Source organism: Enterococcus sp. H57 (assembly GCF_003112495.1).
GTDB classification, from domain to species: Bacteria; Bacillota; Bacilli; order Lactobacillales; family Enterococcaceae; genus Enterococcus_B; species Enterococcus_B faecium.
Window position 1 is genome coordinate 1 of the sequence record NZ_BEHC01000072.1, and the last position, 56457, is coordinate 56457.

Sequence of the window (56457 nt, forward strand, 5' to 3'; positions counted from 1 at the left end):
CTTACAGTGTTCTATTAAGTCGAGCACAACGACGTTTTGAAGGAACTTTGAGATATTCTTTAGGATATTAAAATTAACTAGCACCACGGGTTTCCTTATATGATTATGTTGCGCATACCAAAGATAAGAATGTCTTAGCAGATCTTTATCTTGTTGCTAAAAAGGCAATTGATTTAGCACTAAAACAAGTTGATATTGAGGGGCGTTTGGTACTGACTGAAGATTTTCCTGTCTTTGTCGATTGGTCGAATGATTTTGATAAAGCAACTGCTGGACAAGCAATCATGATCTATACATTGAAACGATTTTTAAAACTCGCGAAACTATCGAATGAAGCGAATGAAATGTACTATCAAGAAATACTAGAAAAAATGATAAACTTTTCAAACCAAACTCTATTTAATCATGAGAAAAAACAGTTTGTCATTGAAAAAAACAATGAAATAAATGTTGCCAGTCAAGTTTGGATGGTGTTAGCCGAAGTATTTGACAAGCAAACAAATAAGGAAATCATGCTAGAAACGATTAAATATCATTTTCCAATTCAAGGAATTGCGACACCTTATATGTATCATCATGTGGTGGAAGCTTTATTTATAGCCGATTGTCAAGAAGAGGCTATAAAATTGATGAAAGAATATTGGGGAAAGATGATTGAATTAGGTGCAGATACATTTTGGGAAGCTTTTAAACCAGAAGATTTAACCTTTTCTCCATATGGTAGCCCAATTTTAAATAGTTATTGTCATGCATGGAGTTGTACACCAGCCTATTTAATAGGGAAATATCTGATAGGTAAATAGTTAGTTAATTAGGAAAAATACATGGATCAGTTCTTACTTGTTAATGAATTGATCCGTGATTTAAGAAAAAATGAAAGCTGTTATCTCTGTTGGCAGATATAGTAAAGGAGGCTTATTATGGAAACAACACAAATGAGTCTATTAAAAAGAAAGTGGTTGACAAAATGGCGACAACGGATTGGTTATGGGGTATCTGACTTCGCATGTAATCTTATCTGGCAAGTAATTTCGCTCTATCTCTTATATTTTTATACGGATATCATGAATTTGAACGCTGCAGCAATCAGCCTGATGTTTGTAGTGACGCGTTTTGTAGATGGTGTGACAGATTTATTGGTTGGCTACTTGATCGATCACACGAATACACGCTGGGGAAAATCACGACCGTATTTTCTTTTTGGAGCAGTTCCTTTTGCACTTTTTGCTTTTTTGTGTTTCAATGTGCCTGATTTTTCTAATTCAGGAAAATTAGTGTATGCATATGTCACATATCTTGGTTTGTCTTTTGCATATACATTAGTAAATGTACCAATGGCATCGATTTTGCCAAGTTTGACAAATGATACAGAAGAAAGAACGGCACTATCAACTTCTCGAAAATTTTTTGCTTTCCTAGGTGCAACGATTGTTAGTTTATCTGTTTTGACACTTGTTGCTGTTTTTGGTAAGGGAAATGAACAATTAGGCTTCAAGATTGTCATGGGAATGTTTGGCGTAATCAGCTGTCTACTATTCTTTTTTACATTCTCCGCTGTTCGAGAATTGCCTGTCCATGGAACAAAAAATCCTTCATTCAAAAGGGTCTTTACGTCTTTGAAGCAAAATAAACCTTGGATGATCTTTGCAGTCAATATCCTGTTTATGTGGACCAGTTTTTTTATTCAATCAAGTGCACTAGTTTATTATTTTTCTGTAGTGATTGGAAGCAAGACACTTTCTATTACTGTAGCGACGATTATGTCAATTGTTCCTATGTTTGCAAACTTTTTTGTTCCTATACTTGCTAAACTATTAGGCAAAAGAAATTTATATCTTTTATCCGCAAGTATCCAGTTATTAGGATTGATAGTTATCATGTTTGCTGCTAAGAATATAACACTGATACTTGTTGGTACCTTTATTTCAGCCATTGGTTACGGAGTAAAAGAAAGTATTTATTTTTCGATGCAAGCAGATCCAGTTGATTTTGGTGTTTGGAAGACAGGTGTGAATGTTTCTGGTTCACTTTCTGCAATTAATGGCTTTTTAGGGAAAGTTGCACAGGCAATTTCTGGTGGTGTAGCGGGTGCCTTACTTGCTTGGGGAATGTATCAACCTGGAGAAATCAGACAATCCGGAAAGGCAATTTTTGCCATTCAAGCGATGTATCTTTATGTACCAATGCTCTTGATTATCTGTTCGATAGTAACAATGATGTTTTATCATCTAGATAATATTTATCCCCAAATAAAGGCCGATTTGGAAATGAAGAAATCTTTGGATGTCAAATGATAAGAAAAGTAACTTAGATGAGAATACTAAGTAACAAGAGGTTGTGACTTGTTTTTAGTCACGACCTCTTTTTTTTATTTATTCCATATAAATACACATTATTTATTCCGAAAAGTGAAAGCGTAAATAACAAAAACAACCAACTTATTTATTATTAAAGAAAAGCGTATTTAAGTAGGACGATTCTGTTGAGAGCTTTCGTAGATTTTCCCATTTTCCTATGGTAAACTGACAAAGTTGAGAATGTTAGAACAGATCGTTTAGGAGGAAACAGATGTTTACGAATGAAATAAAAATCATGCTTTATGTGGACGATGTAGAAAAAAATGCAACGTTTTGGAGAGCAGTTGGCTTTGCAGAAAAAGATCGTCAAGAAATGGATGGGACGCTTATAATTGAAGTAGGAGTTGAAGATAGTCAAACCTCATTTCTGTTATATGATCGAGCATTTGTTGAGTCCCATTCACCTGGCACAGCTACTAGTGCCCCATCTTTGATGTTTTACAGTAAAGATATCTTTGGACTATATAAAAAAATGCAGACGCAATCAGTCACATTAGGTGATATGGTACAGCTTGGAGAAGAATATGTCTTTAACTTTGCTGATCCCGATGGCAACTACTTTGCGGTTACAGGTAAATAATAGAAATAAAGACTTTGTTTTTCTGTGCGAAACAGGAAAGCGAAGTCTTTTTAATTCAAATAATAATATTATGTAAACAAAAAAACTTTCCATGCGTAATTATACACAAGCAAATAAATCGTCAAATGCGAACGCCTTCTTTATACTGTTTAGGAACGAAAAGAAGGAAGGAAGAAATACATGGATTATCAAGTACTGCTTTATTACAATTATACAAAAATCGAAGAACCAGAGGAATTTGCCAAAAATCATTTAGCCTTTTGCAAATCTTTGGATCTTAAAGGTCGTATTCTAGTAGCTGAAGAAGGAATAAATGGTACTGTGTCTGGAACCGTTGAAAACACAACTGCCTATATGGAAGCAATGAAAGCTGATCCTCGATTTGCTGATACGATGTTCAAGATCGATCCAAGTGAAGGACATGCCTTTAAGAAGATGTTTGTAAGATACCGTCCAGAGCTTGTAAGTTTAAAGCTAGAAGAGGACATTGATCCAAACCAAGTGACAGGTGCTTATCTTTCACCGCAAGAATTTAAAGAAGCTATTTTAGATGAACAGACAGTGGTGATTGATGCACGGAATGATTATGAATATGACTTGGGACATTTTCGAGGGGCTGTACGCCCAGATATACGCAGTTTTCGAGAGCTTCCAGACTGGATCCGCGAGCACAAAGAAGAATTTATGGAAAAACGGGTAGTGACCTACTGTACTGGTGGCATTCGTTGCGAGAAGTTTTCTGGTTGGCTTGTCCGTGAAGGATTCAAAGATGTCGGACAGCTGCATGGCGGTATTGCTACTTATGGTAAGGATCCTGAAGTCCAAGGAGAATTATGGGACGGCAAGATGTATGTGTTTGATGAACGGATCGCTGTCGATATCAACCAAGTAGATAAACAAATCGTCGGTCGCGACTGGTTTGACGGAACACCATGTGAACGATATATCAATTGTAGCAATCCTGAGTGCAATCGTCAGATTCTTGCTTCCATTGAAAATGAAGAAAAACATTTAGGAGCATGTAGCATAGAGTGTGCGAAACATCCGCGCAATCGTTATGTTCAAGACCATGGAATCTCTCCAGAAGAAGCAGAACTGCGGTTTACAGCTTTAAGCAAATAGAAAACAATAGTTTTGATTGTCGACCATTTCCAATATGCGCTATACTAGCGTTGAGGATGGTGATCTATATGAAATCATTACTTTATGCTATTGGGGATGTCCATGGCAAATATGAGCTTTTTGAAAAACTTATTCACTATTATGATCCAAAGATCCATCAGCTTGTTTTATTAGGGGATCTCAATGATCGAGGTCCTCGTACAAAAGAATGTTTTTTATTAGGAAAGCAATTAGTCGAAGAAACAGGAGCCATTTACCTCCGGGGAAACCATGAAGAATATTTTTTGCAATTTCTGCAATCACCGGAGGACTGGTATGCGCCTTATATGAGAAATGGTGGAAAAGAAACGTTTGAAAGCCTGCTTCACCCAGGGGCATCGGAGGAATACTCCCCAACTGAAATCTCGATGATGATCCAATCGAGATATTCAGAACTGATTAAATTTTTAGTCCAGCGCCCCTTGTATTATGAATGGGAAAATTATCTTTTTGTCCATGCCGGTGTGGATTTGACAAAGAAAGACTGGCGTAAGACAAGTCTAAGAGACTTTATTTGGATAAGGGAACCATTTCATGAAGGGAAAAACAATACAGGTAAGACAATTGTATTTGGACATACGATTACACCAATGCTCCATGGAGATATGCAGACAACAGACCTCTGGATTCAGGATCATAAAATCGGAATGGACGGTGGGGCTGTATTCGGAGGGTCATTGCATGGGGTTGTTTTTGACAAGGAAGGTATTCTTCAAGATATTGAATATCAGAACAACGAAGGACCTTGGCATGGAATCTGACTAATGGAAAGAATGAAGGAGCTGTGACTTTGTTGCGGCTCTTTTTATTTGTATAGAGAATATTGTTTCTTTCAGTAGTTTAACCCAGGATAAAAAGTATGATAGAATAAAGAAGCAATTTTTAGCAGAAAAGAGGCATTTTAATGACGGAAAATTTGAACCAGACGATCATTCAGCTTGTACAAAAAGAGCTTTCAGACTATCGTCCTAAGCAGTTGACTACTGTACTTAATTTGTTAAATGAAGGAAACACTGTTCCTTTTATCGCGCGTTACCGAAAAGAAATGACTGGAAGTCTTGATGAAGTCCAGATTCGTGAAATCGAAGAGCGGTATGCATATCTTGAAAACTTAGAAAAACGTAAAACTGAAGTGATTCGGCTAATCGATGAACAAGGGAAACTGACTCCCGAGTTAGAAGCAGAAATCACCCAAGCCGTGAAAATGCAACAAGTGGAAGATTTGTATCGTCCATACAAACAAAAACGACGGACAAAAGCAACGATTGCTAAAGAAAAAGGACTTGAACCACTCGCGAAGTGGCTGATGCAGCTTACAGATGGAGAGGTGCAATCTGAAGCAGAAAAATATATTGACAAAGAAAAAAAAGTCTCTTCTGCCGAAGAAGCGTTGCACGGTGCTCATGAGATTATTGCTGAACAAGTCAGCGATAATGCAAAATTTCGGACTTGGATTCGGTCTTATACGTATAACAAAGGTATGTATGTCAGCAATGTCAAGGATGAGCAAGCAGATGAAAAAGGCGTATATGAAATGTATTATGACTTTGCAGAACCCGTCCATAAAATGGTTTCTCATCGAATATTAGCTACTAATCGTGGAGAAAAAGATGATATTCTGAAAGTATTCCTTCAAGTAGATGAAGCAGCAATTTTAGCTTACTTGGATCGCCAAATAGTCAAAAATCCTGCCTCTCCTTCTTCTTCATTCGTCAGAGAAGCCTATCAGGATAGTTATAAACGCTTTATTCAGCCAGCAATCGAGCGAGAACTGCGCAATGAATTGACTGAAAAGGCAGATGAGCAAGCAATCGCTATTTTCGGTGAAAACCTCCGTAATCTTTTGTTGCAACCGCCACTAAAAGGTAAAGTTGTCCTGGGATTTGATCCGGCTTATCGTACTGGATGTAAACTAGCAGTCGTAGATGCGACAGGGAAAGTTTTAGCAATCGAAGTTATTTATCCTCATAAACCTGCAGCGCAAGCAAAAAGAGAAGCTGCTGGACCAGCTTTTATCCAATTAATTAATAAATATCAAGTAGATATGGTAGCTATCGGAAATGGTACAGCCAGTCGGGAATCTGAACTTTTTGTGGCTGAGCAGTTGAAATCCGCCGACCATAAAACCTATTACGCTATCGTCAACGAAGCAGGCGCTTCTGTTTACTCCGCTAGCGAAATTGCACGAAAAGAATTTCCGCATCTACAAGTTGAAGAAAGAAGTGCTGTTTCTATTGCCCGTCGCCTGCAAGATCCTTTAGCTGAATTAGTCAAAATCGATCCTAAAGCTGTCGGAGTAGGCCAGTACCAACATGACGTTTCTCAAAAACGTTTGGCTGAACAATTGGATTTTGTTGTGGAAACAGCGGTTAACCAAGTAGGTGTGGATGTGAATACAGCAAGCCCGCAGCTCTTGCAGCATATATCAGGATTGAATAAAACAACTGCCCAAAACATTGTCATTTATCGTGAAGAAAACGGAGAATTCACCGCACGAACTCAATTGAAAAAAGTGCCACGCTTAGGACCAAAAGCATATGAACAAGCAATCGGATTCTTGCGAGTCCCTGGTGGGAAAAACATTTTGGACAACACAGGTATCCATCCCGAAAGTTATTCTATTGCAAAAGAAATATTAACTTCAGTCCAACTTTCAGAAAAAGAGCTTGGTACAGAAGAAGCAGTAGAAAAATTGACACGATTATCCGTAGAGAAACTGGCTGAAAGCCTATCAGTCGGAGAAGAAACGTTAACCGATATTTTAGCTGGGCTGACACAACCTGGACGAGATATGCGTGTTGAGATGCCAGCGCCCTTATTACGTACAGATGTATTGAGTATGGAAGACTTGAAACCAGGGATGGAATTGACTGGAACGGTCCGTAATGTCATTGACTTCGGCGCATTTGTTGATATCGGTGTGAAGCAAGACGGACTTGTCCATATATCGAAACTCAGCAAAAAATTCGTCAAGCATCCTACAGATGTCGTGTCAGTAGGAGATATCGTAACAGTTTGGATAGAACAAGTCGATACGAAAAAAGGCAGAATCAGTTTGACGATGCTTTCCCCTTATGAAGAGTAACAATGAGGAGTAACAAAAATTGACACAAGAAGAACTGCAGCAGTTAGTAGAAGAGATATCATTAAAAAGCTTCCAGCTTCCTTTCAAGCACCAAGCAATGTTCAATCCACGCTTACGTACAACTGCCGGGCGCTATCATTTAAATGATCATCATTTAGATTTTAATGCGAAGCTATTTGAAGAGTCAGACGAAGAGACGATTGCAGGAATCATCAAGCATGAACTTTGCCATTATCATCTTCATCTAGCTGGAAGAGGGTATCAGCATAAAGATATGGATTTCAAGTATCTTTTGAAAAAAACAGGAGGGTTGCGCTATGCACCAGCCTTGACGAAGAAACAGATAAAGATGGAGTATTATCGATGCCAAGATTGTTCTGCCACGATCTGCCGCAAGAGAAGAATCGATGTACGCAAATATCGTTGTGGAAGATGTCATGGGGAAATCAAATGGATTGAGACAAAAAGAGAAGACTTTAATGAAGCACAAAAAATCAGATGAAAGGATGGAAGGCCTTTGGAAAAAAGTGAGCAGAGGAATCTAAAAGACTGGAATCAGCTATTAAATTTTTTAGCCGCACCTGAAGAGGGAAATTTTGAGGAACTGACGGCACCTACACTTATTTTAGCTGGAAACTGTCTTCCTATCTTAGCTGATAAAGCAGCACAAATGTATTTAAATGGCCAAGTAGATCAATTGTTTTTGGTCGGAGGGGTGGGGCATGCGACTAGAATCCTTTATGAGAATTTTGAAAAGCAAGGATTTCATTTTGAAGATGGCATGAGTGAAAGTGAAATCTGTCGTCAGTATCTAAAAGAAGTCTATGATTTGCCCGATAAGGCTTTTCTGATAGAATCGAAGTCTACAAATTCTGGAGAGAACGCCACTTTTTCACTGGAGATTCTTCATTCCTTAGGAGCTGTACCAGAAAAAATCTTATTGATGAATGATCCGACACTGCAACGCAGGACTCAAGCAACTTTTGAGAAAGTATGGAAAAGTGAACAAACTATTTTCGCGAATGCTGTGCCATTTGTGCCGGAAATCCTTCACTTTTCTGAAGAGATCATCTTTACAGCAAAAGAACTGAATCATCAATGGCCTAAGGAATATTTCCATGCGCTAGTATTAGGAGAAATGGAACGACTCCATGACGATGAGAACGGCTATGGTCCGAAAGGAAAAGATTTTATTCCTCACATTGATATATCAGAGGAAGTTTGGTCTTCTTACACCAGAATTAAAGAGTCAATAAAAACGGATTTTTCCCGTACTTGACCATTTTAGCAAGCGAATCCTCCTTTCCAAATAAATTTGGTTGAAATTTTCAATCGTTTATAAGATAATGAGGAGCGTGTTGAATGTAATAGCTAAAAGAATGGACGCTAGATAAGAGAAGAGGATTCAAATGGAAAATCAAAATAAATTGTATCATTTTGTTGGTATCAAAGGTTCAGGAATGAGCTCCTTGGCTCTTGTTTTACATGAACAAGGTCTAAATGTCCAAGGATCAGACATTGAAAAATATTTCTTTACACAAAGAGATTTAGAAAAAGCAAATATCACGATTCTGCCATTTAACGCAGATAATGTAAAACCAGGGATGACGATCATTGCAGGAAATGCATTTCCTGATTCACATGAAGAAATCCAGCGAGCAAAAGAATTAGGTTTGGAAGTGATTCGCTATCACGACTTTATTGGTCATTTTATCCAAAACTATACGAGTATCGCTGTAACAGGCTCTCACGGAAAAACAAGTACGACTGGACTGCTCTCTCATGTATTGAGTGGTGTCCGTCCAACAAGTTATCTAATTGGAGATGGAACAGGACATGGTGATCCGCAAGCGGAATTCTTTTCATTTGAGGCCTGTGAATATCGCCGTCATTTCCTTGCCTATTCACCAGACTATGCAATCATGACCAATATCGATTTTGATCATCCGGATTATTATACAAGTATCGACGATGTATTTACAGCTTTCCAAACAATGGCTGGACAAGTGAAAAAAGCTATTTTTGCGTATGGTGACGATGCTTATTTACGCAAATTAAAAGCATATGTGCCGATTTATTATTATGGTGTCACAGAAAACGATGATATCCAAGCACGAAAGATCGAACGCACAACTTCTGGTTCTGCTTTTGATGTCTATCATGGGGATGAATTTGTTGGGCACTTCACTGTACCAGCATTCGGTAAACACAATATCTTAAATGCTTTAGGTGTTATTGCAGTAGCTTATTTCGAAAAACTGGATCTGAAAGAAGTGGCAGAAGAAATGCTGACTTTCCCAGGAGTAAAACGTCGATTCAGTGAAAAGATCGTAGCAGACATGACCGTAGTCGATGATTATGCGCATCACCCTGCAGAGATCAAAGCAACGATCGATGGCGCACGCCAAAAATATCCAGATAAAGAAATAATTGCAGTTTTCCAACCTCATACGTTTACGCGTACGATTGCATTGATGGATGAATTTGCAGAAGCACTTGATTTAGCTGATAAAGTTTACTTATGCGATATTTTTGGTTCGGCTCGGGAAGAACAAGGAAACGTTAAGATCGAAGACCTTGGAGCGAAAATCAAAAAAGGTGGAGAAGTCATCAAAGAAAATAATGTATCTCCATTGTTAGATTATCATGATGCAGTAGTAATCTTCATGGGTGCTGGAGATGTTCAAAAATTTGAACAAGCGTATGAAAAACTTTTAAGCAGCACGACGAAAAATGTACTGTAATACAATTACTGCAGTGTCCTTATAAAAATAGAAAGAGGGGGAGTGGCAAAAATCTTGCCAAGCTCCCTTTTTTGCAACTTATGATAAACGGCGTTCAAAATCTTGCATCTGCGGTAATAAGTCCAGCCAAATCAAAAACATGAGAAGCTGTTTTTCTTGGCTGTTCTTATTACTTGATGCAGGGCAGCTTTTTGACGACCTCTGTAAACTATAGGAATCTGTTAAATCAAGGGAGCAGAACTTGCCTTTTACGCTACTTTTGGTACAATAATGTATGATTAAAAATAAACTGGAGGGTTTCTATCTTGAACATAGGTAAGCCGAGAAAACTAGGAAAAACAATAAATGAAATCGAGGAAGGCGACTCGTTGTCCTTAACAGAATCTATTGAAGATAACCAGCTTTTGCTGTATTTGGGATTGACGAATGATGCAAATCCTTTGTATATCCAACATGACTTTGCACAAAAAACAGAATATCAACAGCCAATCGTTCCATCAGTGATGCTGATGGGGATCATCACAAGTGCAATTTCAAAGCATCTTCCTGGACCAGGATCACATGTTGTCAATTTTTCTGTCAATTTTATTGAACCGGTTTTCCATTATGAAACACTGACTTTTCAGTTTGAGGTCATAAAAGTAGATAAGATGAAGGATGTGGTGACGATTTCTGTAGAAGCGGAGAATACGAACGAAGATCGTGTGTTGGATGCTGTCGTTATGGTCCAACCGCCACAAGTTCCTGAATTGGAAATAGCAATCGAAAGTGAAGGTGAATTGAATGAATAATCCAAGTACATCAATGTCAGGTATCAATCGTTTTTATGCAAAAGTTTATGGATTTTTAGGTATGGGACTTGCCCTTAGTGCAGTCACTTCTTACTTGGCTCTTTGGGTATTTCCTTTGCAATTAGCAACTTTTATCAATAATTTTCCACTAGGCTTTGTGGGTCTGTGGATCGTTGAACTGATTTTAGTAATGGTTCTAGGCGTAAAAGCACAAAAGAATCCGAGCTTAGCAATCGGTGGATTTATTGCCTACTCTCTTTTGAATGGCATAACATTAGCGGTTACTCTTGCATACTACGATATTGGAACAGTAACGCAAGCTTTCTTGACAGCTACTTTGATGTTCATGGGGATGTCTGTTGTCGGAGTAACAACAAAAAGAGATCTTAGCGGGGTTGGAAGAGCAGGACAGGCAGCTTTAATCGGAGTGATCATTGCACTAGTCTTGAACATCTTCATTTTGAGAAGTAGCGCAGTTGAGCTGTTCATCTCCCTACTGTTAGTCGTCATCTTTGCAGGGATCACAGCTTATGATAACCAAAGCATCCGTAATATCTATGTCCAGACAAACGGAACAGCACATAGTGGAATTGCTGTATTCATGGCATTGAAGCTGTATTTGGACTTTATCAACTTGTTCTTGGCGTTTCTGAGAATCTTTGGACGGAACAACTAAAAAAGAAAAAAATTCATCAGTTGGGGCTATACCGAATTATTTGGTATGGTCCCGCTTTTTCTTTTCGCATTCCGCAGGATTCTTTGTTAGAATGAATAAGAACTTTACAGTAAGGAGTTAAGAAGATGACAAAAAATAAATTATTACTCGTTGATGGGAACAGTGTGGCTTTTCGCGCATTCTTTGCGCTTCACAATTCTCTTGAACGTTTCAAAAATAGAAACGGTCTTCATACAAATGCAATCTATGCATTCAATACGATGTTTGAAAATGTTATGCAAAAAGAGCAACCGACTCATGTTCTGGTTGCGTTCGATGCAGGAAAAACGACTTTTCGGACAGAAATGTATGCGGAGTACAAAGGTGGAAGATCCAAAACACCTGGCGAATTCAAAGAACAAATGCCATATATACGTGATTTGTTGACAGGACTAGGGGTACAGTATTACGAATTGCCCAATTATGAAGCAGATGATATTATCGGTACTTTGGCAGAAAAAGTAGACAAAGATCAATTTGATGTCGTCGTGCTTTCAGGTGATCGGGATTTGACTCAATTAGCTAGTAAAGAAGTAAAAGTGGATATCACTGTAAAAGGTGTCAGCGATATCGAAAGCTATACACCAGAACATGTAGCGGAAAAATATGATGGGTTGACGCCAAAACAGATTATTGACATGAAAGGACTAGCCGGAGATGCCTCTGACAATATCCCCGGTGTGACTAAAATCGGTGAAAAAACAGCTATCAAGCTATTGAAACAATATGGCTCAGTCGAAGGAATTTATGAACATATCGATGAAATGAAGCAAAGCAAAATGAAAGAAAATCTGATAAATGACAAAGAGCAGGCTTTCTTATCGAAAAAATTGGCGACCATCAATACTTTAGCGCCTGTGGATGTCTCTATCGACTCATTGAAGTATGAAGGGAAAAATCTCGATAAACTCGTTCCGTTTTATAAAGAAATGGATTTCAATCAGTTCCTTTCTAAATTGAATATCGTAGAAGAAGAAGTAAAAATGGATGATATTTTGTTTGAAGTCGTTCATGAATTCAAAGAGGAAATGTTTACTACGGATATGGCGTTGTACGTGGAAATGATGGGCGACAATTATCATACAGAGGAAATCGTCGGAGTAGCGTGGGGGGCAGAAAAGAAAATTTATGTCACGAACGATCTATCTGTATTCGAAAACCGAGCGTTCCATTCTTGGATCACTGATCCGACTCGGCTGAAAAAAGTATATGATGCGAAACGAACTTATGTTGCTTTAAACCGCTATACTGGAAAAACGAAAGGAATCGATTTTGATGTCTTGCTAGGTGCATACCTTCTCGATACGAATGAAAAAAGCACAGATATCGAAGGAATAGCTGCTCATTACGGATACAACGATATCCAATCAGATGAAGCTGTATACGGCAAAGGGGCGAAAAAAGGTTTACCAGAAGAAGAGGAACTCTTTTTTGCTCATTTAGCGCGAAAAGTAGCTGCAATCAATGCGTTGACACCAAAATTGAGCCAAGAACTGGCAGATAAAAACCAAGAAGATCTTTTCCGGAAAATGGAACTGCCATTGTCTATCATTTTGGCAGAGATGGAAATAAGCGGGATCAAAGTAGATGCGACTCGCTTACAAGAAATGAAGGGCGAGTTCTCTGCTCGCTTAAGAGAGATCGAACAAAAAATCTACGAAGAAGCCGGCGAAGAATTCAATTTGAATTCACCAAAGCAATTAGGAGTGATCTTATTTGAAAAAATGGGATTACCCGTTATCAAAAAAACAAAAACTGGATATTCCACAGCTGTAGATGTACTGGAACAGCTTCGTGAACAAGCACCAATCGTAGAGGATATCCTCACCTATCGTCAAATTGCAAAAATTCAATCTACCTATGTCGAGGGACTGCTGAAAGTGATCCAATCAGATGGGAAAGTGCATACCCGTTATGTCCAGACATTGACCCAAACAGGACGATTAAGCTCTGTTGATCCTAATTTGCAGAACATCCCGATTCGATTAGATGAAGGGAGAAAGATACGTCAGGCATTTGTTCCTAGAGAAAAAGACTGGCTGATTTATTCTTCTGACTATTCACAAATCGAGTTACGCGTACTTGCGCATATCTCAAATGATGAACATTTGAAAGCTGCCTTCCTAGAAGGTCAAGATATCCATGCCAGCACAGCGATGCGTGTATTTGGAATCGAAAAGGCAGAGGATGTCACACCAAATATGCGTAGGCAGGCAAAAGCAGTGAATTTTGGTATCGTGTATGGCATCTCTGATTACGGACTTTCACAAAATCTAGGAATCAGCCGAAAAGCAGCACAGCAATACATCGATACGTACTTTGAAAAATACCCAGGTGTCAAAGAATATATGGAAAGAATCGTACGCGAAGCAAAAGACCAAGGCTACGTCGAAACGCTGTATCACCGCCGTCGATATCTGCCAGACATCAATTCAAGAAATTACAATATCCGTTCTTTTGCGGAACGAACAGCTATCAATACACCAATCCAAGGAAGTGCTGCAGATATTTTGAAAATCGCGATGATCGAATTGGATAAACGATTAAAAGAAGCAGGTCTTCAAGCTACGATGCTGTTACAAGTTCACGATGAACTTGTCTTCGAGGTACCGGAAAAAGAACTTGAATCATTAGATAAATTGGTGAAGGAAATTATGGAACAAGCTGTTTCTCTTCATGTACCATTGATCACTGACAGCAGTTGGGGAAAAACGTGGTACGAAGCAAAATAAACATTGTTTAAGACAGAGCAATATAATGAAGGTGAAAAGAAAAAATGCCAGAATTACCAGAAGTAGAAACCGTTCGTAAAGGATTGGAACGGTTAGTAGTAGGAAAAACGATTCAAAAAGTTCAGGTCTTGTGGCCCAAGATCATCGAGCAACCAGAGACACCCATCTTTGAGGCTTCTCTTGTTGGCGAAACCATCCAATCCATTGGACGTAGAGGGAAGTTTTTAATTTTTCATCTCGATCATTATGAACTGATCTCACACTTGCGAATGGAAGGAAAATATCAATTTACGAAAGAAAATACACCAATCGATAAACATACGCATGTACTTTTCTTTTTTGAGGATGGAAGCCAACTTCGCTACAACGATGTACGAAAATTTGGTCGTATGACAATCGTCGAAAAAGGAGCAAGTGCAACTTACCGAGGAATCATGAAATTGGGACCTGAGCCTTTGCCAGATAGCTTCTTATTAGCAGATTTTGCAAATGGACTGAAAAAGTCCCACAAAGCAATCAAGCCATTGCTGCTAGACCAACGTCTAGTGACTGGTCTAGGTAATATTTATGTAGATGAAGCATTATGGGAAGCGAAGATCCATCCAGAACAACCGGCGAACACACTGCGCCCCAAAGAGGTAGAACAATTACGTCTATCGGTCATTGATGTTTTGGATCGTGCAATAGAAGCCGGAGGTACCACGATTCGCAGTTATTTGAATGCATTAGGAGAATCAGGCGGATTTCAAGTAGCACTGCATGTCTATCAGCAAACTGGCAAACCATGTATACGTTGTGGGACGCCGATCGTGAAAACAAAAGTGGCACAAAGGGGGACGCACTATTGTCCGAATTGTCAAAGGCTAAAAATCGCAAAGTAGGATTTGTTTTAGGTTTGACGGGTGGAATAGCTACCGGTAAAAGTACGGCAGCCAAAGTCTTTCAGTCTCATGGATTTCCTTTGATCGATGGCGATGTGATTGCCAGAGAAACTGTTGAGCCTGGAACGCTTGCTCTGAGGAAAATTGTATCAGTGTTTGGCCAAGAGGTATTGCAGTCTGATGGGCAGCTAGATCGAGGGAAACTTGGGATGATTGTTTTTCCATCAAAGGAAAAACGGCAAAAACTTGATCAGCTATTAGATCCGTTTATCCGAAAAGCGATAAAAGATCAAATCGCCTCTCTAAGTTCCAATCATCCTTTAGTAATTGTAGATATCCCATTGCTCTACGAAGGTCATTATGACCACTATATGGATGCAGTAGCTGTCGTTTATACTACGCCAGAAACTCAGCTTCAGCGTTTGATGAAACGTAATCAACTGACGCTAAAACAAGCGCAGCAGAGAATTAGTAGTCAGCTTCCAATCGAAGAAAAAAAGCAGCGTGCGGATATTTTGTTCGACAACAATGGAACAAAAGAAAAACTTGTGGGACAAATCGAAAATTGGCTTTTTGCTAATCGCTTTCTTTGAGTATCTGTGTCAATTTTGCTATCCTGAGTATAGAAAGCGAGGGATAGCGATGGGATCATTAAAAAATCAAAAGGATAAAGTCGTAGGTAACGCAAAAGAAAAAATCGGCGAGATACTCAATAAAGAAAATCTAATCGATGAAGGTCGTACGCAATCAGAAACAGCAGAAGAAAAAGAAAAGCAGTACCAAGCAAGAATCGATGAAATAGAAGACCAGCAGGCAGAAGAAGAAGCGAAGCGGCAAGATTTGACTCAAGAACGAAAAAATCCGACACCTGATCGTAGTAAAACACCGCTCCCAGAAAGTGACCACATTCCCGATGAGCAAAAAATCGAGGAACAGCGAATGAAACACTATACAGGAATCGAAGAGAAGTTATAAAATAGTAAAAAATCGAGATGTGACTTGAAGCAGATGAGAAGGTGTTCATCTGCTTCAAGTTTTTTGTGCTAGATGACTAAATCAGCTTTTGTGTAAGTTATTTCTCAGTAATCAAGGTGATCAGTATTGGAAAATTGAAATTTGGTAAGGACAGGGAACACAATTACGCATGAAAGTAGAAAAAATTGTTCTTATATCCGTGTTTTTTTGGTAGGACAGTCGCGTTTGTGATTTGTTTCGTGTTATAATACAACTAGTTGTAAAGAAAGACACACCCTTTATATAAAAATGCGATGCAAGAGGTGAGACAAAATGAGATGTCCCAGATGTCAACATAATAATTCACGAGTAATCGACAGCCGTCAAGCAGATGATGGACGTGCGATCCGTCGCCGTCGCGAATGTGAGAATTGTTCGTTCCGATTCACTACATTTGAACGAATTGAAGCTGCTCCGTTATTAGTAATCAAGAAAAACGGGGAACGCGAAGAGTTCAATCGCGATAAAATTTTAAGAGGACTCATCCGTTCAGCAGAAAAAAGACCTGTAGCTATGGAACAAATGGAACAAATCGTCAACCATGTCGAAAACCGCGTACGCAGTCTCGGAGAAAACGAAGTATCGACGAATCTAATTGGTGAATATGTGATGGAAGATTTAGTTGATTTAGACGAAATCGCTTATATTCGTTTTGCAAGTGTTTATCGCCAGTTCAAAGATATGTCTGTTTTCTTAAAAGAATTGCAAGATATCGTGGATAAAGCAAAAGAAAATAATAAAGAGAACAATAAAGAAAACAATAAAGAAAACAATAAAGAAAACAATTAAGAAACAAAAAGGAGGCATTTCCTTGGAAAATGCTTGGAAAGAGCTTCAACCAAAAAATATTTACCAAGGAAGAAAAGCGGCTCCGCTGAGAGAAGACAGCAAGAACGCCTTGCTGTATCTTTATCAGCCACTAATCGGCGGAGAAGCCTTGAGTATCTATTTCACCCTGTTATCAGAAATCTCTCAAGAATGTGGCAAAGGTCCTGAAGGGATGCATGCAGATCTGCTTAGTAGTCTAGGCTGTGGTATCCCGCAATTTTATGATGCAAGAAAAAAGCTAGAAGGAATCGGCTTACTGGATGTTTATTTTAAAGAAGATAGTGATCTGGGACCTCGTTTTATTTATGAGCTGTTAGAACCACTCATTCCTAAAGCATTTTTCAAAGACTCTGTTCTGGCTTTTCTTCTTCTGGAAAAAGTTGGTGAACGACGATTCCAGAAGCTTACCAAATTGTTTGAACCTAAAAGGCATACAGCAGAGGGATATCAAAAAATCACAAAAAAATTTTTAGATGTTTATCGCTTCAATGAAGCAGTGTACGCTGCTAATCAAGAAAACATCGAATCACTGAATAAATCTTTTGAAGAATCTGAATCAGTAGCATTACTTGAAGCAGATTCGACATTCGATTGGCAGTTTTTGAATGATTGGCTGGCAAAAAAACATATTGCAAGTCTTGATGATCCAATCATCAAACAAGTCGACATGTATCATCAGCTTTACGGTTTCGATGAATTGACACTTGGCGAACTGATCAGTCAATCTTATGACTTTAGTGAACAAAAAGTATCTGAAAAAGAACTGCAAAAAGCCATTTTGGCAATGCAGAGACGTCCGGTGAAGCAAACAAAAGAAACAGTTGCGGTTTCTGAAAACAGTAATGAACCCTCGTCAAACGAACATTTGACAAACGCAGCGCTTCAGCTGATAAAAGAAGCACAGAGCATTCCACCGATGAAATATCTGGAAGCAATCAAGTCAGAAAAAGGCGGATATGTTTCTAAACAAGAAAACTGGTTACTGCAAGATCTTGTTTCTCAATCAGGTCTTTCCAGTAGCGTGATCAATGTTTTGCTGAATTATGTACTAGTGATCAAGAATAATGCTAGCTTAAATGCCAGTTATGTAAATACAGTGGCAAATGAATGGGCACAAAAGAAAATCGCCACAGCAGAAGAAGCAATCCAGCACATTCGGCAAATAAGTAATCAAGCAAAACAATCAAAACAAAAGAAGCAAACAAATTATCAAACTGGCAAGCGAAATGTTCGACGGGAAAAGCTTCCTGATTGGGTCAACCAGCCAAAAGATGAAAAACAGATCAGCAGCGAGAAAAAAGCAGAGATTGACCGCCGTTTTAAAGAATACCTGGCAAAAAAGGAGGGTGACATCTAATGGAAGACGTAGGCAAAGAATTGAAGAGGATCATCAGCAAACGCAATTATCAAGAAAAGTATGCTGAAATGATCGCTGAAGTCTTAAATGATGCGGATGTTCAAGCTTTTCTAAGCGCACACCAAGAAGAATTGACACAAGCGGATATTGAAAAAAGTTACGCTAAATTGTATGAATTCGTGCAAGAAAAGCGTAAATATCAAAAAAACGATCCAACGATGATCGCTCCCGGCTATGAGCCGAAGCTGACGTTGAATTTTCATTATGTGGATGTCACTTATGTACCAACGGAAGCATTGTTAGCACGGCAAAGACAAGAAGAAATCAGAAGCCGAGTAAAAGCAATGGATATGCCAAAAGATATTCAATCGGCTTCTTTTGAAAACTTTGAACGTACAGATGGACGAGGATATGCGAGCTTAGAAGCCCTAGATTTTGTAGAGAAATATACTGCTGATCCAAAAGGATATCATAAAGGACTGTATCTAGTAGGAAGTTTTGGTATTGGAAAAACATATTTATTAGGAGCAACAGCGAGAGAATTAGCGATTGCTGGATTCACCACGACGCTAGTCCATTTTCCGACATTTGCCGTTGAGATGAAACAGGCAATCGGAAAAGATCAAGTGGCAGAAAAGTTAGATGCAGTGAAACGTTCACCTATTTTGATGATCGATGATATTGGTGCAGATGCGATGAGTAGTTGGATACGAGACGAAGTATTCGGTGTTATCCTTCAATATCGGATGCAGGAACAGTTACCAACCTTCTTCTCATCGAATTTTACAATGGATGAATTGGAACAGCATTTGTCCGTCACTCAACGTGGAGATGAAGAGCCGCTAAAAGCGAAACGGATAATGGAACGCATACGTTATTTGACAAAAGAAATCGAAATGACTGGTCGCAACCGACGCAATGGTTGAACAGTTGACAAGTCCAACTGACATTTGACCTAGTAGTAAAAGCAGGTCAGCGAATCATTATATGGACAGAAATGACCGGAGACAATCACCGCAACAAGTAATGCAGAAACTTAAACGGAGGATTTTTTATGAGGGCTATTTTTTCTAGTATATCTGTAGTTGGTCTATTTTTTCTTTTAGCAGGCTGCGGTAGCGCAGATAGCAACACAGGTTCTGTTGATTCGATTGATGCGGGTCAAACAGTAAAAACAAGCAGTACGAAAACGGAGGGACAAAGCATATTTGTCGGAATGATTGAAAGTATCACTCAAGTAGAAGCAGAAGAAGAAACGCTTCAGTTGAAACTCGTCGACGTCATGGCCAAAGAAGATCCAGCGAATATGGGAACGTCATTCAGCAATGACGGAGTGATCTTAAATGCTACTGCTGAAAAAATAAGCGTGGACATAAATGAATTAAAAATCGGTGACAAAGTCCAATTTACATTAGTTGAGATGCCGATCATGACGATGTCTATCCCACCGCAAGTTCCTGGAGATTCGATTATTGATGTTTCATTGAACAAATAACCAACAACATTTTTTCAAAAATAAGAAAATGTTGTTTTATAGAACGAAAAGGTATATTTTTTAAGGAGATATGGGAATTTTTTTATTCCTAGTCTCCTTATTTTATTTGGAAAATGCTATAATTATCTAGAAGGAGTGAAGCTATGAACCATTTAGATTTATCTCAGCGCTTAGCCGCAGTGGGTGACTTTGTCCCTGAATCCGCTCGTTTAGCAGACATTGGATCAGATCACGCTTACTTACCCGTTGCATTGATATTAAGAGGAAAAATCGAATATGCAGTTGCTGGCGAAGTCGTTCAAGGTCCTTATGAATCAGCACGTAAGCAAGTCAAAAAAGATGGATTAGAAGACCGTATCACCGTACGCCTTGCAAATGGTCTAGATGCTATCCAGCCACAAGATGGTATTACAGCTGTCACGATTGCGGGTATGGGAGGTTCACTGATCCGAGATATCCTAGAAGCTGGCAAGTTGAATCAACGCTTAAGCGGACAAGAACGTTTGATCCTTCAGCCAAACATCGGAGAGCGTACATTACGATCTTGGCTGCAAGAAAATCAGTATAAAATCCAATCAGAAAAAATACTTGAAGAAAATAAAAAAATATATGAAATCATTGTAGCCGAAAAAAAACAAAAACCAGTTACTTACAATGAAATGGAGCTGATGTTCGGGCCATTTCTGCTTGAAGAGAAAAGTGAGATCTTCAAATCAAAATGGTCAAGAGAGCTTCAACAAAGAAAAGCTATCCGTGAACAGCTCAAACAAGCAGCTAATCAAGAGGCACGTCAAAAACAAATCGAGCAGGAAATCGAAATGATTGAGGAGGTTTTAAAGACATGACAATCAGCGGACGCACCTTCATCCAAAAGTTTGAAAGCTATTGTCCTCAGTGGCTAGCTGAAGAAGGAGACCCAGTCGGACTGCATATCGGAACATTGGATAAGCCAATCCAACGAGTAATGATGACATTAGACGTTCGTCCAGAAGTGGTCGAAGAAGCAATCAAGAAAAAAATCGATTTGCTGATTGCTAAACATCCTCCAATCTTTCGTCCTGTAAAACGGCTGGTTACTGATCAGCCACAAGAAAAAATGTATGCAGATTTGTTGAAACATGATATTGCCGTCTATGCAGCACACACGAACATGGATATTATTTGGGATGGACTGAATGACTGGTTTTGTGAACTTCTCGGTATTGAAGTGGAGAGTTATTTAGTAAAGACTCATGAGATTCATTATAAAAAACTGGCCGTTTATGTACCTGTGGATCATGCACAGAAAATGCGTGAAGTATTAGCTGCAGCTGGTGCTGGTACACAAGGTGATTATACCGGTACAAGTTTTACCTCGATTGGACACGGTCGATTTACTCCGGAAGCTGGTGCACAACCAGCGATTGGGAAAGTAGGGAAGACAGAACAAGTTCAAGAGGCAAAAGTTGAGGTTATTTTGCCGGAAACTATCGAAAAACAAGTGATTCAAGCCATGCGGTCAGCTCATCCTTATGAGGAACCTGCTTATGATCTTTTCGCTATAGATGAACCAGTCGAAATGTTTGGGTTAGGACGAGTAGGTGAATTGCCGCAAGAAATTTCTATAGAGGCATTTGTAGAACAAGTAAAAGAAGCGTTCCAACTAGATGGACTTAGAATAGTCCAGCCAAAAAATGCAAAATCCTCTGTGAAGCGCATTGCGATTTGCGGTGGAAGCGGTGAAAAATTTTATCCGCAAGCAATCGCCCAAAGAGCAGATGTCTATATCACGGGAGATATCTATTATCATACGGCTCATGATATGCAAAGCGCTGGGTTGATCGCAATTGATCCCGGTCATTATATTGAATCGTTATGCAAGCAACGATTTATCGAGAAATTTGAATCTTGGAAACAAGAGGAAAATTGGGATATTAACTTTTTCGTTTCTGAAACAAATACAAACCCATTTCAATTTAATTAAAAGGAGAGAATACTATGTACGAAAATCTTTTGCCACGTTTTTTACGATATGTCAAAACAGAAACACGCTCCGATGCAACAAGCAAAACGACTCCATCGACTCAGACACAAGTTGCTTTTGCGCAAGAATTGAAAAAAGAATTAGAAGAGTTAGGCTTAGCTGATGTTTTCTATAATGAAGATAACGGATTCGTTATGGGAACATTACCAAGCAATGTTGATCATGAAGTGCGTTCCATTGGATTTATTTCCCACATGGATACAGCAGATTTTAATGCAGTAGGAGTCAATCCACAAATCATTGAAAACTATGATGGCGAGTCTACGATCGTACTAGATGCGGAAGAACGCTATACATTGAATACAAAAGATTTTCCAAATTTGAAAAATTATGAAGGCCACACATTGATCACAACAGATGGCAGTACATTACTGGGAGCAGATGACAAATCAGGGATTGCGGAAATCATGACTGCAATGGAGATCTTGATCAATAATCCTTCTATCCCTCACGGTACCATCAAAGTGGCTTTTGGTCCTGATGAAGAAATCGGTGTCGGAGCTGATAAATTCGATGTTGAGCAATTCGATGTAGATTTTGCTTATACAGTCGATGGTGGTCCTTTAGGTGAGTTGCAGTATGAAACGTTTAGTGCTGCTCAAGCAAATATTACGATCCAAGGGAAAAATGTACATCCAGGGACGGCAAAAGATACAATGATCAATGCTCTACAGTTAGCAATCGATTTTCATAATCAGCTTCCAGCCGATGAAGTTCCAGAAAAAACGGAAGGATACGAAGGTTTCTTCCATTTGATGGCATTGGATGGGAATCCTGAAGAAGCTTCTATGAGTTATATCATTCGCGATCATGATCGTGAAAAATTCGAAGCACGCAAAGCACAAATCACACATATCCAAGAAGAGTTGAATCAGCGATTTGATCAAGAACGAATCAAAGTAGATATGTATGATCAATATTACAACATGAAAGAAATCATTGAAAAAGATATGAGCATCGTGGAATTAGCGAAACAAGCAATGATCGAGCTTGGTATCTCTCCAGTGATCGAACCAGTTCGTGGAGGAACAGATGGTTCAAAAATCTCTTACATGGGTATTCCGACGCCAAATCTATTTGCCGGAGGAGAAAATATGCACGGACGATTCGAATTTGTTTCTTTACAAGTAATGGAAAAAACAACAGACGTGATTGTAAAAATTGCAGAATTGAACACAAAGAGTTAAAATCGAAAAAGAACAGCTTATGACAAGGCGTTCGTCCCAATGATGGAATGTCATCTGTCTAAGGCTAAAGGGCAGGACAATGGAATTGGTTGTCCCGCCCTCTTTTTTGAAGAGTAAATAGGAGGTAAAGAATGGAAAAGCTGCTAGTTTTTTATAACAAACGTTCAGGGAAAGATGAGGGTGAGAAATTAGCACGCTGGTTTCAAGATTATGTAAAAGAAAAGCAGCCAGAATTATATGTAGAACTAGCTGAAACTGGCCCATCGATTGATGATGCGGAATTAGTCAAGAAAGCAGAAGCCATAGAAGCTGATACTTTAGTAATTATAGGTGGAGACGGCACGATTCATCATATCGTCCAAGCGTTCCAAAAAACATTATCTCAATACCATGTCGGATTACTTCCAGGTGGAACTGTCAACAACCTTGCACGTGTTCTTGAGATTCCCCTCAAAAAAGAAGAAGCTGCTGACGTGATCCTGGAAGGCAATGTGCGGAAAATAGACTATGGTCAAGTCAATGATGAAGTCATTATCTCTACACTGACAATCGGAATCTTAGCAGATACAGCAGTTTGGATCAGTCAAGAAGAAAAACAGCGTTATGGCTCGTGGATTTTTATCAAGAAGTTTTTTAAGTTATTGCTGAAGAAGAAAAAGTATCATTTGGATTTAGAAACAGACGAGGAGCATTGGAAAGGAAAATCCCAACTGTTGACAGTCACGATGTCTAACTCCGTGGGCGGTTTTACAAATTTTGACGACTCAGCGACCCCGGATGATGGAAAATTCCATGTAACGATCGTACCTTCCTTAGATATTTTCCGATTTATTTTTTATTTGCCTAGAATCATGAGAGGCATATTCTATACGATCCCCGGCATTACTTATTTCACAGCCAAACGCATGAAAATCCAAGCGCAGGAAAAATCTGTGGGCACTCGAACGGATGGAGACACGACAGATGATCTTCCAGTTGAATTATCTGTTGTATCAAAAGGATTAACAGTTTATTCACCAAAGAAAGAAGAAAAAGCTTAGAAATAGTAGTTAACAGAAAGTTGGAAGAAGAGTAATGGATGTATTGTTACACAATCCTTTGTGGTTTTACCTTTTCATTGTGAATTTTTACTTATTTTGTCTGATGGGGTATGATAAACATCAGGCTAGAACTAGCGGCTGGCGTGTTCCTGAGAATAATTTGATATTTGTCAGCCTGTTAGGCGGTGGTTTGGGAGGATTGATCTCTCGAAAAGTTTTCCATCATAAAACGCGGAAAAAGAAGTTTACTATAGGATTCGCTGCAGGTGTACTTGTTGATTTGATTCTCATTTATTTTTTCCATTAAGGAGCAGGAGATGTCGTCTAAAGGAACGAAAACTAAAATCATTCTGAATCTGCTTTTGCTGATTGTGATTTTTGCCATTATTTATTATTTAATCAATCAATCATTTGCAGATATCTTTGCCGAATTGCTGTCTACCAGTGTTGTTGTTTTGGCAGCCGCTGTTATATTAGGGACAGTTTACCAAATCGCTGAAGGGCGCTCAATCAAAGAAATTGCTGAACCTTTCGCGCCGAATTTTACAACGAAAGATGGGTTCTTGACCTCTAGCTATATTGCGTTTTACCGAATCGTTTCATTTGGTACAGGAACGCTGATCTCGGAGATTTATTTTTATAACAAAAAAGGAATGAAGCTATCCCAGGGAGCAGGGGTGACAGCACTCCATATGATTATGTACAAACTGGCAGTGATCACTTATGCATTAGCTGGCTTGGTCATCCAATTCTCTCTTTTTTATTCTAATGGTCCGTCAATGATCTGGTTTATCATCGCTGGTATCCTTTTGACGATCGTGATTGTTGCCTTTTTATTGGCGATGTCCGTCAGCTTGAATGTCCAAATATTTTTTGTCAGCTTATCGAATAAGTTATTTAAGAGTGAGCGTTTGCGAAAATGGGTGGATACATGCAATCAGCAGATCTACTCTTTAAGGGAAACGGTCCAAACCATTATCCAAGACAGGACTGCGCTATTGCGGATTTATCTATGGAATATGTTAAAACTTGTATTTTGGTATGTACTTCCCTATTTGATTCTGATTGAAAACCATCCTAAAATAGATTTTCTACTGACCATTTCGTTTATCAGCTTTGCAGTAGTGCTTTCAGGGGTTATTCCTACGCCTGCTGGTATTGGTTCCTTTGAATTTGTCTATTTGTTATTATTCAGACCAGTTGTTGGAACAGTTGACGCAGTTTCTTCGCTTTTACTGTATCGTTTCAGTTCCTTTATCTTGCCATTTCTCTATGGATTTGTGTATGTGATTGCTGAACGGCGAAGAGTGATCAAAGAAGAAATAATAGAAGTAAAAAAAGAGAATAAAGAAAATCAAGGGTAGGTCTTTTATAAGATCTACCCTTTTTTAATAAAAGAAAAACATTAGGAAGCTATGTCACTTGAACATGTAAAACATTTTTTCTTGAAGCAACTCTACCAATGCATTTATTCTTGACTGTCTTTTTTTAAAAGAACCATTAAGGTGCTTAATAGAACAACAAACAAAGCAGAAAAAAATACTCCCTGATAACCATCAATTGAAAAAGTACTTTTACCAAACAATTGGAATACGATACCAAAAAAAGTGATCATGAAGCTTTGACCTAGATTTCTGCAAAGGGTGATGAAACCAGATACCGTACTGATATTTTTTTCTGTAGCTAAAGCTTGTGCAGACAAGACACTTGTAGTAACCTTTGTGCCAGTACCAAATCCTGAAAAAGAGGCTAAGATAAGGAAAACGAAATAAGGAGTCATTTGCGGTAGAAATCCTAAAATAAGAAAAACTAAACCATTCACCCCCATACAAAAGGTTAATAAACGTTTCGTTCCAAAATGTTTTCCTAATGGCACAGCAATCATCGATCCAGTAATAAAAAAGATAGAGGAAGGTAAAAGCGCTAAACCACCAGGGCTAGGTGATAAAGAAAGTTGCGTCTGCATCCATAACGGAAGATATACCTGAAACCCCATCATTGCTCCATTCATGAGAAAAGTAACGAGGTTGAACAAAAGAAAGTCAGATGATCTCAATGTTTCGACAGGTAAGACTGGTTCCTTTACTTTATTTTCATAGGAAAGCAAAATGAAAGAAACAAGGATGCCAAAAAGGAAGACGCCACCACCAAGTATAAAATGATCTGGTATTATCTGGATACCAACTAGTAAAAGAAATAAAACTGTAATCAGAAAGAGATATTGTCCCAGTTCTTGATAAGAAAAAGAGACAGACGGACGTTTTTCTTCATCATAGAATAAAAGTAAGATCAAAATCGTTATTAAGCCAACAGGAATGTTTATAAAAAACACCCAGTGCCAACTAAAGTTTTCGACCAATAGCCCACCTAAAAGAGGAGCAGCTAACGAAGCAATCCCCCATGCTGAATTATTCAATCCCATTATTCTTCCACGAGATTCATAATCAAATAAATTACCAATCAGAGAGAAAGTAATGGGCACGATTCCTCCCGCACCTATTCCTTGAACCATCCTAAAAAATACCAGAATAAAAAATGATTGGGAAATACCGCAAAGAAAAGTACCTGTCATAAACAAGAGCAATCCAATTATAAAAATCGGTTTCTTTCCATACTGATCCGCCAGACGGCTGAATACAGGTGTTGACAATGCACTGGAAAATAAGTAACTAGAAAACAGTAAGGCAATCGGAATTTCACGACCAAAACTATTAGCAATAGCATTAGCAGCTGTGATGACGATCGTGGTTTCGACTGCAGTCATAAATGTAGCAAGATAGATTGCTATTAATATCCATCTTTTTTTGTTTGACTCATCTTTTTTCCTCCTAAAAATCTTTTTGAGCATCCTACAAATTGACAAGTTCAATTATTTGTTTTAGAATATGCTTGCGCACGCAATTATATGCCTTGCGAGAATAGTTTGTCAACTAAAAGGAGGAGAAGAATGGAAAACAAAGGCGAAAGCAATTTGAAGTGGTTAGCCAAATTGACCCGAACTTATCAAAAAGAATTAGACCAAGCACTAGCTCCGCTCAAATTAAATTCAACGAATTATTACTTTATTGTGAAAATCCATGATTATCACCAATTGAAACAAGAAGAATTAATCAAATTGACCGGATTGGATGGAAGCAATGTCACCAGAACAATACAGAAGTTGACGAAGATGGGGTTAGTGACAAAAGAAAAAAGTACACAAGATCGAAGAAGTTTTCTTTTAGAATTAACAAAAAAAGGACAAGAACTTCACGCTCAAGTAGTAGAATCTGTAGAAAATGCTCAGAAGAAATTTCTATCAAAATTGACAGCTGATGAGCAAGGAACATTTGAGTATCTGTTAGGAAAATTGGCACAAGAAGAATAGAAGGGCGATCCTCATGAAAAACACATCAAACGTACTAAAGGGACTAGAAGAAATTCCCACTAATTATGAATTAGTCAATGAATTAATAGAACAAAGAAACAAAAAGAAAGTCATCATCATCCGTTATCAAAACCAAGGAATCTATCTTTATAATGGACCAAGAATCATTGAAGTCATGGAAGATAATCATTTAGTCAGTTTTAAGAATCTGTCCGAAACACCCGAAGGAAAATTGTTATCAATCGAACAGGCCAAATCTTTAGCTGAAAAGATATTTCATAAGCTCGTTCCAACTTATGCGAAAGGGTTGACATTTATGCGCATAGAACAGCAAAAACGTAGCTTTATGGACGAAAACAGCGTTGAACAAACATTACCTGTTCAATGGATCAAATTTGCTCATCGAAATGGAAGCTACAACTGGGTCACACTAGGAGCCAAAGGAAAGCTCATTGAGATGGAAATCGACTCAAGATGGGATTATTTTCACGGACGCCGACAAACGGAAATGTGGGACAATGACGATTGGGTATTAGCTCGAGAAGGAAAAGAGCCTCAGCTTCCAAGTCCGAATGCATTAGCCTAACAAGGAGGGACAGAAATGAACACGAACGAACTATATGATGAATTTGATCTTGAACTTTTAGGAAATCTCAGAAATCGGCTGCAGAGACTAGAAGACACAGACTATATGACTGCCTACTATAAAGGATATAGTGCGAGTGGGATGACACTTGACGAAATAAAAGAAGAAATAGACGAATTGTCTCACGCAATTCGAGAATTAGAAGATCGTATGGAAGAAACACAGTGGTAAAAAAATAGTTATGAAAAGCAAATATTTAACATAAATAATCAATGAAAAAAGATCCAAACAGCTGAAATGTTATTCTTTTATTGAAAAAGAACGCTTGCCAAATAGATATAATGGATAAGATAATTTTACGTTTGTTTGGCCCTTTTTTTGTATACATACAATCAATTTTGTTTTTTTAAGATTTATATAAGACGAGAAAAAAAGTCAAAAAAATATGTGTATATTTTGACCAAAATTGACCAAAGCGATATAATAGTTTTTGTAAAGATCAAAGAAATAAGTGATCTTACCTTTAATTAGGAGGGTATACCTGTATGAATATTGAGAAAATGACTACGACGCTTCAAGAAGCGATTGCTGAAGCTCAACAGATTGCGGTCACTCGAAAACACCAAGATATCGACATTGCCCATGTATGGAAAATCTTTTTACAACCTAATCATTTTGGTCGAAATTTCTATACGGATGCCGGATTGGATGTCGAATCTTTTGAACATGAAATTGATCGTCTACTGGATGAGTATCCAGTTGTTTCTGGTGGAAACGTCCAATATGGACAAAACCTCAGCCAGAATTTCTTTCGATTATTGAATGAAGCAGACCAAATACGTGAAAGCTTCGGCGACGAGTTTCTTTCAACGGAAGTCGTTATTTTAGCGTTGATGAAATTAAAAAATTATCCGTTAACTGTTTATTTGAATAAAAACGGATTATCTGAAAAAGAATTACGTAAAAACATCGAAGAGATGAGAGGAGGAGAAAGAGTGACCTCACCAAACCAAGAAGAACAATACAAAGCATTAGAAAAATACGGCGTTGATTTAGTACAGCAAGTCAAAAGCGGAAAAATGGATCCAATCATCGGTCGTGATGAAGAAATCCGTGATGTCATCCGTATTCTTTCACGAAAAACAAAAAATAATCCTGTTCTGATAGGAGAACCCGGTGTAGGGAAAACGGCAATCGTTGAAGGGCTTGCTCAACGTATCGTACGCAAAGATGTGCCTGAAAATTTAAAAGATAAAACGATTTTTTCATTAGATATGGGTGCATTGATCGCTGGAGCAAAATTCCGTGGTGAATTTGAAGAAAGACTAAAAGCAGTCTTGAAAGAAGTCAAAAAAAGTGATGGACGTATCCTTTTGTTCATCGATGAAATCCACAATATCGTAGGGGCAGGAAAAACAGAAGGAAGTATGGATGCCGGAAATCTGTTGAAACCAATGCTTGCTCGCGGTGAATTACATTTGATCGGTGCCACAACTTTAGATGAGTACCGTCAATATATGGAAAAAGACAAAGCGTTGGAACGTCGCTTTCAAAAGGTATTAGTCAAAGAACCAACAGTGGAAGATACGATCAGTATTCTGCGTGGATTAAAAGAACGTTTTGAGATCCACCATGGTGTTAACATCCATGACAACGCATTAGTAGCAGCAGCTACTTTATCTGACCGTTATATTACTGATCGGTTCTTACCGGACAAAGCAATCGATTTGATCGATGAAGCCAGTGCAACGATTCGGGTAGAAATGAACTCTATGCCAACGGAATTAGATCAAGTTACTAGACGTTTGATGCAGTTGGAAATCGAAGAAGCTGCACTGAAAAAAGAATCAGATGATGCAAGTAAAAAACGCTTGAAAAATTTGCAAGAAGAATTAGCTGAACTTCGTGAAGAAGCAAATGCGATGAAGATGCAGTGGGAAACAGAAAAAGAAGAAGTCAATTCTGTTTCAGCAAAACGTGCTGAAATCGATAAAGCAAAACACGAATTAGAAGATGCAGAAAATAACTATGATTTAGAACGCGCTGCTGTGTTGCGTCATGGTACGATACCTCAATTAGAAAAAGAATTGAAGGAATTAGAAGCTAAAGCAAAAGACAGCGAGATTAAGATGGTTCAAGAGTCCGTTACCGAAAATGAGATTGCTCAAGTCGTTGGCAGATTAACGGGTATCCCCGTAACGAAACTTGTAGAAGGTGAACGAGAAAAACTGATTAAATTGAATGAAACACTTCATAAACGAGTGATTGGTCAAGATGAAGCAGTTGATGCGGTCAGTGACGCGGTGATTCGTTCACGTGCTGGATTGCAAGACCCAAATCGTCCTCTAGGTTCTTTCCTTTTCCTAGGACCAACTGGTGTCGGAAAAACCGAATTAGCGAAAGCGTTAGCTGAGAACTTGTTTGACTCAGAAGATAATATGGTACGGATCGATATGAGTGAATATATGGAAAAACATGCTGTGTCTCGTCTAGTCGGAGCTCCTCCAGGCTATGTAGGTTACGAAGAAGGTGGTCAATTAACGGAAGCTGTCAGACGAAATCCTTATACAATCGTCTTGTTGGATGAAATCGAAAAAGCGCATCCCGATGTCTTCAATATCTTGTTACAAGTCCTAGATGACGGACGCTTGACTGATTCAAAAGGGCGAGTAGTAGATTTCAAAAATACGGTTCTGATCATGACCAGCAATATCGGTTCACAGTTACTGCTGGAAGGCGTGACTGCTGATGGAACGATTCCAGAAGCAGTGGCTGAACAAGTCAACATGCTATTACGTGGAAACTTCAAACCAGAATTCTTGAACCGAATCGACGACACGATTTTATTTACACCATTGAGCCTAGACAACGTGAAAGGTATCGTTGACAAAATGGTGGCACAATTGGCACAACGTCTGGAACATCAAGAAATCCTGTTGACGATCAGTGATGAAGCCAAAACGTGGATCGCTGAAAATGCTTATGAACCAGCATATGGTGCAAGACCACTGAAACGATTTATCACTAAGGAAGTAGAAACACCACTAGCTAAAGAAATCGTTGCAGGGCATGTTATGCCTAAATCAAAAGTAACGATTACTTTACTTGATGGACAACTTCATTTCAAAACAGAAGAACTAGAAGAAATCGTCTAATCTTCAAATTGAGACTATGAAAGAAAAAGGGGGTGTGACACAACTAGTGTCACACCCCCTTTTTCCGAATAAATTCCAGAAGTAGCTTCTTCAAAAAATAAGTCGAAATTCCTTGAAGCTGCCCGCTTCTGCCACAATCTCTTTTATTTAATATTTTTTACTTTTTCTAATTTATAACTTTCAAAATAACGCTCATCTTTTTTACTTTGAGACCAAGCAAACAATCCCATCAAGGCAGCACCTATCGTATTTGTCAGCAAGTCGCCCATCGTATCCATCAATGCTGCTCGTCCGACAAACAGTGTGCCGTCAGAAGCAGCAAAGCGTTGAAGATTCATGCCTAAGAATTGGTCACATAAGAATTCCCAGAACTCCCAAAACACGCCGCAAAGTCCAGCAAACGCAAAGCCGAATAAGAGGAACAACCAAGGACTGGTTTTTGATATCTCAGCATCTTTCATCAAGTAACCAATCAATCCATAGCCAAGAGCTGTCAGGACCATTGGACTCACAGCGTGTAAAATTTTGTCCCAAAAAGAGATGATACTGATCAAATGCATCCCTGTGCCTAAAAAGACAGAGATGAACAAGAAAAACCAGTAAAACAAAACGATTGCTGCTGGTATTTTAAGTTTGAAAACTTTCAAAATGACTTGTGGCATGAAAATCAATGCAATCCCTAATAAAGATTCCACGATAAATGTGATTCCTTGAGAAGTCGAATATTTTTGTGTGATAAATTCATAAAAATTATAGCAGACAACGAATATGCCAAAAGCAAGTAAAGCTATTTGCACCTTTTTGATTTCTTTAATCACTGAAAGTCCCTCCATCTAAAAATCTTTTTACTTCTGAAAGCAACTCAGTTTCTGAAGAAACCACTTTTCCGTTCAATTTGATCAGACCTATTGTATATAAGTTCAGGTAGTGAAATTGATTTTCAGCTGTTTCTTGTAGTGCAGCGATTTTTTTCGGGTGGGTTCCGCCTTGCTGTCGAGTATCAGTATATAAGCCGATCACTGGGATGCCTTTCGCATAAGCCACACCGATTTCCGATGCTACCCCGGCATCGATCGTCAGCCCATCTAGTAAAGCAATCATTAAATCACTAGCCAACACTTTTTCTGTGTCAGCAAGAGCAATCATTCGACTGTCTGCATAAGCAGTTTTGTCATTGATTGCTTCATTTTCTTGAGGAAGATAGATCGAAAGCTCAGAAGAGAGCTCTCTGATTTCTTTAACTAACTGTTGGTTATATAACAAATCACTTTTAGTAAACATTGGTGCGGCAAAATAAATTTTCATCTAAACATCATCCTTTTTATCAAAAATAATCGCTAAAGTAAGCTTCCATGTTTGGAATGATACGCTCTAGTGACTTCAGTGTTTCTTCATCTGTTTCTAACCGTTCGATTCTTGCCAAATAAGAAGCACGTCGATAATTCATCATCAAGCAAGTCAATGTTTGGATATTCAATCGAACAGGGTTTCCTATAGGTTCATTCAAGACACGGACTTTTCCCTGTTCATCCCATGTTAAAGCAAAGACGCCATTATTCCAAGGAGCGACAGGATCTTCAATGATGAAATGAAAAGCATCAGCTGTTCCAACAAACGGAAACCGTTGAAGGAATTCTTTTACATCAACGATCCGAGCCATAAAATATGGTTCGATCTGCTCTTTGATCTGACTATCTTCAATCAAAAATGCTAAAGGCTCATTTTTATAAATATCTCCATGTACCCAGTAGATCATGGAAAAATGTGCGGAAATAAAGTTCCATAAGCCATTTCGAGCTTCTTGATCAAGATAGAACATTTCTTTTACGTGAAATATTTCTTCAGCTACCCAGTAGAATAGAACACCTCTTGGTTCATGGTTGCTATCGTAGTAGACAGCGGCTGTGCGCTCATCTTCATTTTCGAAACGCCAATACTCTTCCCAATGAAAATCACTGCGGAATAAAGCACCATGGTTTTGTTGGGCAAATTTGTCATAAACGGAAAATACGTCTGGATTATCAACTGGTAATCGCTCAACCATACCACTTACTGGGATTTGTTTAGGTAGCTGTGTATCTCTGATTTTAAAGGAAAGTTTATCAGACATGATTTCCCATCCTTTACGCCGATAGTAGGGGATACTGTAAGGATACAAATAAGAGATCCATTGCTTATTCTTGCGCATATTATCCAATGCAACGATAATTAGATCTTGCATCAATCCATGGTTAGCATATTCTGGATAAGTTCCAACTCCAGTCACACCACCCATTTTATAACGTGCACCGTGAATATTGACTTCACAAGGATAGATAGCGATTTGAGAGATCAGTTTATTTTCGTGGAACCATCCGAACACTTTCGATACTTCCAAAATCGGTTTTTTGGAACGTATAAAAGCTCGTTTATTCTCAAACCCGCTTTCCTCGATATCTGCTTCAGTCACTTGGAACACATAGGAAAGCAATTCATTGAATTGATCGATATGTTCTTGAGTGACCGGTTTTAATTCAAGATTTTCTCTAAAATCTTTTTGATCCATTTTTTCATCTCCATTTATTAGCTTGATAACAGTATAGCAAAATTCTACAAAAAAAACTTCTATAGCTGACTAATTAAAAACTCTTTAAATTACTGCTTTTCGTTGGTATAATGGAAAGTGCTGATTATATGAAAAGAGGAGACGCTATGGATATAAAGAAAATGAAAGAACGCCAAGAGCAGATTCGTAATTTTTCGATCATCGCTCATATCGACCATGGGAAATCTACATTGGCCGATCGTATTTTAGAAATGACGCACACTGTGACGTCTCGCGAAATGCAAGATCAGCTGTTAGACTCGATGGATTTGGAACGTGAACGTGGAATCACGATTAAATTAAATGCTGTAGAACTCAATTACACAGCGAAAAATGGAGAAACATATATCTTTCACTTGATTGACACCCCAGGGCACGTCGACTTCACCTATGAAGTCTCTCGAAGCCTTGCTGCCTGTGAGGGTGCCGTTTTAGTGGTCGATGCAGCACAAGGAATCGAAGCCCAAACATTGGCCAATGTTTATTTAGCCTTAGACAATGATTTGGAGATCCTGCCAGTCATCAATAAAATCGACCTACCCGCAGCAGATCCCGAACGTGTCCGTCAAGAAATCGAAGACGTAATCGGAATTGATGCTAGTGAAGCTGTATTAGCTAGTGCCAAATCAGGGATTGGGATTGAAGATATTCTCGAGCAGATCGTGGAATATGTTCCTGCACCAAGTGGAGACTTAGATGCACCGCTAAAAGCTTTGATCTTTGACTCTATTTATGATAGTTACCGCGGCGTTGTTCTAAATGTCCGAATCACGGACGGTATGGTCAAACCCGGAGACAAAATCAAACTGATGAGTAATGGAAAAACATTTGATGTTACAGAGGTCGGGGTCTTCTCGCCAAAAGCAGTTGCTAGAGACTTTTTGATGGTCGGTGATGTCGGTTATATCACAGCAAGTATCAAAACTGTCCAAGATACACGAGTAGGGGATACAGTAACGTTAGCAGACAATCCTGCCGCTGAAGCTTTACCAGGTTACCGAAAAATGAATCCGATGGTTTATTGTGGTCTTTATCCAATTGATACTTCTCGTTACAACGATTTGCGGGAAGCTTTAGAAAAACTGCAATTGAATGATGCTGCTTTACAATTCGAACCAGAAACCTCTCAAGCATTAGGTTTTGGGTTCCGCTGTGGATTCCTCGGACTTCTTCATATGGATGTCGTCCAAGAACGCTTGGAACGGGAATTCAATCTAGAATTGATCACGACTGCACCATCCGTTATTTACCATGTTAATAAAACGGATGGTACGACTGCTACAGTAGATAACCCGGCAGATTTTCCTGAACCTGTAACGATCCAGGATGTAGAAGAACCATTCGTCAAAGCACAGATCATGGTCCCAAATGATTTTGTCGGTGCAGTAATGGAACTTTCTCAACGAAAACGGGGAGAATTCATTACGATGGATTATTTAGATGATTACCGAGTAAATGTCGTCTATAATATTCCGCTTTCTGAAATTGTCTTTGACTTTTTCGACAAATTGAAATCAAGCACGAAAGGCTATGCCTCATTGGATTATGAAATGTCTGGTTATCAAAAAAGCAAGTTAGTGAAGATGGATATCTTGCTGAATGGAGAAAAAGTCGATGCATTAAGCTTTATCGTTCACCGAGACTTTGCCTATGAACGTGGAAAAGCAATCGTTGAAAAACTGAAAAAACTAATCCCACGCCAACAATTTGAGGTGCCAATCCAAGCAGCTATTGGACAAAAAATCGTTGCCCGTTCAGACATCAAAGCCTTGCGTAAAAACGTCTTGGCTAAATGTTATGGTGGAGATGTTTCTCGTAAACGTAAACTCTTAGAGAAACAAAAAGAAGGGAAGAAGCGGATGAAACAAATCGGCTCAGTCGAAGTTCCGCAAGAAGCCTTCATGGCCGTTCTGAAAATGGATGAGGACGAACCGAAGAAATAGCAAGGTTTGTTTGAAAACAGTGTAAAAAATAAACCATGTTTACATGGATTTGCCACCGGTTTGCCACCGGTGGTTTTTTTTCGGTGGCAAAACTTACGAATTCTTTCTCAGATTTTCCATGATATCGACCGTTTCATTTCTCATCTTATCTGTTACATGCGAGTAAGTATCCATCGTAATTGAAATTCTGCTGTGGCCCAATCGTTCAGAGATTTCTTTCATTTTTGCGCCATTTTCGAGAAGAAGTGTAGCATGAGTATGTCTGAGAGAATGGAAGTTAAAAGAGAGGGAGAGTGCATTCGATATCCTCCTAGTATTCCATTTCACTACACTTGGCGTAACTAGCTCACCGTCTTCCTTCGTACATACTGCATTTGAATCAATGTAGAGCTTTCCATACTTCATTCGATTTTCTAATTGTTGTTTCTTATGTTTTTTCAGAATTGCTAGCAAGGTTTGTCCAATAAAAATCGTTCGATTGGAACTGCTTGTCTTTGGCGTACCATATACCCATGCGCCGTCATTCTTTACCATTTGTTTCTCTACAGTAATTGTTCCATTTGAAAAATCGACATCATCCCACGTCAGACCACAAACTTCGCCAACGCGCATTCCCGTATAAAATCCAATATTCAAAGGAATATAGAAAGGATGTCCTTCAGGAGTAATTTCTAGCATATGATCAAAGTCATCAAGAGAAATGATTTTTAGATCTTTTTTAGTCGTTGGTCGTTCTTCGTATTTTGGTATCTTTACATACAGCATAGGATTTTGCTTGATTAACCCCCAAGGATAAACCGCCATATTCAGCGCATTCTTAAGGACAGAGTGAGTAATAGTCATTGTTTTCTTCGAGTAACCCTTTTTAAATTCATCATTGATGAAATTTTGCAAAAGAGCAGGGGAGAGATCCGTAAGTTTTTTCTTTCCTAAATAACCATCTATATGATTTTTGATGGTAAATCGGTAGTTTTCATAGGTATTGTATTTTAGATTTAGTTTAACGTATTCCTCCATCCAAAAATCAAGGTATTGTTTTACTCGAGTATCTGTACCTAAAAAATATTGTCCTGTTTCGTCAATATCTGATAAAATTTTTCGTAAAGTAGCTTCTGCATCTGCTCTAGTATCTCCACCAACTTTTTCCACTTTTTTTCTTGAGCCATCATCATTGATGTCTTCAAAATAATAATACCAACGTTTCCCGCGTTTTCTCACACCGCCACGCATAAAATCAGTCCTTTCATAGTGCTATGTCATTAGTACGATAATTAAATTTTTTTGGTACATATAGAGAGGGAATAGATGTAAAATCCGTATTTTTAATAGAAGCGTACGAACTTACGTTCTTTTGTGTTTAAAAAGAAAAGCCCGAAGGCTGATCTTTTTATATTCTAATAAATTAATCTTTTAAAGATAATTTTTATTAATTAGGTAAGTTATCGATAGCATATTGTGCTTGCTCGGGCGTATATTTTTCATATACCAATTGGTCATAAAGACCATCTTTAGAAAAAGCAGAATAATCTAAATAGTCTTTAGCAGCTTGAAGTGCATTCTCGTTCCAATCAGCGTTAACATTATCAATAGCATATTGAGCTGCATCAGCGGGGTACTTTTCATATATCAATTGATCATAAAGTCCCTGCTGAGAAAAAGCAGAATAATCTAAATAGTCTTTAGCAGCTTGAAGTGCATTTGAAGATTCAAGCGATACATCGTTAGAAGTTGATGATTCCACTGATGAATCAGAAGAAATGGATGGATTGCTACTTTCTTCTAATGTAACTGATGTAGAAGTTGATGAGTATTGTGATTCGCTTAAACTAGAATATTCAGTATCGGAGATATTTTCCGATGTGGATGACTCGGTTTGGCTTTTAACAGTATTATCATCTCCACCACTTAATGCACCACCAACGATGAATACAACCAGAACCACAAGAATCCAAAACCAAACTCTTTTATAAAAAGGTTTTTTCTCCTTCATTACGTAAGTTTTTCCATCTTCCCCTGTAACTTTTTTCTTCACCATTTTTTCCTCCAAAAATTAAATGATTTACTCCCATTTAAAGGCAGGCAGTGATAGTCGCCATTAATAAAAAGAAAAGCCCGAAGGCTGATCTTCAATGTAATAATTCAGTCATTTTTTTTCAAACAAAAGTCTATAGAAATTTTTGAACTATATCAGTAATTTGTTTTGAATAGCTATAAATGTCTATAGGCTCTTTCAACTCATAAACTGTATGATTATCATCGTTTAATTCAATTTTCATTCCATTTGTATTGAAACGAACTCTTAGAATCCATTTTCTGATATTGTCATCTAATAATATATTGAAGTAACTTCTGTTGTCTCGATAGAATAATCGGTCTAAAGGAATAGTATCTACTAAAACAACTTTACAAATAGTATAGGCCTCTAATTCTTCAGGAGTGGTAACAATTTCACTATCAGTTTCATCTGTTGTATCAGAATCTGATTTAGTTTCTGTATCCTCAACAGTAACCGATGTTTTCAAAGCAGCGCTTAATTTATCATTAACTTTTTCAGCGATAAATTGGTTTAATCCTTTTTTTATAATTGGTTTAAATTTTTCAATAGTTTGCTTTGTTTTCATTCCGTCATAAATTTCGCCAAGAAGATATTTGACAAAATTTTCCGTTGGTTCGTTTAGCTCAGAAGACAGGTAAGCCTTTAATGAATTTAAGTATTTAAGTTCTGCTGCAGAACTTGTAATCTTGTCTACGTCGAAATTGTCTTTATGAAATTTTGCTAACTCTGGAAGTTGGCTGTCTTTAATTTTTGTAATATTAATAGTTAAAAAAGGAGTAAGATCCATTTTATTTGGTTCGTCTAAATCAGTAAAGAACTTGTATTCCTCGCCGTTCGTCAATATACCAAATTTAGAAGTAGTGGTTCCAAAATATCTAAATAGTTGAGAATCATGTTTTGTTAACTTTTCATTGATCGATTTTGCTTCTATAAGTATAGTTGGTTGCCCGTCAAGAACAATTGCATAATCAACTTTTTCGCCTTTCTTTATACCTACATCAGCAGTAAACTCTGGTACAAACTCTGTAGGATTAAACAAGTCATAACCAAGTGCAACAAAGAAGGGCATAATTAATGAGGTTTTTGTTGCTTCTTCTGTACCAATACTATCTTTTAATTCAACCACTCTTTTACCTAATTGTTTCAAGCTATCTTGAAATTTTTCCATTTCCATGATGAAACCTCCTAATAGTATTGCTCCCACTAAGGCAGGGAGCGATAGTCTTCCCAACAAAAAGTATTTGAATTTATGTAATCACTTTCCCCACAAAGTCAAAAAATTCAATACTTAATTATTCAAACATTAAAAATTTCAAATTAAAAATTTATAAGCATCTTTCGGAAGTCCATATAGTTTAGTCAATAAATCAACTTCTCTTGGAAATTGATCCGTGTCATCTTTGTAAAGAGAAACGATGAGATTAGCAGCAAAGCAATTTGCCTCACTCTCTGATTTGCTCCTAGATAATCGTGTAGAGACGTAATAGCTAGATAGTTCTTTGTGAAAAAGGGCATGGCCAAGTTCGTGGGCGCAAATATAGAAACGCTCTTCGGAGTACTTAAGACTGTCATTTAAAAAGATAATAGGTTCGTCTAAAATTTCCTGAAATTGTCCTTTTGGGTTATTTAGAAAAAGAACAAATTCTACGCTTATGCCCATTTTTTCACAAATTATAAAAGGATTAGCGGATTGATATTTCCGCTTTAAATCTCCAACTAGATTTACTACATCCAACTCCATACAAATCACTTCACTTTACTTTTTCTTCCTTTTTTTTATATCCCAGAATGTCGCTGTAAGGATATCTTTTACTCGCTGAATTTCTTCAGGTGTTAAAGTTTCACCACCGTAAGCCATGTTCACGTTTGATTCTAATAATTTATCTAGCTCGATTAAATCATTCTCATTAGCCCAATCAGGGATAAGCTCCACGTTAACGGGTGAATTCTCTTCGAAGTAGGAAATGGACACACCTAAAGCAACTGATAGTTTTTTTAAAGTTTCTAAAGTTGGATCTTTTCGTTCACCTTTTTCAAATCTAGATATTTGAGAAGCGCTTACTCCAGATTTTAATGCTAACTGATTAACTCCTAATCCTCTAGAGGTTCTCAATTCTTTTAGTTTTTCTCCAAACTCCATGATAAAACCCCTTTCTTAAATAAATGATATAGCCCTTTGGCAACAAATGCAAAAAGAATTGCAATTTAGCAACAAAAAGCGTTGCCAAATGACAAAAATAGTATTATAGTGTTGTTATAAGGCAATGGAGGTGTGAAAAATGAAAACATTACTTAAACAAGACGAACTTAATTCCTTAATGCAATCAAAAGGTGATGATCCATATTCATTGGCTAGAAGAATGGATGTAGCTCCATCAACGGTCTATAGAATATTGAATGGAGATCGTGGGATTGGCGGAGAATTGATTCCTAAACTGCTCAACGCTTTCGAACTTTCTGAAAAAGATTTTGATAAGCTTTTTATTTTTAGTGAAGTGTTGCCAAAAAACAAAAACGAGGGGATTGCCAAATGACACGACAAGAAAAAATAAACATCGTACTTGATGTTAGACCTAGACTAGTTCACATCATCAAGTGTGCTACAGATGATCAACTTGATCGTTTAGTTGAAGAAGTTCAAAAAGAGCTTGAATGTGAACTAGATGAAGCAGCTTTCGTTTGATTCTTTAAATTAATAGTATAAAAAAATTGCTCGTATTGATATACGGGCGAATAAGAATATGAGGTGTTTAAACTGTTAAAAAAATCAAGTGTTATTCGAGAATCGTTAGTCGAAGTAATTAATAAGAGTGGTGAGACCAAAAAGGAAATAGCAAGACAAATCAACGTCTCTCAACAGTCATTAAGCGATTGGACAACATTGCTTAATACGAAGCCCGTGACGTTGGAAAATGCTCAGGCGTTAACGGATCATTTTAGAGATTCTGATTTTACTCTTCAAGTGATTCATGAGTTTTTCGGTCTATTCAAATCAATTGATGGTGATGTTTATAGAAGAGATCCATCTTCATTAGACAAGTTGCAAATGATTGAATCAGATGAGCGGAAACAGAAGAAGCAAGAAGTAGAAAAAATTCTTCTTAAACAAGTAAATTACTTAACTGTTGATGATCGTCAACAAATCATTGCATATGCTTATGAATTTTTAGACGAGATCATGGTTGAAGTCACACTAATAAGTGCATTATGCGAAATACTTGGAATCGATATTCGCAAGCTTAGTGAGGAACGGCTGTCGTACTGGGTAGCACAAGGATATATGAAAGGATGATGGAAATGGAAACATTGGAAAATATTTTTCCAAAAAAAGTTGTCTTGAAGCGCAACAATAAAAGAAACATTGAAAAATTAACATACTCAGTTACAGAAGCAGCATTGGCCATAACAACAAATCCACAAAACGTAAAAGCTTTGATCGATATGGGGTACTTGGGTTGCTTAAAGATTGGAGAGATACGGATACCCAAAGCTGAAGTTAACCGTTTTTTAAACAATTATATGAACCAAGATTTAGCTAGTGAAATTTCAAATTTTAGAAAGGGGAAAAAAGTATGAAATCAAATTTTAGGATGAACGTCAGAGCAGGACTGCTACTGATGCTGATAGGTAGCGTTCTTTCAGCTTGGAACTGGCGTTTCGCTGCAATTTCATTTGGAACATTAGTGGTAACGTATCTAGTCCGCGAATCAATGAAAGAACATCCACAAAAAAGACCGACTAGCGACGGCCATCGCTAATCGGCAACATAACAAAATATCTTATCTGTATTTTAGCATGAAAGGAAGGCTAAAACAATGAACGATTTTGGACAAGCATTAGATCAGTATTTAACTACGCCAGAATGGGGTACACCATATTTTGAGGAGGAAGACGATGAGTAAGTCTACTTTAGAAATGAGCCATCAAGAATGGCTTGAGGACCGTAAAAAAGGTATTGGCGGCTCTGATGTTGGAACGATTTTAGGGTTGAACAAATGGAAATCACCTTATCAATTATGGCTTGAAAAAACAGGACAAGTTGTACTTGAAGAAACAGCAAGCGAGCCAGCTTATTGGGGCAATATCTTAGAAGAAGTTGTTGCTAAAGAATTTCAAGAACGGACAGGTAAAAAGGTTCGCAGAAGAAACCAAGTCTTTGAACATCCATTGCATCCGTTTCTAAGAGCGAATATTGATCGTGATGTAATGGGAGAAAATGCCATTCTGGAATGCAAAACAGCCAATCAATTTCTCGGCAAAGAGTGGGAAGGTGAAGAAGTACCACTCAGTTATCTCTGCCAAGTTCAACATTACATGAACGTTCTAAACAAAGACTATTGTTACATCGCTGTCTTAATCGGTGGTCAAAAATTTATCTGGAAGCGGATTGAACGAGATCAAGAGTTGATCGATACAATCACTGAACAATTAGTAGAGTTTTGGGAAACGAACGTTCTTGGAGGTATCGAGCCAATTATTGATGGTAGTCAAGCGACAGCTGATTTCTTGAAAGAGAAGTATGCAGATGTTGAAGACGTTCAAACGACGTTACCAATTCATTTCGATGAACTAGTTGAACAGAAAAATGAACTCAAGCGAACCAAGAAAGAAATTGAATCGGCTATTCGTCAAGTGGACAACGAGATCATCAGTGAGCTAGGTAAACGTGAAGCCAGTATCGGTATCACACAAAGAAACATTATCAGCTGGAAACTTGTTCGTACAAGACGGATGAACACGAAGAAACTAGCAGAGAAATATCCAGATATCGCAAATGACGAAGAGATTTATAACGTTACTGAATCAAGAAGACTAACCGAAAAGGAGATCAAATAATGAATAAATGCCCACGGTGTAGAAGCGAACTTCGAGAACCATCATGGAATTATTGTGTGATTTGCGGATTACCGCTGAAGGAGGAAAAAAACAATGGCAACAAATGAATCGTTAAAAAAACAACTGACTGAACAAAATACTCAAGTGGTTGACCCATCAAAGTTAGGTTTTAAAGCTTTGATGAGTACGCCAGCAATGAAGAAAAAATTTACTGATATTCTACATGAAAAATCGGATTCTTTTATGGGATCGCTCATGACTTTAGTTGGTGGTGATAACTATCTATCTAAAGCAGAACCAATGACCATTATTGCTTCCGCACTAAAAGCAGCAACTATGGATCTACCCATCGACAAAAATTTAGGATATGCCTATGTTGTTCCATTCAATAGAAAAGAAAAAGTTGGAAAAGAATGGATTACACATAATGAAGCACAATTTATCTTGGGGTATAAGGGCTATATTCAGCTAGCACAACGATCTGGTCAATACAAAGCGCTAAATGCTTTAGAAATATACGAAGGTCAGTTGATTGACTGGAATCCTCTCACAGAAGAATTTCAATTCGATTATAAAGCCAAACAATCTGATACAGTCATCGGTTATGTAGGTTTCTTCGAATTATTAAATGGATTCAAAAAAACAGTTTATTGGACCAAACAAGAAATTGAAAGCCATCGGATCAAGAACGCCAAAGGCTTTGACAAAGATAAATTAACAGGTGCTTGGAAAGATAATTACGATGCAATGGCTATTAAGACAGTATTACGTAACCTTCTTTCAAAATGGGGAATTTTGTCAGTAGAGATGCAAACGGCAGTTACTTCAGATGAGAAAGTTTTCCGATTAGATGAAAACGAAAATTTGATTGAAGAAACGACTTTGTCCGAAGTTGAGCCAGAACTAAAAGAGGCAGAACCTGTTGCAGAAGATGTACAAACTGGATTATTCGATGCATCAAATCCACCATTAAACAAATAGTGAGGGAGTTATCTCCCTCTTAACATCAAAACGAAAGGAGGAACACAATTGGATTACATCGGACAGCTTAATGCTTTTGACAATTGGCTTGAATATAACGAGCTTGGCGCTGGTCCCCAACTGCTTTGGTATAAGCTAATGGCTATAGCAAACAAAAGTGGATGGCAGAGCGAATTATCGATTGCCAATACAAGGCTACAAGCAATGACTAAAACGTCTGAAAAAACATTGATTAACAATCGTAATCAATTGATCCAAAACGGACTCCTTCAATATAAAAAGAGAGGTCGTACAAAAGGTGGAGTTTATATTCTTTCTGATCTAACTGGAAATTTTACAGTAAAAACTACAGTAGATAATACGGTAGAAAACTCCGCTACTGGAAATATTCCAGTAGATAGTAAAGTAAATCCGAAAGTAAATAGGGAAGTAAATCCTTCAGTAGATTCTACAGTAAATCCTTCAGCTTATATAAACAATACAAAACAAAACAAGACAAATAAAGAAGATGATATAGGCGTGTATGAGTTCATCCAAAAAAACTGGGGGAAAGCACCTACTGGACTTTTGCAAGGAGCATTAGGACCGATGATTAAAACTTGGGGAGCAGATATGATTCTCTTTGCTTTTAAATTAGCTTTCGAAAACAACGTTGAGATGCCAGGATTGAAAAAATACGTTGAAGCGATATTAAATTCATGGAGTAATCAAGGAATTAAGACAATGGAATCAGCAGAAAAAGCCCAAGAAGATTTTAAGAACAAGAAAAAACAAAACTATCTTCCTAAACGTCAAAACAATGTACGGCGTGAAAAGTTACCTGATTGGGTCAACAAACCTCAAGAAGAAAAGACGCTAGATCCTGATAAAAAAGCAGAATTAGAAGCCCGCTTTGCTGCTTATCAGGCTAAGAAGGAGGCGCTTCTTGAGAATGAATAAATATCGTAATCGAAAAACTATCCATCGAGGTATCAAGTTCGATTCTATCGCAGAAGCAGAGTACTACGATCTAGCCTTATGGCAAGCTGAAGCGAACGGCTGGAAAGTAAAACTTCAGGAACGATTTGAGCTGATGCCGAAATTTGAACTAGACGGAAAGAAGTATCGCAAGATCGAGTATATTCCCGACTTCACATTTTATAAAAACGGCAAACTTGTCAAAGTCGTAGATGTCAAAGGAATGCAGACAAAAGACTTTAAGATCAAGGCAAAGTTGTTCTGTCATCAATATCAAGTGCCGTTGATATTAGCTAAAAAATATCGGAATACGTTCAAGGAAGAGCGTTTTTAGCGAGGTGGTCCATCATGACAACAGAAGAAGTGATTCAAATGCGTATTCGAAGCATTCAGCGTGAAATTGACGATCTGGAGCGGACAAAGGCAGTGATGGTCAATGAAACGGCAAGGAAGGCAATCGATTTACACATAGAGAACTTAAGAAGGGAAATTCGTAGATTGGAGGAATGATCGTGGATAAGAAAGCGACAATGAAACGAATCATCGAACTGACACATTCTGAGAATTGGCAAGAAGACAAAGAAATAGTTGCAGAAGTTCAAAAGCTCGGTAAATCAATGTGGACTGAAAAGCCTAAACGGAAAACGCCGAGAAAAATCGCAATCTGGCATGGTGATCGAATTCTAGTAACAGGTACTGCTGAACAGTTATCTGAAATTACTGGATTAAGCAAAAACATTATTTGGGATAGAGCTAGGAGCTTATGGATTGATTCAAAAGGACGACAGTTTAGGTATGTGGAGGAGAAATAATGCTAGACATGAGAATCGAAGATTATCGAATTACCAGTGATTCTAGAAACATTGTCTTATCGAAGGTAAGACGAGACGAAGAAGGAAACATCCGCTACACAGAAACAAAAGAAGAATCACGAGCAGATATCGGATACTTTCAAACTGTCTCATCGTGTTTAAAGGCAATACAACGCGATTACGTGTTAAGTGAAGAAAGAACGATAAAAAGTATTATCGAGTACAAAAAAGCGTTAGAAAACATCACTAGACAGTTTGAACAGGCATGTGAGATTGAGGAGGAGAAATAATAATGGTTGGAATGACAATTTTTTGGAGTGTGATGGGCGCAGCACTAGCAATCTTCGGCTTTTATTTAATCAATCATACAAACAAGCGAGGAAAAGACTGCACAGTGTTAGGAATAACTTTATTAACTGTTGGGATTTTGATTGCAGTTGGAGCAGAATTGAATCTTTATGTAAATGGTACACAAGAAGATTTGGTGTGGTTTATGTTTTGGACAAGGAACTAGGAGGACAGCGAATGATAACGAGATTTCGAGCCGTGGGATGAACCCAATAAAACTATGCGTTTCAACGATGAAATCGTGATATGGAGTGGGCAAGTCTATATAAACGAAAAGAAAGAATTGGACGCTAAAATTAAAGGATTTTCATGCTTACCTGAATACCTCATGCAATCCACAGGAATGAAAGATAAGAATGGTGTGGAGATATTTGAAGGGGATGTAGTATCAGTCAGCATGCGAAATGGATTCGATTACTTAGATAATAAAGTTTGTATTGTCAAAAATTCAATAGGACATTCGGGATTAGTGTGTGCCACTGTTGATGAAGATTTAGAGTATCGAATTTTTAACACAGAGCTGTTTGAAGAATACACGTATGAAGTCATCGGAAATATATACGAGAATAGCGAGTTATTGGAGGAACAGTAATGAAAGACTGGTTAGAAGAAACAAGCGTCTTAGTTGGCTGTTTCATAAACTGTGCGTTTATATCTGTAATTATTGCACTGGTGGGATTTGTATCATTGAAAGTGATTATATTGTTTTGGCAGTTAATTTTTTAGGAGGAACAGCGATGAATAAACAGGAAACAATCAAAAAGTTAGAAAGTATTAAAGCGATAGGAAATGATGCAATAGCTGCTTGCTATAACGAGAGTATGAATGCAGGTATTACGTTAATGAAAAAAATAGACGAACCGCAAAAGCCAGTTATGCCTAAGTTTTTTGATGATTGGGCAAAACAAGTCCTGGAAAAACGTGACAAGTTTTATGCTATCTCTCTTATTACACGCGCGGGCTGGGGGTATGGTGTTGATTATGAACTCAATTATGATAGATCGCCATCAGGAACAAAAGAGCTGTTGAACTGGCTTGTTGAAGATAGCCGTTATCTTAATAAAGAAAAAGCAACAGAAGCTTTGTTATACGGCTACGAGGTCGAGAAAGAGCCGTTGTATTATGTGAGACTACCATATGAAGTTTGAGATGAAGAGGCAGCGGAGCTTAAAACAGAGTATTTGTATCTACATTATGAGATCACAAGTGATGAAACTAGAATGTTTCCTACAAAAGAACCTAGAAAAGGTTTTGTTGCAAAATTAGATGAACTTACGATTAAATCAGCAGATGAAAGATACTGGCCATTTGCTGTACCAGTGGAAGAGGTGGTAGAAAGATGAAACTAAAAGACGGATTTTACGCTAGTAGTCATGGTATCGGCGGTTTAATGCTGGATATGCCGACAAAGAATCCTAAAACACGTAAGAAACCAAAAGTCAAAGTCGGTGACATGGTTCGATGTGAAGCAGAGGAGTTCATCTATCCGTTTCGTGGATATGTAGAACACGTCTATAATCACTCAGCGATCATTCGCATTGAAAACACGATGGAATGTGACAAGCGGTTAGCGAAAAGCAAAGAGAATTTAGCAGTGGTGAGATTGGTGGATATGGAGATTATAAAAACAGAATTATAAGTTATATAAGGAGAAATCAATATGAATGACAAATTTATCAATAAAAATGACTTAGACTCATTGTTAGTTGGATATGTGCCTAAACGCTATCTGACTCAAAAAGAAGCAGTTCATTACACGGGGACGTCTGCAGGAACGATCAATGAGTGGGTAAAAAAAGGATTGAAAGTAATCATATTCGGTGAAAACAGCCGTCCAAAATATGACATCAAAGATATCGATGAGTTTATTGCTAAATATAAAGTATGAAGAATTATTGAAGTAGCTAATAGAGAATTCCTTATCAGCATAATATTGTTAATAAACATAAACAGCAAGCCATTATTAGCTCGCTGCTCGTGACAAATATGATTTGCCCCTGCCAAGGTAAGTCTATTATATCACAGGAGGCAGCTATGGAGTTAAAGGTAATTGGATTAAGCGACATTGAAAAAATGCAAGGAGAACATTGTTTAATCATTATTTCAAACGGTCAAATGAAAAGTGTCGAGCTTCCTTCGTTTGGAACAACAGTTATAGAATCCCATTGCAATAAAGTCAAGCAAGTTAAAGAAGAAGTGAAACAATTATTTTAAATATCGTCCTACCAGAAAACTGGCGGACACAAGTTGACAAGAACTTTCTTGTTGATTTGTGTCCGCTTTTTTGTTTGCAAAATTATTGAGGAGGCTATCTATATGAATGATTTAATTCAGGAATACAAGAATGACTTGAAAATGTTGAAAAAGCAACATCAAAAAATCTTAAATAAACGATATCGCACACCTGTCAAAGAACATGGGAGAGTGATACATAAATTAATTGATGATCGTTCTCCTCAAGATATAGCGGATCAAAAAGTAATAGCAGAAGCTATCTCTACTACAGAGTACGCTTTATTCTGGTTAGAAACAGGCAGAGAGAAGCCTTTCGATGATGAGCAAGCCAAGAAGATACCAAAGCATAGAAGAGCCGTTAAACTGGCAGATATAGACGTTATGAGCTATCAAGTTTATTTACAGGAAGTAGAAAAGCCAGCAGAAGAGACGATTTCTCCGAAGAAAAAAGAGATGTTGCTCCAAGTGACGGAGATAGAATCTTTGCTTTCTAATAAAGAACTGACATTATTTCATTTAATTAATAAAGATTTATGTACTTATGGAGAAGCAGCAGAACAAATGAATCTAGCTGTGGGTACTGTTAAATCTATGTCACAGCGAATTAAAAATAAGATCGACAATTATTTTGAATATGGTCATCAAATCAATCTATTTGAAATTTGCTAAAACTTGTAAACCATTCCCACCTATAAGTGAAGACAATTAATAGATTAGACACTCACAAGTTTATTCATTCTTTTATTCTGAATAATTGTTCTTCAAAAATAAAACGCAAGGGAGGAAATCTCCCTCATCGTTTTAATTAAGCTTCGATAGACAGCAACGGAAATATTAAGAATAAGGATGTGAATTTCAACTCCTTCTAAATTGTTCTTATTATCTATCATCCGTTGCTGTTTATTAATTTATGTGTTGGAGGGAAAACGAATGGAAGTCGAACAAATAAAGTATCAAGGTATGGATCGGGAACGGTTGATTGATATTATTGAGCAACAACGTTTAGAATTGATCCAAAAAGAAGCTGTATGTAAAGAGTACAAAAAACATTTAGAACAAGTAATTGAGTATCATTCAGTAGAAAAGTACAGATCAGTGGTGCAAAAAAATAGAGCAACGAGTCCTGATCCTCGTCAAGATGTATCGATTAGTATCAAGACGCCAGTATTTAATTCTGTTAAATCAGAAAAGCTAGAAAGTATCTCAACTGCTTTGGTAGAAAAAGCAGCTGAAATGAACTCCCTAGCAAATGAAGTTAGTCGTCTTATTTAGTCACATCGATAACTTGAGAGTCTTTGGTGATTCCGTTTTTTATAGAATTAATGGTTTGTTCAGCGGAATATTTAGTCAAGTATGTTTCGCTAGTTGCTACTACTTCATTGTTATCGGACTTAATAACGAAGTAATATTGGCCATTAGTTGCTTCTCTTATAACAAAGTACAAATTTTTCACCACCTTTAAATTATTTTCAGCGGACCACTCGCTGATAAATAAAATTATACACTTAGTATTTATTGTCACAATATTAATTTGTCACTGTGGCGGAAAGGGTAGACGCAAAGGTGGAGGTAGGAAGCGTATGGCGCACTATCGGGACCTTGTACAAAACTAGAAAGGACTAGTACGTGAGTGGTGCGATTCCACTCCAGTGACTTTAAGCAACCGAGGGGGGTATGAACTCGTGTGGTGCGAGCCCTAGGGAGGAACAGGATAACCGCCTGTGTGTAGGTTGCTAGTACATATTAGATCACTCATTGAGTGGTCTTTTTATTTTATTTAAAAGGAGAATAATTATATGAAACAATATACCGCTAAAGATTTCGAGGAAATGAAGCAATTAAAGAAGGACTATGAAGAAGTTGATATGGAGCTAACTGTTGGAGTCATTCAACGAAGACTGCGGGTCGGATTAGAGACAGCAAAGGCTATTTACAATGATCTAAATGCTATTGAAGAGAAGAATGGTTAATGAGAAACTACTGGTATGTATCACTAACAAATAGGTATCCACAACCAAACGCAGATGATCCAATCAGAGTGGTTCAGTCAGTCCAGATTAAAAAGAAATACCCCATTGTTGAAATGGGGAGAGAAGCAACACCAAAAGAGATTGATAAATGCAAACTTCTTTATTGCGGTCATGGTTTCTATTCAGATAAACACATACAGGAAAATCTTTCAAAGTATGTGTAGATTACAAAACAAATGTTGCAAACAAGCGAGGTGGTGTCACATGTGAAGAAATACGAACTAGCTAAAGATGATTATGAAAAAGGGTTGAAGTATAGAGAAATAGCGGAAAAGTATGGTGTATCCATCAGCACAGTAAAGTCATGGAAATCCCGTTACTGGTCTCGAGAAAAGGTTGCAACCAAGAACGCAACTATTCCGAACAACAAAGGAGCGCCAGAGGACAACAAAAACGCTGTTACCCATGGCCTTTTTGCCAATTGGTTACCTTCTGAAACATTAGAAATTATGAATGAGGTTGCAACCTCTAAACCTGAGGATATATTATGGAATAATATCATGATCCAGTACACGGCTATTATCCGAGCACAGAAAATCATGTATGTTGATTATGAGGGTAGTTTGTCCAAAGAAGTTTCTAAGTGGTCCTCGAGTGATTCTGGAAGTTCAGAAGAATATGCTATTCAATATGCTTGGGACAAGCAAGCTAATTTCATGAATGCACAATCAAGGGCTATGAGCACGCTATCTAGCTTAATTAGACAATTTGTCTCTATAGCTGATGAACATGATGAACGTAGAAAGAAACTAGAATACATGGATGTACAAGTCAATTTAGCAAAAGCACAATTGAAGCAGTTAGATGATGGTTATGATTCGTCAGAAGAACAAACAGTGATTGTTGATGATATCCCGATGATTGAAAGTGAGGTTGATTCAAATGGGAATGAAAGCCAAGACGAAGCCTCAGATTAAACTAACTGGAATGATTAACCCACATTTTTATAAGATGTGGCACACACAGTGCCCTTATATCTTAATGAAAGGTGGACGTGGATCATTTAAGTCGTCAGTAATCAGCTTAAAGCTCGCGACTGAAATGAAGAAACATACGCAAGCAAAGCATAAAGTCAATATTGTTTGCATGATGAGTCAGCACAAGTATTTACGTGATGCGGTTTATCTTCAAATCAAATGGGCATTGAATATGCTTGGGATTGCTAATGAGTATAGGTATCGAATGTCGCCATTGACGATCATCCACAAGCGAACTGGTTCAGCATTCTACTTCTATGGCGTTGATGATCCATTGAAACTTAAATCTAATGCGATAGGCGATATTATCTCATTGTGGTATGAAGAAGCTGCTAACTTTCAAAGCAGTGAAGTATTTGATCAAACAAATGCTACGTTTATTCGCCAACGCTCTAAGTATGTGGACCAAGTAAAAGTTTATTATTCGTGGAACCCGCCAAAAAATCCATACGATTGGGTCAATGAATGGGTAGAGAAATGTAAAGAGCTGGATGATCACTTAGTGGACCATTCTACTTACTTAGATGATGAATTAGGTTTTACTGATCCACAACAACTTAAACTAATAGAGACTTACCGCAAGAATGACGAAGACTATTACAAGTGGCTCTATCGTGGTGAAGTCATTGGATTAGGGACTCATATCTACAATATGAATCATTTCCAACCTTTAGATAAAATGCCGGATAATGACTACATAGCGAATCTTTATTTCTCAATCGATAGTGGTCACCAGGTATCTGCAACAACATGCGGGTGTTACGCGCTTACTAGAAAGAAGAACGTAATCTTGTTAGACACGTATTACTATAGCCCGGCAGGTAAAGCAAATAAGAAAGCACCGACCGAACTATCAAAAGACTTGCATGATTTCATTGATCGTTGCCAGGCTGAATATGATAAATATGCGTATCAAATTACGATTGATTCGGCGGAAGGCGCATTAAGAAATCAGTATTATCTAGATTACAATGTTCGACTGCACACAGTAGCTAAAGCCAAAAAAGTAGACATGATTGATCACGTTCAAAGCTTACTTGCACAAGGTAGGTTTTTTTATTTGGAAAAAGAAAGCAATAAGATATTTATTGAGGAACACAAAAAGTATCAATGGGACGAAGACACGTTGAACAGTGATGATCCAAAAGTTATTAAAGAGGATGATCACTCTTGTGATGGTTTTCAATATTTTGTACGTGATAATCTTCAAGACTTAGACCTGAAATGGTAGGTGAGAAAATGGGAGTATTCCAAACGATTAAAAGTATATTCAAGAGAGGAGTTGATAGCGTGAATATGAGTTATACTGGTCGTGATATTGCTAAGGTAACGGATCATCCTAAAATAGGGATTGATTCAAGAGAATACGATCGGATTGCAAGAAACTTTAGGTACTATTCCAATCTATTTCCTGATATACAATATCGTAATTCATACGGGGAAACACAGAAAAGAGAATTTAAGTCCCTAAATATCACCAAGACAGCTTCTAGACGGTTAGCGAGTATCATCTTTAATGAGAAGTGCAAAGTAGCACTAAAAGACAAGGAGGAGCAAGCAGAAGCTTCGAAAAGCATCCAATCAGCTGTAGAGTTCCTAGATAAAACACTTTATGACAACAATTTCTACAATCTATTTGAGTTGAACCTTGAAAAAGGGATTGCTGCAGGCGGCTTTGCAATGCGTCCTTACGTTGACGGTGACAAGATCAAAATTTCATGGATCCGTGCGGATCAATTCTATCCGTTGCGATCAAATACTAACGAAGTAAGTGAATGCGCCATTGCAACAAAGACCATTCAAACAGAAGGTGACGTGAATTACTACTATACGTTGCTAGAATTCCATGAATGGCAAGATGATAAGTATGTTATCAGTAATGAGCTTTATAAATCTGATAACGATAATATTGTTGGTAAACAAATTTCATTAGCGGTTCTTTATCCTGATTTGGCTGAAACTGTCACATTAGAAGGATTGAAAAGACCGCTTTTTGCATACTTTAGAACACCTGGTGCGAATAACAAATCGTTAGAAAGTCCATTGGGCGCTGGTATTGTCGATAACTCAAAAGAGATTCTGGACACAATCAACACAACGCATGATCAATTTGCTTGGGAAATTCAGTTAGGTCAACGACGTGTTGTTGTTCCTGCAGAGTTTCTTAGAGTAGATCAATTGCGCCCGCCGCTGTTCGACACTGATCAGAATGTTTTTGCTGGTGTGTATGGTGCTGAAAATATCGGGGTTAAGGATATCACTACACCTATTCGGACGGTTCAGTATAAGGATGCTATTAGTCATCTGATCAAAGAGTTTGAGGTGCAAGTAGGTTTATCTGTTGGCTCAATGAACTATGCAGACGATGGGATTAAAACGGCAACAGAGATTGTTTCTAACAATTCTATGACGTATCAAACGCGTTCAAGCTATTTAACGATGGTTGAAAAAGTTATTAACGAACTAATCCATTCTATTTTTGAGCTTGCGGGATACGGAGAAATGTTTGAAAGCGAGAAACCGCTATTCTCTATTGAATATGATAGTTATTTAGTAATAGTTAGTTTTGAGGATGGTCTATTTGTCGATCGTAACAAACAATTAGAAAATGATCTAAAGGCTGTAACTGCTGGCGTAATGCCTAAGAAACAGTTTCTTATCCGTAATTACAATCTAAACGAAGAGGAATTAGAAGATTGGTTAGCTGCATTAAAAGATGAAATGCCAGAAGCGGGATCAACCGAACGGCGTAGTCAAGATGCCTTATTCGATTTAGGTGATTAATTATGATTACACCAGAAAAGATGCAAAAGACTGCGAATTCAATTATTAATATCTATTCAGAACTGGAAGACCGAATCTTTAACATCATAATCAAAGCGTTAAAACAGTCTCGTTTTCAAGATGTTGCAAAAGAAGACGTGCTTTTGTGGCAAGTAAATCAACTTTCTAAAATGGGTACACTGAACGATAAAGTTATTGATTTGTTAGCAAGTTATACTGGCGAAACTCAAGAAGCAATCGAACAATTAATCAAAGGTAACGGCGTAAAAGTCGTTAATGAAATTGATCAAGAATTAGAGCGAATGGTCCATAAAAGTGTTCCTGTGTCTGACGACGTAAACAAAATTCTAGACTCTTTGGTTCGTCAAACTTTCCAAGACTTAAATAATAATGTCAATCAAACGCTGATCACTACTAATTTCAATGAGAATGCAGTCATGAGAGCTTATCAAGCAATTCTCAAACAATCAACCATCGAATCTATGACAGGTCTTAAAACGCATGAGAAAGCCGTGAAAGATAACGTCTATAAAATGGTAGATATGGGAATCAAATCGGGTTTTGTTGATAAAGCTGGTCGAGAGTGGTCAATGGAGGCATACTCTCGAACCGTCGTTCAAACTACGTCGCATAGAACATTCAACGACTTACGATTGCAGAGGATGGAAGACTTTGAGTGTGTTACTGCATTAATGAGTAGTCATCCAGCAGCTCGCGAAGCCTGTGCGCCAATCCAAGGCGGATGGGTATTAACTGTGCCGAAAAATGAAGCGCCAGAAGAATTCAAACATTTACCCTCTATTTATGATCATGGATATGGCGAGCCCGGTGGAACGCAAGGAATTAACTGTACACATATTCTTTATCCTGGCCGGCCTGATGTGAATACAAATAATCAGCCACAATACGATCCAGAAAAAGCACAAGAAAACGCTGAAATTCAACAGCAACAACGAAAGCTGGAACGAGATATTCGCTATCAGAAGAAACGTATGAATGCGGCGTTAGAATTGGAAGATCCCGAAACTGTCCAGATGTGCAAACAAGTGATTGCTAACAAACAGAAACAGTTAAGGGAGCTTATCAACGAACATGGGTTCTTAGTTCGTGATTACAGTAGAGAACAAGTACAAAGTTAATAATTTTGGCTTAGCAATCGCTAGTCTTTTTATTTTGCCCCGAATACGGCGTTAAACTGTTCAATCCATCGAGGGCGTAGCCTCGTTAAACAACGAAAGGATGAATGAAATGAAACGTGAAGAACTGAAAGAACTTGGCTTAACTGATGAACAGATTGGATCAATTATGGCTTTGCATGGTGTGACTGTGAACGAGTTGAATAGTCGGGTGTCTACCGCGGAACAACAGGCCACTCAATATCAAGAACAGTTAGAGAAAAACCAAAATGAGCTGAATGATTTCAAAGCAAATGCTAAAGGAAATGAAGATCTTACTAAGCAGTTAGAGGATTTACAATCTAAGTTTGATGAAATCAAGACGAGTTCTGAACAACAAATTGCTGATCTTAAAAAATCATCAGCGATTGACTTAGCTCTAACACAAGCCGGGGCTAAAAACATTAAGGCTGCTAAAGCCTTGCTAGACAGCGAATCATTGGAACTGACAGACGAGGGATTAAAAGGATTAGATGACCAACTGGCCGCGCTTAAAGAAAGCGACGGTTATTTATTTGGCCAATCTGAACAGGTTCCACCTAATCCCGATGGTAAGAAGGCTACCTTTTCTGGGAATGCTAGTTCTGGCAAGAATGTGGAAGAAGATGTGTTCGCTAAAGCATTAGGAGTTTTACCAAACAAAAATTAAATTTGGAGGGAATAAAATATGGCAATTAATTACATTACAAAAGACAATGGGATTTTCGATCAGAAGATCACTCAAGGATTGTTAACGACGATCTTAGGTATTCCACAAGTTGAATTTGTGAACGGTGGTAAATCATTTACATTAACGACTATTTCAACTTCTGGTTTGAAACACCATACACGTAACAAGGGATTCAACAGCGGTACTTATGGAAATGACAAAAAAGTTTACACAATGGGTCAAGATCGAGACGTTGAATTTTACATCGATAAACAAGACGTTGATGAAACGAATCAAGACTTAGCTGTAGCTAAAATTTCAAATGTATTTATCACTGAACACGTTCAACCAGAAATCGATGCGTATCGTTTTTCTACTTTAGCTTTAGGAGCAGGAAATACTAAAGAAGAAACAATTACTGAAAAGAATGCTTATACAGCCATTAAAGCTGCAATTTTACCAGCTCGTAAATTTGGACCACAAAATTTAGTAGCGTTTGTATCAACGACCGTAATGGATGCATTAGAACGTTCTTCAGAATTTACTCGTAATATCACTAATCAAAATGTTGGGCAAACGGCACTAGAATCTCGGGTAACTTCTCTTGATGGTGTGTTATTGGTCGAAGTTTGGGACGATACTCGTTTCAAAACTAAGTTCGATTTCACTGATGGCTACGCTGCTGCCGCTGATGCACAAGACATCAATATCTTAGTAGTTGCTAAACAAGCTGTTATCCCAATCGTCAAAGAAAACACTGTCTTCTTGTTTGCACCGGGCGAACATTCACAAGGCGATGGCTACTTATATCAAAACCGCTTATACCACGACTGCTTTATCAAAGAACAACAAAAAGAAGGTGTATCTGTCTCTTTGGCCCCAAAAGCTTAGCCCCATCCGGCGTAACTTTGAATAAAACAACAGCTACGCTAACGGTGGGAGCAACAGAAACATTGTCTGCTACTGTATCACCAGAAACGGCAACTGATAAA

At 37.9% G+C, this 56457-nt stretch carries 69 protein-coding genes and 2 pseudogenes (1 of these 71 only partly in view); 61 read left to right on the forward strand and 10 right to left on the reverse strand.

The annotated features are described in order from the left end of the window. Window positions 1–92 precede the first annotated feature (92 nt). From DIZ30_RS12150 to DIZ30_RS12270, 25 genes and pseudogenes are all read left to right on the forward strand, one after another. A pseudogene (locus tag DIZ30_RS12150) lies at window positions 93–803 on the forward strand (alpha-rhamnosidase); the annotation flags it as partial. Between the two features lie 117 nt (window positions 804–920). After that, on the forward strand, window positions 921–2294 hold the full coding sequence (locus tag DIZ30_RS12155) for an MFS transporter (RefSeq protein ID WP_109023231.1): 1374 nt from the start codon (window positions 921–923) through the stop codon (window positions 2292–2294). Between the two features lie 274 nt (window positions 2295–2568). Then, window positions 2569–2937, forward strand: a complete 369-nt coding sequence (locus tag DIZ30_RS12160; RefSeq protein ID WP_002296407.1) for a lactoylglutathione lyase — start codon at window positions 2569–2571, stop codon at window positions 2935–2937. Between the two features lie 180 nt (window positions 2938–3117). After that, window positions 3118–4059 (forward strand): rhodanese-related sulfurtransferase, encoded by a 942-nt coding sequence (locus tag DIZ30_RS12165; protein ID WP_002324948.1) that lies wholly within the window; start codon window positions 3118–3120, stop codon window positions 4057–4059. A 68-nt stretch (window positions 4060–4127) separates the two neighbouring features. Beyond that, a complete protein-coding gene (locus tag DIZ30_RS12170) occupies window positions 4128–4859 on the forward strand; it encodes a metallophosphoesterase (RefSeq protein ID WP_002326966.1) in 732 nt (243 codons plus the stop codon). A gap of 143 nt (window positions 4860–5002) precedes the next feature. Continuing rightward, window positions 5003–7183, forward strand: coding sequence for a Tex family protein (locus DIZ30_RS12175; protein WP_109023232.1), 2181 nt, complete (start codon window positions 5003–5005; stop codon window positions 7181–7183). Window positions 7184–7202: 19 nt separating this feature from the next. Next, complete coding sequence (locus DIZ30_RS12180) at window positions 7203–7685, forward strand: SprT family protein (protein WP_109023233.1); 483 nt, start codon at window positions 7203–7205, stop codon at window positions 7683–7685. A gap of 15 nt (window positions 7686–7700) precedes the next feature. Then, window positions 7701–8462: a YdcF family protein gene (locus DIZ30_RS12185; protein WP_002326968.1), complete on the forward strand. Its 762-nt coding sequence runs from the start codon at window positions 7701–7703 to the stop codon at window positions 8460–8462. Window positions 8463–8592: 130 nt separating this feature from the next. Beyond that, entirely contained in the window at window positions 8593–9927 is a 1335-nt protein-coding gene (gene murC, locus DIZ30_RS12190) for a UDP-N-acetylmuramate--L-alanine ligase (protein WP_109023234.1), read from the forward strand. A gap of 305 nt (window positions 9928–10232) precedes the next feature. Further along, complete coding sequence (locus DIZ30_RS12195; protein WP_002296398.1) at window positions 10233–10718, forward strand: MaoC/PaaZ C-terminal domain-containing protein; 486 nt, start codon at window positions 10233–10235, stop codon at window positions 10716–10718. Continuing rightward, a complete protein-coding gene (locus DIZ30_RS12200) occupies window positions 10711–11394 on the forward strand; it encodes a Bax inhibitor-1/YccA family protein (protein ID WP_002326970.1) in 684 nt (227 codons plus the stop codon). The genes DIZ30_RS12195 and DIZ30_RS12200 overlap by 8 nt, the downstream gene beginning before the upstream one ends. A 125-nt stretch (window positions 11395–11519) precedes the next feature. Then, window positions 11520–14165 (forward strand): DNA polymerase I, encoded by a 2646-nt coding sequence (polA, locus tag DIZ30_RS12205; protein ID WP_002326971.1) that lies wholly within the window; start codon window positions 11520–11522, stop codon window positions 14163–14165. Between the two features lie 44 nt (window positions 14166–14209). Beyond that, a complete protein-coding gene (mutM, locus tag DIZ30_RS12210) occupies window positions 14210–15046 on the forward strand; it encodes a DNA-formamidopyrimidine glycosylase (protein WP_002325743.1) in 837 nt (278 codons plus the stop codon). Continuing rightward, window positions 15010–15639 (forward strand): dephospho-CoA kinase, encoded by a 630-nt coding sequence (gene coaE / locus DIZ30_RS12215; protein ID WP_002319135.1) that lies wholly within the window; start codon window positions 15010–15012, stop codon window positions 15637–15639. The genes mutM and coaE overlap by 37 nt, the downstream gene beginning before the upstream one ends. 49 nt (window positions 15640–15688) lie before the next feature. Further along, window positions 15689–16021 carry a hypothetical protein gene (locus DIZ30_RS12220; RefSeq protein WP_002319136.1) on the forward strand — a complete coding sequence of 111 codons (333 nt, stop codon included), beginning with the start codon at window positions 15689–15691 and terminating at the stop codon, window positions 16019–16021. A 312-nt stretch (window positions 16022–16333) separates the two neighbouring features. Further along, on the forward strand, window positions 16334–16849 hold the full coding sequence (gene nrdR / locus DIZ30_RS12225) for a transcriptional regulator NrdR (protein WP_002324940.1): 516 nt from the start codon (window positions 16334–16336) through the stop codon (window positions 16847–16849). Between the two features lie 22 nt (window positions 16850–16871). After that, on the forward strand, window positions 16872–18245 hold the full coding sequence (locus DIZ30_RS12230) for a replication initiation and membrane attachment family protein (RefSeq protein WP_002326972.1): 1374 nt from the start codon (window positions 16872–16874) through the stop codon (window positions 18243–18245). Beyond that, entirely contained in the window at window positions 18245–19171 is a 927-nt protein-coding gene (gene dnaI / locus DIZ30_RS12235; RefSeq protein WP_002288331.1) for a primosomal protein DnaI, read from the forward strand. The genes DIZ30_RS12230 and dnaI overlap by 1 nt, the downstream gene beginning before the upstream one ends. A 128-nt stretch (window positions 19172–19299) precedes the next feature. After that, a complete protein-coding gene (locus tag DIZ30_RS12240; RefSeq protein ID WP_109023235.1) occupies window positions 19300–19740 on the forward strand; it encodes a hypothetical protein in 441 nt (146 codons plus the stop codon). A gap of 143 nt (window positions 19741–19883) precedes the next feature. Continuing rightward, complete coding sequence (locus DIZ30_RS12245) at window positions 19884–20585, forward strand: tRNA (adenine(22)-N(1))-methyltransferase TrmK (protein ID WP_002326973.1); 702 nt, start codon at window positions 19884–19886, stop codon at window positions 20583–20585. Beyond that, window positions 20582–21703 carry a Nif3-like dinuclear metal center hexameric protein gene (locus tag DIZ30_RS12250; protein WP_002288338.1) on the forward strand — a complete coding sequence of 374 codons (1122 nt, stop codon included), beginning with the start codon at window positions 20582–20584 and terminating at the stop codon, window positions 21701–21703. The genes DIZ30_RS12245 and DIZ30_RS12250 overlap by 4 nt, the downstream gene beginning before the upstream one ends. 14 nt (window positions 21704–21717) lie before the next feature. Further along, window positions 21718–22950 (forward strand): peptidase T, encoded by a 1233-nt coding sequence (gene pepT, locus DIZ30_RS12255; protein WP_002324021.1) that lies wholly within the window; start codon window positions 21718–21720, stop codon window positions 22948–22950. A gap of 131 nt (window positions 22951–23081) precedes the next feature. Beyond that, window positions 23082–23990, forward strand: a complete 909-nt coding sequence (locus DIZ30_RS12260; protein ID WP_002324022.1) for a diacylglycerol kinase family protein — start codon at window positions 23082–23084, stop codon at window positions 23988–23990. 34 nt (window positions 23991–24024) lie between these two features. After that, window positions 24025–24297, forward strand: a complete 273-nt coding sequence (locus DIZ30_RS12265; RefSeq protein WP_002288344.1) for a DUF1294 domain-containing protein — start codon at window positions 24025–24027, stop codon at window positions 24295–24297. Between the two features lie 10 nt (window positions 24298–24307). Then, window positions 24308–25354: a lysylphosphatidylglycerol synthase transmembrane domain-containing protein gene (locus DIZ30_RS12270; RefSeq protein WP_002288347.1), complete on the forward strand. Its 1047-nt coding sequence runs from the start codon at window positions 24308–24310 to the stop codon at window positions 25352–25354. A gap of 104 nt (window positions 25355–25458) precedes the next feature. Here the strand turns inward: DIZ30_RS12270 and DIZ30_RS12275 are convergent, their stop codons facing one another. Then, a complete protein-coding gene (locus DIZ30_RS12275; RefSeq protein ID WP_234414817.1) occupies window positions 25459–26754 on the reverse strand; it encodes an MFS transporter in 1296 nt (431 codons plus the stop codon). A gap of 183 nt (window positions 26755–26937) precedes the next feature. Between DIZ30_RS12275 and DIZ30_RS12280 the strand changes: the two genes are divergently transcribed. From DIZ30_RS12280 to clpB, 4 genes are all read left to right on the forward strand, one after another. Next, entirely contained in the window at window positions 26938–27357 is a 420-nt protein-coding gene (locus tag DIZ30_RS12280) for a MarR family winged helix-turn-helix transcriptional regulator (protein WP_002319145.1), read from the forward strand. 13 nt (window positions 27358–27370) lie between these two features. Continuing rightward, the gene (locus DIZ30_RS12285) at window positions 27371–27943 is read left to right on the forward strand and encodes a YcdB/YcdC domain-containing protein (RefSeq protein ID WP_109023237.1); all 573 of its coding nucleotides are present in this window, start codon (window positions 27371–27373) and stop codon (window positions 27941–27943) included. Window positions 27944–27958: 15 nt separating this feature from the next. After that, entirely contained in the window at window positions 27959–28174 is a 216-nt protein-coding gene (locus DIZ30_RS12290) for a hypothetical protein (protein WP_002319148.1), read from the forward strand. A gap of 314 nt (window positions 28175–28488) precedes the next feature. Further along, window positions 28489–31098 carry an ATP-dependent chaperone ClpB gene (gene clpB / locus DIZ30_RS12295; protein WP_109023238.1) on the forward strand — a complete coding sequence of 870 codons (2610 nt, stop codon included), beginning with the start codon at window positions 28489–28491 and terminating at the stop codon, window positions 31096–31098. Between the two features lie 143 nt (window positions 31099–31241). Here clpB and DIZ30_RS12300 read toward each other — a convergent pair whose 3' ends face one another. From DIZ30_RS12300 to eis, 3 genes are read right to left on the reverse strand one after another with little or no spacing between them, the layout of a single operon-like run. Then, a complete protein-coding gene (locus DIZ30_RS12300) occupies window positions 31242–31931 on the reverse strand; it encodes a hypothetical protein (RefSeq protein ID WP_199914201.1) in 690 nt (229 codons plus the stop codon). Then, entirely contained in the window at window positions 31909–32403 is a 495-nt protein-coding gene (locus DIZ30_RS12305; protein ID WP_002324027.1) for a nucleoside 2-deoxyribosyltransferase, read from the reverse strand. Before DIZ30_RS12305 ends, DIZ30_RS12300 begins: the two co-directional genes overlap by 23 nt. Before the next feature lie 19 nt (window positions 32404–32422). Beyond that, a complete protein-coding gene (gene eis / locus DIZ30_RS12310; protein ID WP_002324028.1) occupies window positions 32423–33643 on the reverse strand; it encodes an enhanced intracellular survival protein Eis in 1221 nt (406 codons plus the stop codon). A gap of 146 nt (window positions 33644–33789) precedes the next feature. Here eis and lepA point away from each other — a divergent pair, with 146 nt between their 5' ends. After that, a complete protein-coding gene (gene lepA / locus DIZ30_RS12315; protein ID WP_002288355.1) occupies window positions 33790–35625 on the forward strand; it encodes a translation elongation factor 4 in 1836 nt (611 codons plus the stop codon). 93 nt (window positions 35626–35718) lie between these two features. Here the strand turns inward: lepA and DIZ30_RS12320 are convergent, their stop codons facing one another. From DIZ30_RS12320 to DIZ30_RS12340, 5 genes are all read right to left on the reverse strand, one after another. Next, entirely contained in the window at window positions 35719–36855 is a 1137-nt protein-coding gene (locus tag DIZ30_RS12320) for a site-specific integrase (RefSeq protein WP_109023240.1), read from the reverse strand. A gap of 196 nt (window positions 36856–37051) precedes the next feature. Beyond that, window positions 37052–37660 carry an Ltp family lipoprotein gene (locus DIZ30_RS12325; RefSeq protein WP_053002656.1) on the reverse strand — a complete coding sequence of 203 codons (609 nt, stop codon included), beginning with the start codon at window positions 37658–37660 and terminating at the stop codon, window positions 37052–37054. 130 nt (window positions 37661–37790) lie between these two features. Then, the gene (locus DIZ30_RS12330; RefSeq protein ID WP_002330122.1) at window positions 37791–38855 is read right to left on the reverse strand and encodes a type I restriction endonuclease; all 1065 of its coding nucleotides are present in this window, start codon (window positions 38853–38855) and stop codon (window positions 37791–37793) included. 138 nt (window positions 38856–38993) lie between these two features. Next, entirely contained in the window at window positions 38994–39422 is a 429-nt protein-coding gene (locus DIZ30_RS12335; protein ID WP_002344311.1) for an ImmA/IrrE family metallo-endopeptidase, read from the reverse strand. A gap of 15 nt (window positions 39423–39437) precedes the next feature. Next, window positions 39438–39821 carry a helix-turn-helix domain-containing protein gene (locus DIZ30_RS12340; protein ID WP_002344310.1) on the reverse strand — a complete coding sequence of 128 codons (384 nt, stop codon included), beginning with the start codon at window positions 39819–39821 and terminating at the stop codon, window positions 39438–39440. A 139-nt stretch (window positions 39822–39960) separates the two neighbouring features. Between DIZ30_RS12340 and DIZ30_RS12345 the strand changes: the two genes are divergently transcribed. The 22 genes and pseudogenes from DIZ30_RS12345 to DIZ30_RS12435 all read left to right on the forward strand — a co-directional run bounded on the left by DIZ30_RS12345 (window position 39961) and on the right by DIZ30_RS12435 (window position 49122). Next, window positions 39961–40215 (forward strand): helix-turn-helix transcriptional regulator, encoded by a 255-nt coding sequence (locus tag DIZ30_RS12345; RefSeq protein ID WP_047928284.1) that lies wholly within the window; start codon window positions 39961–39963, stop codon window positions 40213–40215. After that, window positions 40212–40364 carry a hypothetical protein gene (locus tag DIZ30_RS13565; protein WP_192829088.1) on the forward strand — a complete coding sequence of 51 codons (153 nt, stop codon included), beginning with the start codon at window positions 40212–40214 and terminating at the stop codon, window positions 40362–40364. Before DIZ30_RS12345 ends, DIZ30_RS13565 begins: the two co-directional genes overlap by 4 nt. Before the next feature lie 63 nt (window positions 40365–40427). Then, window positions 40428–40973 carry a hypothetical protein gene (locus DIZ30_RS12350; protein WP_002309080.1) on the forward strand — a complete coding sequence of 182 codons (546 nt, stop codon included), beginning with the start codon at window positions 40428–40430 and terminating at the stop codon, window positions 40971–40973. Then, window positions 40970–41257: a DNA-binding protein gene (locus DIZ30_RS12355; RefSeq protein WP_173284484.1), complete on the forward strand. Its 288-nt coding sequence runs from the start codon at window positions 40970–40972 to the stop codon at window positions 41255–41257. Before DIZ30_RS12350 ends, DIZ30_RS12355 begins: the two co-directional genes overlap by 4 nt. Further along, complete coding sequence (locus DIZ30_RS12360; RefSeq protein ID WP_025481325.1) at window positions 41254–41439, forward strand: hypothetical protein; 186 nt, start codon at window positions 41254–41256, stop codon at window positions 41437–41439. The genes DIZ30_RS12355 and DIZ30_RS12360 overlap by 4 nt, the downstream gene beginning before the upstream one ends. Window positions 41440–41575: 136 nt before the next feature. Continuing rightward, window positions 41576–42517 carry a YqaJ viral recombinase family protein gene (locus DIZ30_RS12365; protein WP_109023241.1) on the forward strand — a complete coding sequence of 314 codons (942 nt, stop codon included), beginning with the start codon at window positions 41576–41578 and terminating at the stop codon, window positions 42515–42517. Window positions 42518–42610: 93 nt separating this feature from the next. After that, window positions 42611–43498 carry a recombinase RecT gene (locus DIZ30_RS12370; RefSeq protein ID WP_029485966.1) on the forward strand — a complete coding sequence of 296 codons (888 nt, stop codon included), beginning with the start codon at window positions 42611–42613 and terminating at the stop codon, window positions 43496–43498. Window positions 43499–43546: 48 nt separating this feature from the next. After that, window positions 43547–44437 (forward strand): DnaD domain protein, encoded by an 891-nt coding sequence (locus DIZ30_RS12375; RefSeq protein ID WP_109023242.1) that lies wholly within the window; start codon window positions 43547–43549, stop codon window positions 44435–44437. Next, a complete protein-coding gene (locus tag DIZ30_RS12380) occupies window positions 44430–44789 on the forward strand; it encodes a DUF1064 domain-containing protein (protein WP_002324927.1) in 360 nt (119 codons plus the stop codon). The genes DIZ30_RS12375 and DIZ30_RS12380 overlap by 8 nt, the downstream gene beginning before the upstream one ends. Before the next feature lie 14 nt (window positions 44790–44803). Further along, window positions 44804–44965, forward strand: coding sequence for a hypothetical protein (locus tag DIZ30_RS12385; RefSeq protein ID WP_002301517.1), 162 nt, complete (start codon window positions 44804–44806; stop codon window positions 44963–44965). 2 nt (window positions 44966–44967) lie between these two features. Beyond that, window positions 44968–45267, forward strand: coding sequence for a hypothetical protein (locus tag DIZ30_RS12390; protein ID WP_199914202.1), 300 nt, complete (start codon window positions 44968–44970; stop codon window positions 45265–45267). After that, the gene (locus tag DIZ30_RS12395) at window positions 45267–45557 is read left to right on the forward strand and encodes a hypothetical protein (protein ID WP_002329411.1); all 291 of its coding nucleotides are present in this window, start codon (window positions 45267–45269) and stop codon (window positions 45555–45557) included. Before DIZ30_RS12390 ends, DIZ30_RS12395 begins: the two co-directional genes overlap by 1 nt. A gap of 2 nt (window positions 45558–45559) precedes the next feature. After that, complete coding sequence (locus tag DIZ30_RS12400) at window positions 45560–45781, forward strand: phosphocarrier protein HPr domain protein (RefSeq protein ID WP_109023244.1); 222 nt, start codon at window positions 45560–45562, stop codon at window positions 45779–45781. A 54-nt stretch (window positions 45782–45835) separates the two neighbouring features. Continuing rightward, window positions 45836–46207: a YopX family protein gene (locus tag DIZ30_RS12405; RefSeq protein WP_109023245.1), complete on the forward strand. Its 372-nt coding sequence runs from the start codon at window positions 45836–45838 to the stop codon at window positions 46205–46207. Continuing rightward, on the forward strand, window positions 46207–46341 hold the full coding sequence (locus DIZ30_RS13870) for a hypothetical protein (RefSeq protein ID WP_267896188.1): 135 nt from the start codon (window positions 46207–46209) through the stop codon (window positions 46339–46341). Before DIZ30_RS12405 ends, DIZ30_RS13870 begins: the two co-directional genes overlap by 1 nt. Before the next feature lie 11 nt (window positions 46342–46352). Then, window positions 46353–46724, forward strand: a pseudogene (locus DIZ30_RS13980) (DUF1642 domain-containing protein); the annotation flags it as partial. 111 nt (window positions 46725–46835) lie between these two features. Then, complete coding sequence (locus tag DIZ30_RS13985; protein WP_376737963.1) at window positions 46836–46958, forward strand: hypothetical protein; 123 nt, start codon at window positions 46836–46838, stop codon at window positions 46956–46958. Further along, a complete protein-coding gene (locus tag DIZ30_RS12415; RefSeq protein WP_109023247.1) occupies window positions 46955–47254 on the forward strand; it encodes a hypothetical protein in 300 nt (99 codons plus the stop codon). The genes DIZ30_RS13985 and DIZ30_RS12415 overlap by 4 nt, the downstream gene beginning before the upstream one ends. 21 nt (window positions 47255–47275) lie before the next feature. After that, entirely contained in the window at window positions 47276–47503 is a 228-nt protein-coding gene (locus DIZ30_RS12420; RefSeq protein ID WP_002314901.1) for an AlpA family transcriptional regulator, read from the forward strand. Between the two features lie 146 nt (window positions 47504–47649). Beyond that, window positions 47650–47829, forward strand: a complete 180-nt coding sequence (locus DIZ30_RS12425) for an XtrA/YqaO family protein (RefSeq protein WP_002326226.1) — start codon at window positions 47650–47652, stop codon at window positions 47827–47829. A 102-nt stretch (window positions 47830–47931) separates the two neighbouring features. Next, window positions 47932–48519, forward strand: coding sequence for a hypothetical protein (locus tag DIZ30_RS12430; RefSeq protein ID WP_002309105.1), 588 nt, complete (start codon window positions 47932–47934; stop codon window positions 48517–48519). 261 nt (window positions 48520–48780) lie between these two features. Continuing rightward, window positions 48781–49122: a hypothetical protein gene (locus DIZ30_RS12435; protein ID WP_002338895.1), complete on the forward strand. Its 342-nt coding sequence runs from the start codon at window positions 48781–48783 to the stop codon at window positions 49120–49122. Here the strand turns inward: DIZ30_RS12435 and DIZ30_RS12440 are convergent. Then, window positions 49115–49306, reverse strand: a complete 192-nt coding sequence (locus DIZ30_RS12440; protein ID WP_172599645.1) for a YegP family protein — start codon at window positions 49304–49306, stop codon at window positions 49115–49117. The genes DIZ30_RS12435 and DIZ30_RS12440 overlap by 8 nt on opposite strands. A 340-nt stretch (window positions 49307–49646) precedes the next feature. On the opposite strand from DIZ30_RS12440, the gene DIZ30_RS13570 reads away from it, so the two are divergent. From DIZ30_RS13570 to DIZ30_RS12480, 9 genes are all read left to right on the forward strand, one after another. Further along, window positions 49647–49820 carry a hypothetical protein gene (locus DIZ30_RS13570; protein ID WP_010725037.1) on the forward strand — a complete coding sequence of 58 codons (174 nt, stop codon included), beginning with the start codon at window positions 49647–49649 and terminating at the stop codon, window positions 49818–49820. Further along, window positions 49820–50044 carry a hypothetical protein gene (locus DIZ30_RS13815; RefSeq protein ID WP_109023248.1) on the forward strand — a complete coding sequence of 75 codons (225 nt, stop codon included), beginning with the start codon at window positions 49820–49822 and terminating at the stop codon, window positions 50042–50044. The genes DIZ30_RS13570 and DIZ30_RS13815 overlap by 1 nt, the downstream gene beginning before the upstream one ends. 42 nt (window positions 50045–50086) lie before the next feature. After that, complete coding sequence (gene terS, locus DIZ30_RS12450) at window positions 50087–50797, forward strand: phage terminase small subunit (protein ID WP_016176571.1); 711 nt, start codon at window positions 50087–50089, stop codon at window positions 50795–50797. After that, window positions 50763–52088, forward strand: a complete 1326-nt coding sequence (locus DIZ30_RS12455; protein ID WP_109023249.1) for a PBSX family phage terminase large subunit — start codon at window positions 50763–50765, stop codon at window positions 52086–52088. The genes terS and DIZ30_RS12455 overlap by 35 nt, the downstream gene beginning before the upstream one ends. Beyond that, window positions 52082–53641, forward strand: a complete 1560-nt coding sequence (locus DIZ30_RS12460; protein WP_109023250.1) for a phage portal protein — start codon at window positions 52082–52084, stop codon at window positions 53639–53641. Before DIZ30_RS12455 ends, DIZ30_RS12460 begins: the two co-directional genes overlap by 7 nt. Before the next feature lie 2 nt (window positions 53642–53643). After that, a complete protein-coding gene (locus tag DIZ30_RS12465; protein WP_109023251.1) occupies window positions 53644–54780 on the forward strand; it encodes a phage minor capsid protein in 1137 nt (378 codons plus the stop codon). 109 nt (window positions 54781–54889) lie between these two features. After that, the gene (locus tag DIZ30_RS12470) at window positions 54890–55465 is read left to right on the forward strand and encodes a phage scaffolding protein (protein WP_104889091.1); all 576 of its coding nucleotides are present in this window, start codon (window positions 54890–54892) and stop codon (window positions 55463–55465) included. 18 nt (window positions 55466–55483) lie between these two features. After that, entirely contained in the window at window positions 55484–56356 is an 873-nt protein-coding gene (locus DIZ30_RS12475; RefSeq protein WP_109023252.1) for a hypothetical protein, read from the forward strand. A 17-nt stretch (window positions 56357–56373) separates the two neighbouring features. Further along, on the forward strand, window positions 56374–56457 hold the start of the coding sequence (locus DIZ30_RS12480) for an Ig-like domain-containing protein (protein WP_002314912.1). 162 nt of this gene lie beyond the right edge of the window; only the first 84 of its 246 coding nucleotides appear in the window; the start codon lies at window positions 56374–56376; its stop codon lies off the right edge, out of view.

Bases quoted from the DNA above. Each gene is read 5' to 3' on its own strand.
- DIZ30_RS12155 (WP_109023231.1), top strand. From the start codon at position 921: ATGGAAACAACACAAATGAGTCTATTAAAAAGAAAGTGGTTGACAAAA.
- DIZ30_RS12160 (WP_002296407.1), top strand. From the start codon at position 2,569: ATGTTTACGAATGAAATAAAAATCATGCTTTATGTGGACGATGTAGAA.
- DIZ30_RS12165 (WP_002324948.1), top strand. From the start codon at position 3,118: ATGGATTATCAAGTACTGCTTTATTACAATTATACAAAAATCGAAGAA.
- DIZ30_RS12170 (WP_002326966.1), top strand. From the start codon at position 4,128: ATGAAATCATTACTTTATGCTATTGGGGATGTCCATGGCAAATATGAG.
- DIZ30_RS12175 (WP_109023232.1), top strand. From the start codon at position 5,003: ATGACGGAAAATTTGAACCAGACGATCATTCAGCTTGTACAAAAAGAG.
- murC (WP_109023234.1), top strand. From the start codon at position 8,593: ATGGAAAATCAAAATAAATTGTATCATTTTGTTGGTATCAAAGGTTCA.
- DIZ30_RS12200 (WP_002326970.1), top strand. From the start codon at position 10,711: ATGAATAATCCAAGTACATCAATGTCAGGTATCAATCGTTTTTATGCA.
- polA (WP_002326971.1), top strand. From the start codon at position 11,520: ATGACAAAAAATAAATTATTACTCGTTGATGGGAACAGTGTGGCTTTT.
- mutM (WP_002325743.1), top strand. From the start codon at position 14,210: ATGCCAGAATTACCAGAAGTAGAAACCGTTCGTAAAGGATTGGAACGG.
- DIZ30_RS12220 (WP_002319136.1), top strand. From the start codon at position 15,689: ATGGGATCATTAAAAAATCAAAAGGATAAAGTCGTAGGTAACGCAAAA.
- nrdR (WP_002324940.1), top strand. From the start codon at position 16,334: ATGAGATGTCCCAGATGTCAACATAATAATTCACGAGTAATCGACAGC.
- dnaI (WP_002288331.1), top strand. From the start codon at position 18,245: ATGGAAGACGTAGGCAAAGAATTGAAGAGGATCATCAGCAAACGCAAT.
- DIZ30_RS12240 (WP_109023235.1), top strand. From the start codon at position 19,300: ATGAGGGCTATTTTTTCTAGTATATCTGTAGTTGGTCTATTTTTTCTT.
- DIZ30_RS12245 (WP_002326973.1), top strand. From the start codon at position 19,884: ATGAACCATTTAGATTTATCTCAGCGCTTAGCCGCAGTGGGTGACTTT.
- DIZ30_RS12250 (WP_002288338.1), top strand. From the start codon at position 20,582: ATGACAATCAGCGGACGCACCTTCATCCAAAAGTTTGAAAGCTATTGT.
- pepT (WP_002324021.1), top strand. From the start codon at position 21,718: ATGTACGAAAATCTTTTGCCACGTTTTTTACGATATGTCAAAACAGAA.
- DIZ30_RS12260 (WP_002324022.1), top strand. From the start codon at position 23,082: ATGGAAAAGCTGCTAGTTTTTTATAACAAACGTTCAGGGAAAGATGAG.
- DIZ30_RS12265 (WP_002288344.1), top strand. From the start codon at position 24,025: ATGGATGTATTGTTACACAATCCTTTGTGGTTTTACCTTTTCATTGTG.
- DIZ30_RS12270 (WP_002288347.1), top strand. From the start codon at position 24,308: ATGTCGTCTAAAGGAACGAAAACTAAAATCATTCTGAATCTGCTTTTG.
- DIZ30_RS12275 (WP_234414817.1), bottom strand. From the start codon at position 26,754: ATGACTGCAGTCGAAACCACGATCGTCATCACAGCTGCTAATGCTATT.
- DIZ30_RS12280 (WP_002319145.1), top strand. From the start codon at position 26,938: ATGGAAAACAAAGGCGAAAGCAATTTGAAGTGGTTAGCCAAATTGACC.
- DIZ30_RS12285 (WP_109023237.1), top strand. From the start codon at position 27,371: ATGAAAAACACATCAAACGTACTAAAGGGACTAGAAGAAATTCCCACT.
- DIZ30_RS12290 (WP_002319148.1), top strand. From the start codon at position 27,959: ATGAACACGAACGAACTATATGATGAATTTGATCTTGAACTTTTAGGA.
- clpB (WP_109023238.1), top strand. From the start codon at position 28,489: ATGAATATTGAGAAAATGACTACGACGCTTCAAGAAGCGATTGCTGAA.
- DIZ30_RS12300 (WP_199914201.1), bottom strand. From the start codon at position 31,931: ATGGAGGGACTTTCAGTGATTAAAGAAATCAAAAAGGTGCAAATAGCT.
- DIZ30_RS12305 (WP_002324027.1), bottom strand. From the start codon at position 32,403: ATGAAAATTTATTTTGCCGCACCAATGTTTACTAAAAGTGATTTGTTA.
- eis (WP_002324028.1), bottom strand. From the start codon at position 33,643: ATGGATCAAAAAGATTTTAGAGAAAATCTTGAATTAAAACCGGTCACT.
- lepA (WP_002288355.1), top strand. From the start codon at position 33,790: ATGGATATAAAGAAAATGAAAGAACGCCAAGAGCAGATTCGTAATTTT.
- DIZ30_RS12320 (WP_109023240.1), bottom strand. From the start codon at position 36,855: ATGCGTGGCGGTGTGAGAAAACGCGGGAAACGTTGGTATTATTATTTT.
- DIZ30_RS12325 (WP_053002656.1), bottom strand. From the start codon at position 37,660: ATGGTGAAGAAAAAAGTTACAGGGGAAGATGGAAAAACTTACGTAATG.
- DIZ30_RS12330 (WP_002330122.1), bottom strand. From the start codon at position 38,855: ATGGAAATGGAAAAATTTCAAGATAGCTTGAAACAATTAGGTAAAAGA.
- DIZ30_RS12335 (WP_002344311.1), bottom strand. From the start codon at position 39,422: ATGGAGTTGGATGTAGTAAATCTAGTTGGAGATTTAAAGCGGAAATAT.
- DIZ30_RS12340 (WP_002344310.1), bottom strand. From the start codon at position 39,821: ATGGAGTTTGGAGAAAAACTAAAAGAATTGAGAACCTCTAGAGGATTA.
- DIZ30_RS12345 (WP_047928284.1), top strand. From the start codon at position 39,961: ATGAAAACATTACTTAAACAAGACGAACTTAATTCCTTAATGCAATCA.
- DIZ30_RS13565 (WP_192829088.1), top strand. From the start codon at position 40,212: ATGACACGACAAGAAAAAATAAACATCGTACTTGATGTTAGACCTAGA.
- DIZ30_RS12355 (WP_173284484.1), top strand. From the start codon at position 40,970: ATGATGGAAATGGAAACATTGGAAAATATTTTTCCAAAAAAAGTTGTC.
- DIZ30_RS12360 (WP_025481325.1), top strand. From the start codon at position 41,254: ATGAAATCAAATTTTAGGATGAACGTCAGAGCAGGACTGCTACTGATG.
- DIZ30_RS12365 (WP_109023241.1), top strand. From the start codon at position 41,576: ATGAGTAAGTCTACTTTAGAAATGAGCCATCAAGAATGGCTTGAGGAC.
- DIZ30_RS12370 (WP_029485966.1), top strand. From the start codon at position 42,611: ATGGCAACAAATGAATCGTTAAAAAAACAACTGACTGAACAAAATACT.
- DIZ30_RS12380 (WP_002324927.1), top strand. From the start codon at position 44,430: ATGAATAAATATCGTAATCGAAAAACTATCCATCGAGGTATCAAGTTC.
- DIZ30_RS12385 (WP_002301517.1), top strand. From the start codon at position 44,804: ATGACAACAGAAGAAGTGATTCAAATGCGTATTCGAAGCATTCAGCGT.
- DIZ30_RS12395 (WP_002329411.1), top strand. From the start codon at position 45,267: ATGCTAGACATGAGAATCGAAGATTATCGAATTACCAGTGATTCTAGA.
- DIZ30_RS12400 (WP_109023244.1), top strand. From the start codon at position 45,560: ATGGTTGGAATGACAATTTTTTGGAGTGTGATGGGCGCAGCACTAGCA.
- DIZ30_RS12405 (WP_109023245.1), top strand. From the start codon at position 45,836: ATGCGTTTCAACGATGAAATCGTGATATGGAGTGGGCAAGTCTATATA.
- DIZ30_RS13870 (WP_267896188.1), top strand. From the start codon at position 46,207: ATGAAAGACTGGTTAGAAGAAACAAGCGTCTTAGTTGGCTGTTTCATA.
- DIZ30_RS13985 (WP_376737963.1), top strand. From the start codon at position 46,836: ATGTTTCCTACAAAAGAACCTAGAAAAGGTTTTGTTGCAAAATTAGAT.
- DIZ30_RS12415 (WP_109023247.1), top strand. From the start codon at position 46,955: ATGAAACTAAAAGACGGATTTTACGCTAGTAGTCATGGTATCGGCGGT.
- DIZ30_RS12420 (WP_002314901.1), top strand. From the start codon at position 47,276: ATGAATGACAAATTTATCAATAAAAATGACTTAGACTCATTGTTAGTT.
- DIZ30_RS12425 (WP_002326226.1), top strand. From the start codon at position 47,650: ATGGAGTTAAAGGTAATTGGATTAAGCGACATTGAAAAAATGCAAGGA.
- DIZ30_RS12430 (WP_002309105.1), top strand. From the start codon at position 47,932: ATGAATGATTTAATTCAGGAATACAAGAATGACTTGAAAATGTTGAAA.
- DIZ30_RS12435 (WP_002338895.1), top strand. From the start codon at position 48,781: ATGGAAGTCGAACAAATAAAGTATCAAGGTATGGATCGGGAACGGTTG.
- DIZ30_RS13570 (WP_010725037.1), top strand. From the start codon at position 49,647: ATGAAACAATATACCGCTAAAGATTTCGAGGAAATGAAGCAATTAAAG.
- DIZ30_RS13815 (WP_109023248.1), top strand. From the start codon at position 49,820: ATGAGAAACTACTGGTATGTATCACTAACAAATAGGTATCCACAACCA.
- DIZ30_RS12455 (WP_109023249.1), top strand. From the start codon at position 50,763: ATGGGAATGAAAGCCAAGACGAAGCCTCAGATTAAACTAACTGGAATG.
- DIZ30_RS12460 (WP_109023250.1), top strand. From the start codon at position 52,082: ATGGTAGGTGAGAAAATGGGAGTATTCCAAACGATTAAAAGTATATTC.
- DIZ30_RS12465 (WP_109023251.1), top strand. From the start codon at position 53,644: ATGATTACACCAGAAAAGATGCAAAAGACTGCGAATTCAATTATTAAT.
- DIZ30_RS12470 (WP_104889091.1), top strand. From the start codon at position 54,890: ATGAAACGTGAAGAACTGAAAGAACTTGGCTTAACTGATGAACAGATT.
- DIZ30_RS12475 (WP_109023252.1), top strand. From the start codon at position 55,484: ATGGCAATTAATTACATTACAAAAGACAATGGGATTTTCGATCAGAAG.